This is a genomic window from Bdellovibrio sp. HAGR004 (assembly GCF_055397015.1).
This window is the reverse complement of sequence record NZ_AP029176.1, coordinates 279907-337577: the sequence shown is the minus strand read 5'-3', so window position 1 is coordinate 337577 and position 57671 is coordinate 279907. Positions and strand designations below refer to the sequence as shown.

Here is a 57671-nt window from a genome sequence, read left to right as displayed (position 1 = left end):
ATCAATCCATCCAACGCCGTCGCCAAAAAGAATTTGACGACTACACCCCGGAAAAACGCATGAGCTGCGTGTTCACAGCCGGCCCCTATGAGTTCCATGTCTCAGGTCGTGCGGATGGCATCACCGCCAACCCCGTTCAAATTGAAGAAATCAAAACTGCCTTCGACGTGGAAGAACTATGGCGCAAACTTCGCGCCGATGACAATCATCCTTATATCTGGCAGCTGCGCACCTACGGCTATTTCCACTATAAAGACACCGGCCACATTCCCTTTTTGAATCTGCATCTGGTTTCCTCACGCAATTTCAAATCCATGGATCTGCGTGTGACATTGGATATTGCGCACTACGAACTGTGGCTTGCACTGCGCCTGGAAGAACTGGTGGAAGAAACCAAGGTCAAAGAAAAACTTTTCAAATCCCGTCAGAAGATGGCAGAGGAAATGACCTTCCCGTTTGCCACTCCCCGTCCCGGGCAGCGCGAGCTGATTGAAAGCATCGAAGCTCAGGTGGCCAGCAAACATCCTTTATTGGTTCAGGCCCCCACAGGTTTGGGAAAAACCGTGGGCGTTCTTTATCCGAACTTAAAGGATTCCCTGGCGCGAGGACAGAAGACTGTCTATGTAACACCGAAAAACTCCCAGCACATCGTTGCGGAAGAGGCCGTTGAAAAACTACAAGAGCAAGGCAGCAAGCTGCGTTCGCTGACGTTAACGGCAAAAAGTAAGATGTGTCTGAAGGCCGAAACCCTATGCAATCCCGGTTACTGTGAGTTTGCCCGGGGGTATTACAGCAAACTGGCCGATCATGACCTGGTAAACAAGCTTAGCAAAAAACGCAAGCTGACCCAGGAAAAGCTGATCGAGATGGGTAAAGAATACGAAGTCTGTCCGTTTGAGCTTTCCGTGGAAGCCATCGAGCAGGCCGACGTGGTGATTGGTGATTACAATTATGCCTTTTCCCCCCGAAGTTTGCTGGGACGACTGTCAGAGCCTCTTTTAGAGTCCGCAGAAAAACCTAATCTGGTGATCGATGAAGCTCACAATCTGCCCAGTCGCGCGCAGGACTATTTCTCGCCTTCGTTAAGTGTGCAGGATCTGGATATTCTGGAATCTGACTTTACCAAACTGCCGGCCACGTTTTCTTTGCAGGCCGGGACACTGATCCGCAGAGCCAAGTCTTTGATTCAGGAGTACGGTGAAGACGGTGGTTCCCGCAAGGTTGACATCGACATTGAGCCTTTCCTTGATCTGGAGAGATCCATCCGCGCCTTGACCACGGAATACCTGGACAGTGAGACCGAAATTATTCAGCGGGACCCGATGTTACGCATGATGAATATGTGGAGTGATTTCATCGCAGCCCTGGACTATCGCGGGCCCGAGTTCTTCACGACTTATCAGAACACCCGCTTCAGTGAAATGCTGAAGGTCACCTGCTGTGATGCTTCTGAGCAATTAAAGTTGGCTTATAAAGAATTTAAAAATGTCGTGGCTTTTTCAGCGACACTCAAGCCCTTTGCCTATTATCAGGAACTGCTGGGCTTCCCGAAAGAAAGTCAGACTCTGGAATTCCAGTCCCCGTTTAAGGTTGAAAATCGCCAGCTGATGATCATCCCGCAGATTTCCACCAAGCTGAATGACCGCGCGCTGAACTCCGGCAAGGTCGCCGAGGTCATTGCCAGAGTCACGCGCGTGAAGGCCGGCAACTACATAGCTCTTTTTCCAAGTTTTGAATTTCTGGCCCAGGTAGAGAAGCTGTTACAGGTCCCGCATATGCGCGTTCTGCGCCAGGAACGTGACATGAAACAGCTGGATGTGCAGATCTATCTGGAAGAGTTGAAATCAGCCACCGAGCCAATTTTGCTTCTGGGAGTGCAGGGCGGAGTTTTCTCTGAAGGCGTGGATTTCCCTGGGGATATGTTGATTGGAGCCTTCGTTATCGGTCCGGCTCTGCCAAGTTTTGATTTTGAACGTGAACAGATCCGCTCTTATTTCGACAGTCGTTATGGGAAAGAACACGGTTTTAATTACACCTATGTGTATCCAGCCATGGCGAAAGCCATTCAATCGGCCGGCCGCGTGATCCGCTCTGAAACCGACAAAGGTGTGATTATCCTGATGGATTCACGCTTCTTAAATTCAGTCTATGCCGAGGCTATGCCCAGCGGCTGGTTCAAAGAAAGCCCGAAAGAGCTGGTGTCACAAAAGATCATTTCTGATCTGGAGTCTTTCTGGAAGAGCACGGAGGAAACTTCGTGCGATTAAAAGACCTGCCCGTTTTCTTTTTCGATCTGCAAACCACCGGAGCAAAACCAGGGGCCGCCAATATTCTGGAAATGGCCTGGGCCTTGTCGGATCTTTCCGAAGCTCGCAGTCACCTGGTGGCACAACCAGATGACCAGCCCGTGCCCAAAAGAATCCTGTCTCTGACCGGCATTCGCAGCGAAGAACTTGAAAGTGCCAAGCCATTGCCGCAGGTCTTTGAGATTCTTTACAGTGAAATCTCTGATCGCCCGGCAGTCATTCACTTTGCTCAATTTGAAAAGCCGTTTCTGGCGGCCAGCTTTGAAGCCTTAAACCTTCGAGAGTTCCCGGTGATCTGCACCCATGCGATTGCCAAAAGACTTTTTCCGAATCTTCCGGCAAAAGGTATCAAAGGGCTTGCGGGATACTTTGGTCATGCAGCGGGCGAGTTCAAGCGAGGCCATAGCCACGTGGAAGCCACCCAAGTTATCTGGAAACACTTGCTCGACGAACTTGAAAAGCAACACATCATGACGCTGGAGGATCTGAATCTCTGGCTGAATCAGGAAGCTCCAAAGAAGACCAAGTACGAATATCCGATGCCCAAGGAAAAACGCCTGAACCTTCCGAAAGTTCCCGGCGTCTATCGCTATCTTTCCCAGTGGGGTGAAATCCTTTATGTCGGCAAAGCCACATCCCTGCACGATCGGGTGAACAGCTATTTCCGCGGGCAAAAAGGCAGAGACTCTTTTAAACTCGAGATGCTGACTCAGTCCTATGATTTGATTGTGACCCCTTGTCGTACGCCTTTGGAAGCTGCCCTGCTAGAAACAGATGAAATCAAAAGACACAACCCCCGCTACAACATCAGTTTAAAAGCCGGCGAACGCAGTTTGGTTTTCTTTAGCCGCGATTTTCTCTCTATGAGTCCTGAACAGGACGAACAACATTTTATCGGTCCTTTTTCAAACGCTCTGGTTTTTGATTCAATTTTAAAGTTGAATGCGTCTTTGCGCACGGAAGATCAAACATTTGATCCCAATATGTTCTATGAGCCTTTGGATTCCAATCTTCTTAAGGCCGGATTTGAAATCTTCTGTGCACGCCATCAAGAATCCATGCAGACCTTTAAATCCATGCGGTCTATTTTTGCCCTGGGCTTGTATTTTGTGAAGAATGCTGCGCCGGAAGAATCGACGGAAGAAGAAGACTTGTCAGAGCAGGAAACAGAGACTGACACCCCAGAGACAGAAGATATCGAGGTCGAACTGACTGCAGAAGATATCGCAGATAAGTTTGAGCGCCACTTCATGCGAGCCGCTCAGGCGTATTTGCGGGCACGCAAGCTGACGAAACTTCTGAACTCAGATATTGAATACGCTCTTTCAAGTAAAGGCCCCCGCTATGTTCTTCACTTCAGGAATGGACAGCTGATCGAAGACTCCCCGACGGACGAAGTAACCTCTTCATCTCGACGTTGGCAGGACTCTTCAGTGGTGACATACGATCGTATGGCCGTTCTTTTGTCCGAGTTAGAACGTGTGCGCTCCAAAAAGGGATACTACAGTCTCATTTAGACCCTCCTGACTCTTCCAGAAGGATCCTGAGTGCTCAATGTTTACATGGCATAGAAGAATTCTTCTTTGATAATCTTACCGTTATGAACGGTGTAAAGACCCACCTCATTCATCTTCATGCGCTTTTTAGTCTTCTTATCAGTGGCATCAACCTTAAAATAGACGGCAAAGCGATCTCCACATGGAAAGGGACCATCCACTTCCATGGAATGAACATCCATGGTTTCTTCCCACTCTTTGTTTTTCTTACGGATGGCTTCAATTCCGTTCACCCCCTCAGGCATCCCCGGCATTGACATCGCTTCATGACTCTCGATTTTATCAGAATAAAGCTGTTCCACGGCTTTGAGGTTTTGACCTTTTTTACAGAGCTCCACCAGCTTCTGTCCGACTTGCAGGGTGTCCGATTGTCTTTCCATATCTCCTCCTTTAAGGTTAATGAAAACAATACTGAACCTACGACGGGACCGAGGGAATATGTTTGAATACAGGAACCGCCTCAATAAACAGGTTGCAACAAATTAGCCCGACGGAATCGGTCCAAATAGCTGTGCCCTTGATATTTGCCAATCTCCCGGGCCCAGAACTCCCCATTCTTCTGTTTACGGAATGTGGGATGACTGAGTTCAAGCATGTTCGCGATGTTAGTGGTCAGCCAGATGTTCTCGTCACGAGTAAACCGTCGCAGTTGCGACACCATCTCGGCTTTTTTTCCGGTCAGATCCTCCAGCAGACTTAAAAGATCTTTGGCCTGGGCTTCCAACGTATAAAGCTTCCCGAAAGTGGTCACCTCGCGGTCCATGGCCTTTAAAAGCTTCTGCGCCTTGTGACTGATGCCTTCACGCGGATCATTTCCGGCAGAATCATCACCGTAACGAGCCCCCGGCACGAGATAATCCAGATTGTTGATATTCGTGGCCGCCGTCAGGATGTCCCGCAGAGCCTTCTTCGAGATCTGCCAGCGCATCGTGCCTACCAGTTCGGGATAAGCATCCAGTTCATCAGGCATTTGGAAACGAATGTAGCCTTCGACACCCGCCCTTTTGTTAAAAAACTTCTTAAAGGTTTTTTCAAATTCTTTGCGAGTGCAATAGTTGTCAAAAATTGATTGAGTCAAAGTCACTTCAATCTCAGCAAAACGCCTTGCTTTGTCATCCACAACGGCTTCCAAAGCCATGCCAATCTGAATGCCTTCGCCCCAAAAATCTGTCACAACATCCGTCGTCGGCTTGAAGAAGCCAATATCAAGCTTATCTTCCCACAGACGACTGAGCCCTCGATCATAAGATCGCGATTTATGCCCCAGCACCAGTCTTTGCCCATCTACCAGCAGATCACTGACACCGGTGTCAGAAGACCGCTTCCAGACCATAAAAGCCAGATTGAAGCTTTTGCTTTTCGCCGACTCAATCCACTCATGGGGTTTGACCATCTTGGCAAGGGCTGTAAAGTCGGTGTCCACCAGTGCTGACTCCACCGCATCCTGCAATTGCATCTGCTTTTCCAAAGACTCATTCAGCAGATCGACCCGGTACATGCGATAGACTTTCTTCGTTCGTTCTGCCCTCACGTTGGCGGCCAAACGCAGATAAGTCCTAATATCAATTCCACTATAGGCAGATGCCACGTCCACGTGATCCGTACTGATCTCAAAAAGCGTGGGATGAGGCTTGGAATAATAGATGGATTTAACCGAGGCATAGCCCAAGCCAAGCAAGGCCGCTTCGATCTGAACGTCCTCAATCACCTTCAACTTGGTCTTTCCGACCGAGGCACCAAACGAATGGCTGACACGCAGTTGTTCACCCACAGCCAAAGATCTTCGGATTTCGCGAATACTGAACGGATTCAGCAGACTGAAGAATCGGCTGGTGCCAACTTCCTTCATTGTCGAAACGCTGTGCAGGTACTCAAACGTGTAGGTATAATAAAGCCCCACCGGCGCTGTGACACGGTCGTTGAATATCCCGACCGGAAGACTGATGCTCAGTTTGTCGTTCAGAAGATACCGCTTCTGGCCGGGGCCCAGTTCCGGATTCACGCTGACGCCTCTGGAAGCTTCAAATCCAATCCCGCCCTCCAAAGTCCCGTTGCCCAAATCAACGACGAAGTCCGCCTTGCCGTAGTTTGCCGGATTAAACAGAGATAAAAATTTATTCTGAAGAGTGTTAATGGTGAGAACTATCGCCCCTTGAAACGGGGTAAAACGATTTCCCAGAATCGGCAGGGTATTGCCGGGATATTCTTGCGCGCCTTCCTTCAAAAAGCCGTGCTCATTGATATAGTCCGGATATGCTGACGCCAGGTCCTGCTTGGACTGCACCGGATGCGGTTGGAACCCCTCTTTAAGCAAATCAAAATCCACCATCATCTTGTTCAGTCGGGATTTCAGTTTTTCCGCATAAAGTCTTTGCACCGGCTCGGGGAATCCTGATGTCTGCATAATGCCATCAATTTGATCTGTGCGAATCTGCGCCATACGACGGGCCAGCCACTTCACATCGCTGTAAGTGGTGTCCTTCCAAGTTCGCGAATTAAAGACCGAGAACCAGAACAGACGAACTTGCCCGTTGTTTCGTTTTGTGAACTCCCACGTAAACTCATTCACAGCCCCTACGTTTCCAAGCATGGCCGGAAGCCCCAATGCAGAACTGGTGTCCGACAGGAAGAAGATCGGCAACCATCCCCGCCGCTCGTCGCGAACGGCGTCCACACGGGCCTGATATTCAAACTGGTCCTGCAACGAGATCAAAGCATTATAAAGAACCATGGCCCGGTATTCGCGGCGATTGCGCAAACCATTGTCCCCCATGCGGAACGGACCCATCCGGCGATAGTCGTCCTTGTCTGGGTAGGCCTCCAGGGTCACGTTCTTCATGATGACGGCATTTTCACCAGGAATTCGTTCAACATGCGTCATCGCTGAGCCCATTTCCAGTCCATGCACATTGCGCCACTGAGTCAGGAACTCTTCAAACGAGGTATCCCCCAGTTCCAGCTTAATCGCCGACCGAAATGTTGTCGGATTGGCCGGATATCCAATGATTCGTGCCAAATGGTTCACCACAGAGGCATTGTAGGCTTCAAAGCCCACACGCAAGGTGACGTCTTTCTTTTTAGGAAGGCCTTTTTTATTTAGCTCCTGATCGTCTAACCAGTGGGTCTTAAACTTGATCGTTCCATTCCCCATGCGCTCATAATGAAAGACCGGCAGAGGGTTGTTCCTTGGAGGGAAAAACTTTCTTTTCCAATAAATCTCTAAATAAGGATCGTAAGCTGCGATGTCATTGTCCGTCCAGATCGCGGAGGAGGGAGGATCCAGCTTGGAAAGATCATTCCCTGCCTGCTGATAGGCTCTCAGTTCTTTTTGATTTGCGAAGTGTCCGTTTAAAAGAAGGTTGCTGGCTTGGGTTTTAGCGGAGTCATCGATGGAAAACTCAAAGAAATTTTCCGCAAGATTCTTCACTCTCTCTACCAAAGAAGTAAAGATCGTCATCGGATAAGGGGTGTAACCAGCAGCAATAAAAAGAAGAATCAATTCAACCTTTTCATGGATTTCATTGGGGCTCATTCGCGAATAGCGCGCCTGCAAGTCTCGCGTGTGCTCCAGGGCAAAGATCAAAGGTGCGATGGCTTCGGACTCGCTGCTTTGGGCTTCCAGGCCCTCTTTTTCGGCCTTATCGTTTTCATAGCCGTGCACCAGAATCAAATTGGTCTTGCGGTTCATCTTGGCTGAATCCATCAAAAGGGACTTCTGAAACTCCAAAAACTGAACCAGTGACTCGAGCTTACGCGGGGACAAGGTCCCATCTGAATTGTAGAAGAATTTAGTGCGATAAAGCTGCAGGGCCGGGTCATGGCCTTTTTCAAGGACACCCTCTGACGGAGAGTACGGGCTTGTCGCCAGGACGGACAGGGGGACAGAAAGGACAAGGATCAAAAGGCACAAAAAACGATTCATGGGTTCACCTGCGAATTTGTTAAAGTTCACTTTCTAGTGAATTCCACTGCCGAACGCCAGTTGCGAAGAGTTCAGGTCTGTTACTTATCAGAAAGGCAGGCCCTTAAAGCCCCTAACTGGACGAAGGATTGTTTGTAGAGCCTTATGGCAGGCGGAATGGGGACAAAACCCCCGTTTAGCCTTTAAGATAGACTTACGGAGATCCAACAGCATGAGCAAATCAGGTGCAACATCCAAAGCTTCCCGTAAGAACCAAACCACCATCCCCGCCCGCGTCCGCCAAGCCCTGGGCATCGCCAAAGGCGACACCCTGTTGTGGACCGTGAATGGAAACGAAGTCTCTATCCGCATCATCAACCGCAAACAGGTTGATTGGTCCAAAACCTCGGAACTGTCGCTATTGGAGTGGACCCCAGAAACTGAAAAACCCACAGAGCCCGAAGCGAGCGTTTAACCCCAGCAAAGCGGCTAATCTTTAAGCTCGTACTGCTGCCAGTTGGTTTCATACGGAGCAAATGCATACAACCAGCGCACTGACTGGAGCTGATCCGCTGATAAAAGATTCTTATCGCGCAAAGCTCGTGCGCGATACTTGGCTCCAAGCGCATGAATCTCGTCAACCAGCTCCATGATACTTGCTTTGGACAGCTCCACTTCTGCCGAGTGCATGCACACATCTTTATTCTTTAAAAACACATCCACATGATCCAAAAACTGCGCGATCTGCGGGCGAAGAATCGCACGCGCCAGCGGACCTTTGTGCTGGAAACGAATGTTGCCAACAGCTTTAATCCGAACCTGATTACCAGGAAGAACTTCCAACAAGCCGTAGTTTTCAATTTTACGCAGAACTTTGAAGAACTTCTGACTTGAAAGCTTCCAAGCTTCAGCCAATGTGCCTGGACTCACTCCTCGGTGAAGAGATCTGAAGATTCCGAACATCGCCGGATTGGCGGCAAAAAACTTTTCCTGTTCTTCGCTCAGAACGTAGTCCACTTCCTTTTCCTGATTAGCAAGAGCCGCCAGATCAAAAAATGAAATCCCCACAAGATCACAGATCTTAAAGACCGTTTGTAGATTGCAGTTCTGGGTTGAGAAGAGTCTTTTCACGGTGACTTCAGACACTTCCATCTGAAGCGCCAGTTCCGCATAGGTGATCTTCTTGGATTTCAAAACCTCTTGCAGGCTTTTCAGCAGCTTCTTGGCATCGGTGTGTTGGTTGATTTGATCCATAATGGTCGTTTTCGTATCACCAAAAGATACCAATTTAAACATATTTGATAATGGTATCACATTTTGACATCTCTAAATCCAACAAGGAGTTATCAAATGATCAAAGTACTTACCCACACTGCACTTATGGTTCTCTTCAGCGCAACAGCTTTGGCAGGCTACCTTCCACCCAAAGAGAACGTGGCTTACTGGTGTTATCAAGGATGTATCGACGACTACTACAGCAACCACAACGAGTGTGTGGCAAAATGTTATGGCGGGAGAAGACCGAAAGCCAACCTAATTCAAATTCAGAATCTGAACCTGAACTACAATCAAAACCAAAACTGCCAGGATAACACCAACGCAGCCGAGATCAAAGCGGCCGCTTGCTGCTCTTGGGGTGAAAACATCCAAGGCTGTATGCCGGGTTGCTAAAAAAGTTGGACCCAAAGTGAGTGGGGGCACACGTTCGCCAGTGCCCCATTAAGCTCTTCTTAAGATGACAATCACGACCTTTGCCGCTCTAATTTAGTCTTCACCAAGGAGCAGCAATGAACCCAACCCGCGACAATGCCTTTCAAAAACTCATTCGATTCAGTGTGAAGCTCGTCAATGAATACCTGCCTGATCCCTTTATCTTCTGCGCACTTTTGACTTTTATTGTATTTGCCGCGGCAATGCCCGTAACTGGCATGAGCTTCCTGGAAACTGTGAACGGTTGGTATGAAGGCTTCTGGGGCTTGTTGGGATTCTCGATGCAGATGGTCCTGGTGCTCGTGCTCGGCCATGCGTTGGCGAACTCGCGGCCCTGCTCCAGCTTGTTGTCCTCTTTGGCCTCCCACCTGCGCACCCCTGGTCAGGCGATCGTTGTCGTTTCTTTGGTCTCGCTGCTGGGTTCCTGGTTCAACTGGGGTTTTGGCCTGGTGATCGGCGCTCTCTTTGCCAAAGAGATCGCGAAAAAAGTAAAAACTGTCGACTACCGCCTGCTGATCGCTTCTGCTTATTCCGGCTTTCTAATCTGGCACGGCGGTCTTTCCGGATCCATTCCTTTGACGATTGCCACGGATGGGAATCTGGCCAAGGCCTCTAACAATGTCGTCACCGGAATGATCCCGGTATCTGAAACCCTGTTTTCAACCTACAACCTGGCCATCGTAATAGTCCTTTTGGTGACAGTGCCCCTGCTGAACATGTTCATGCACCCACGCCCGGAAGAAACCGTGACTGTGGATCCGGCTTTGCTAAACGACGAAGTTTCAGACACGGAAGGCGGCAACAGTACGTGGGCAGATCGCATCGAAAACAGCAAATGGGTTTCTTTGATCTTGTGCGCCCTTGCCAGCGTGTACATCATAAACTATTTCTTCAAAAAAGGTTTGGATCTGAATCTGAACATTGTGAATTTCATCTTCCTGTTCTTGGGCATTCTGTTGCACGGGACTCCACGCCGCTACATTCTGGCAATTCGTTCTGCCGTGATCAGCTCCAGCGGGATCATCCTGCAATTCCCGTTCTATGCGGGAATCATGGGTCTGATGGTGGCCAGCGGCAGCAGCGGTGTTTCGCTAGCCGGAGCCCTGTCTAATGTGTTTGTGAACATCTCCACCGTCACAACATTCCCCTTCTTTACCTTTATCAGCGCAGGTATTGTGAACTTCTTTGTGCCCTCCGGCGGTGGTCAGTGGGCCGTACAAGCTCCGATCATGCTGCCTGCTGCGCAAGAGTTGGGCGTGTCCGTAGCCAAGACCTCGATGGCGATTGCCTGGGGTGACGCATGGACAAACATGATCCAGCCCTTCTGGGCCTTGCCAGCCTTGGGAATCGCAGGCCTTGGCGCCCGCGACATCATGGGCTTTTGTTTGATCGTCCTTTTGTACTCGGGCCTTGTGATCTCTGCAGGATTCCTGTTCCTGTAATTACCTGAGCTTTCTGGTCATCAGGGCCGACTTCGTTGGCTCTGATAAGAAGTCTTTCTTTCGCACTGTTTTATTATAAACATCACTTTTCCGGTGAAATTCCCGGCGGCATTTCGTTATGGCTATGACTTGGGTTCCGAAGGAAAAGTTATCTGGAACCCACAGCCCATTGAGTTCGTAGCCCAATAAAAGTTCTGCGGGTCTTCTGTTGTTGCGACACCCTTATTGGGTGACTTTGCAATCCACAGGAGCCATCCCAGGGTGGCCATCGACGACCAGCTTGAAGTTGCTTTTAGAGGTCACATCCACTTTGCCCAAACAGATGGGTTTATTGTCGGTTGAGATGATTTCGTATCTCAGAACAAGTTCGTTGGTGTCCAACACCCCGTAGTTTTTCTCGAAGGCTTCACCGGGCGCCAAGATCTTGTCGTCCACAACACTGAGCGGAGCCCCTCCGCTCGCTCGAGTTAAAATCAAGTCAGCCATAAATCGCACATCCGTTGAATTCACAACCTTTGCCGTCATCGCCTGCGCTGCGCCACCAAGAATTAATACAAAAAACATAGTTAGTAATTTCATGAGTGCCCCCATTTACATTTTTAGCACTGGCGACCCGACAGAGATATTGGAAATTGGAAACTAAAGGATTTTTGCTTGGCAAAAATGGTAGGGGGCGAGGTTGTGTCCGCGCTAAAAAGTGCTAGTAGCACTTTTTAGTGTGGAGCATGCGTGAGGCTCTTGCGGCGAAGGCCGCAAATGCCGAACACTTAGAAAGACGAGGCTCGACGCCTCGGCTTTCGCGTCCCGACAAAGCCAGCAAACTTCCAGTTAAATGAATGTCTCAGCGGCAGATAAAAAGAAACAGAGGAATGGTAGGGGGTCTGAAGCATGAAATTCCTCAATAATTTCAAGCCTCATTTCCCCTTAAACTACAATCAACTACTTCTGCTGAATTTTCAAGATCTTCGCATCTTTCATACCGTGAACCTGCATATCATCAAGGACCCCAGTTGAGCCCTGAATATCGATTCCGGCCTTACGCATGTATATCATCATTGTCTTCATGTCTCTCCATCCTCCCATAGCCATCACCTGGCTCGCCGGGACCCCCTTCCCCAAAAGGAGCGTCGCCCAGCTAGCTCTGAGGTCATGAAAGCGAATCTGATGCAGTCCTATAGATTGTAGAAACATGCGAAGCTCCCTGGCCTGCTCCCCCTTATCCCACTTCGACATCCTTGGAAGAACAAAGTCGCTACCAGCCGACTTCAACTTCATTTCGGTCAAGATGGGAATCAATGGCTTTGGTATCTCTACAATTCTGTCATCACCCGACTTTGTGGACTTAAATCCATCCTTACTTGTCCAAGAACAATTAACTAAGATTTGTCTCCGATCCAGGTTGATCTTATCCCACGTAAGTGCAAACAGCTCCCCATTTCTCATTCCCGTGTATAGAGCCACCGCATAGTGATAATACCAATGCCAATTGAATTCTTGCGCTTTCTTAAGGAGATGCACAATCTGTTCCTCACTAAGAACGGCCTTAATCTTCTCGTTATTCTTAAACTTGAGTAGTGGCGTTGGGTCTTTCATAATCAGATCATTCTCAAGGGCATAGCGAAAAACACCACGAATACACTTTATAAAGTATTTTTTGTGAGACTCGGCTGAACTTGAGAATCTTTCATTCAAAAGACTGTGAATATCCCTCGTGCTGATCTGATCAATTAAAGTCTTCTCCCAATACGGAATTGTGTGATGCCGAAGCATCTTTTCTCTTCCATATACTGTTGAGTTTTTGAGACCTGACGTTTTAATCCAATCGAGGTACCTATCTAAAACCTTACTCCATGCGGGCACACTCTGCTCCCTGAGCTTGTCATGAACCTGCACAACTATTTCGTCATATACCCGCTTTGCTTCGGCCTTGGTCTTTATCCCTTTTCGTCGAATAGTACAGGGCAGTTTTGTTGTGGGGTGCCTTTTCGAATAGGACACCAAGTAAGTGCCATCTTGCTTATTTTCTTTGATACCCATATTAGAAACCTCCTCTTTTGTTTCTAAGTAGGAGATCTCTCAGGTCACTTGTTCGATATCTATTGCGTCTTTCTAGCTTATGATAGGGAATTTTTCCGTTACTTGTTAGATTTCTCAAAGTTGCGGGGCTAATCCTCAAATATGCCGCCGCCTCCTTAGAACTCATCCATTCCTTTTCAATGTCGCCCGATGCATTTAAAGCGCCATCTTTATCTATGCTATTTTCAAAGAGCGGATTTGGGTTGGTTGTGTTTTTACCAGATATGCCAAATAAATTGTATGAATGTCGATTATTTTTCACTTCTAATTCTCCAAGCTTTCTTTCAGTTCTTTAAGCATTTTCCAATGCGGTGTTTTTGGATATGAGTAGGTGATCCTTCCACGGCTTCCACTTATCAAACGCATACCTTTCACCTTCCGTGGATCATTCACGGTAGGTGAGAAATTCATTTTAAAAAAGTAATCCAATAGACCGCTCACATCCTTCACCAACTCCGAGTCGATGAACACCCTACAACCCGCTGGACTATTCTTTTTTACAATTTCATAGAAGCGATCTTTAAAGTCTTCGTTTATGAGATAATGAACATGGGGGGTGTCACTCTTTCCAATTGCCAATGTCCTAATAAACGGTCCTATTCGACCAGTTAGCTTCCTAGATAACATTGAAGACAAATTCAGTAGGCGCTCCCACGAACATTCATTGTCGGTCAGTGGCCAACTTATAGTTGCATGTAGATTGAGTCCTTTCTCTTCTGCCAGCAATCTTCCGGCTTCAACGAAATATCCCCTCCGTCTCTCTTGGCAGGGGGTACACTCAGTCCTTTTGCATGGCCGAAACTCCCGGCATCTTACCGTCTTGCGTGCAGAATTCTCCGTAGCTCCCGCTCCATACAAATGGCTTGGCACATGCCTTTTTGCCTTGAAGCAATTTCCCTTATACTCATTTTCAATTTCTATTTGCGTTTGATTCATTTATGCCTCCACACCATTTTTATCTTTCGGTCTCACAGATTTCATCCACTTTTTAACTTCGGTCGGATTAAATCGAACTAATCTAGTTCCCATTCTCATGTGCGGAATTTGCTTTCTTGAGACAAGACTATAGAGGGTTCCAAGGGGGAGGCCGGTCATTTGCTGCACCTGCAGATATGTAATTGGTCGTTCCCGATGTTTCATTTCATCTCCTTTCATTTTCAATTTGATCCAACGACGCATTAAATAGGGGTTTTCAAATCTAAAATCTCGGTCAAAAAAACATTATTTTTTAAACCGGCAATCTCCTTGCCAGCCTTGCAACTAAGAGTAAAAATAACATTGAGAATTTACGACTAGGGGGCAGCTTGAAACGTAAGAACGTTACGTCGCAAAAAAAGAGAAAGGTGAGGGACTTCGATCACTTAAATGCATGGAGGTCTGTTTATCAACTGGCTGCCCTTGTTGAGATTGATCACAATGCAAGCCTAATCGGGCGGGAGCGTGTTCCATATACGACGCTCATTGCCAGAAATATCGATAACAGATTTTCTTATTCTAGAATTTCGGAAGAAAACCTTCAAATGAAGCTAATTGCCAATGACTTAGTTGATATATTAGCGGAGATGTATCGGTTTTCAATCGAAGGACAACTTGATGAGGAATCAGTCTTGTATCTTTTTCTCCAAGTAGTTTATTTCGACAATAGCTCCATTCTAGGAAGGAGACTTTCTGCCCATAACATCGGGCAAACCAAATGGAAGAGAATACAAATTTCCTCTCGACAAATACATGATTTGGAGGGACCCAAGAAGGCTGCGCAAAGACTTGTTGGAGAAGTACTTGGCATTTCCGAAAGTACAATAAAAAATATGGCAGGAACCGAGTCGATACCTTTAGTTCTCGGCGAACCACCTACGTCAAAGAAAGATCTCGCTTTATTTGATCGCTCCCTTGCCATATCTCTTCTTACAAATGCTTTCCATTTAGATAAGGATGCGGTCGAATCTGCCGTCAATGAGCTTTTTAAAGGAGTTGGCCCAGAATAACAAATTCCACTAATTTTTTAGTTCAAATTTATTGTTCTGTTTTAAGATGCAAACATGAATACAAGTATTCATTTCCCTTTGTTCCCTTCCCTAGCCTCATGACTTGCCCAGATTTTACCATCTTTCTTAGAGTTGTTCTCTTCAGAGCAGTACTACCAATTACTAGTGACTCAACTTCTTTCTCACCAATCGCTCTACCATGGTGACTCAGAACATTCATGATACTTTCTTCCATACGAAGCTCAGGAGAGTCGACTGAATGACCAGCGATTTCCAAATTTCTATTCTCATTAAGTACTATTCGCTGAGGGTTCAAATCTGTTCCATATCTCATGATAGTTGAAAAGGTCCGATGCTCTCCATTTCGCTCCAACAGAATTACGGCGTCAACCGAACCAAATAGCGCAGTCGATCCAAGAATACCATCACCACCACTTCTATCCCTCTTCGCTAAATGATGAAGCAACATGAGATGAAACCCTTGCTCCCGTGCAATCTGTATATATGGACTCAAAGCCTTAGCAACCAAAGAGTAGTCATTAATATCGTGAATTTCAGATATCCCTAAAATTAGGGTATCTAATATTACTAATTTTGGCTGAATATCCTGAATTAAAGACGAAAAGGATTTACTTCCTTTTAAAGCCGTACCCACGATATATATTTGATCCTCCGCAGTCGCTCCCATCGAGCGAAAATGCCGCCCAACTTCAGATAGTTTGTCTTCTAAGCTAATGAGAAGTACCCCGCCTTGACTGGTATTCCTTTCGAGAAATATTTGTCCACGGGAAACAGCTAAGGCAAGGCTTCTTGTAAAGGTGGTTTTTCCCGATTTTGGTTTTGAAGCTAACAGGGAGACTCCACCCTCTATCAGAAGGCCGTCTACGACCCATTTAATAGGATCTTCCGAAAGATTTAAAAGATCTTTTATTCTTAATACTTTTACTTCGTTACGATTGGTACCCGTGCGGCTTTCGAAAATTTCGTCTTTAAAACTCACTTCCACCCCCTATAATTTAAAGGGTGGAATAAATGATCACCTGGTCTGGTCAAGTGTTTTGGGAGAATTTCTTAAGTATGTACAAGCTAGATACTCTCTTCTGACTCTCAAAAACTCTTCACACTTTTCCATCTGCTCATTTTGCAGCCTCTCAAACTCCTTCTCATCTTCAATTTCCATTGGATTCGGCCCTCGAATTCTGAATTCAGTCCTATACAGGTTTTCAATACGCTCCTCGATTTTTGCTGCCATTTCAGCCATCTGTGCTGGGCCTATTTTTGAAATATCAATTTTAGGGCTTTCAACAATCCCTACAGATTGTTCAATCCTTCGTTGAGCAAACGCATTCATCACCAAATCAACTTTTTGCTTCTTTGCATTAAGAGCAGACTGCAAGTACCTATTTGCACTGGAGTGATCAGGAACATTTTTTAAAACTGAAGTCCTATTTCCAAACTGATCTACTTCATATACAACATCTATATGATCTTCTATGGCTGACCGAAATCCCTCCATAGACTTTTCAGCAATTTCATCAAATAGCTCTAAACTTTCTCCAAGCTCCTTTTTGACGTTCAAGTCTTCTATTCTATAGGCAGAGAGGTCGCCTAAAAGGCTGACATCTCGAAAAACCGTTGCTTCACTGACGCCAAGAATTTTCGATATTGCGGCAAATGAAATTCCTCGGCGCCTGAAGACAACAATGCTTCGCAGTCTTTCTTGCCTATCCGCTGGAAGATCTTCAAACTTTCTTGCAATCGAATTGTTATCGTAATTTGACACATCAACCTCCCAATCCTGAGAGTTCATGATAGTATGACTCTCATGTCTTTGCTCAAAAAATATTTGTTTTGTGAGCGCTTAAAAGGAAGTCCGTAAAAAGGTCAAACTTTACTTCATGAATAGCTGTCTTAAGTATATTATGAGCATCACTGTTCATCGCTATATTTGTCAGGAAAGTATACAACGGCCTCCATTTGATTCGTATAACCGAGACTATCTGAAACACCAAAGCGACCATAAGAAACCATAAAATCGGGCTTTAGATCATGCCTAACGGTGTCACCAAATCTATTGAGCGCCACGGTAAGATCAAATAAAAGATTCTGACATTTCTCGGACCATTCCTGTGACTTTTTCAAATCTTCATCATAGTTTGGGTTGTGCCATTCCTTCCACTTTTGATCTTCTCGCCACCACGCCATACTTTCGGCATCTAATCGTGCTTTGCTCACAAATTGGTCTTTATAAGCCTGCGATCTTTTGCTTAATTCCTTAATTGCGACCTCAAGATCAGGCCGAGTTTTGGACCAAATTGCTCTATGAACTGCCAATCCAAACTCATTCACACCTTGAATAAAGCGTAACCACTGCATAAAACGCGTCTAGGAACTGAAATCAATATCCAGCATGCTGCGATTCATGAAAACACAGCGTGCGAACCAACTAATAGAAGAAATCCAAGAGCTGACTCGGCAATATCATTCCGAAGTGAGCTCCGTCAGAAAACCTTGGCCGAAATCCATAAAGTCCAGAATCCAAGAATTATTTGCCCTGGATGTACCAGTTAAAGCAACAGCCCAACAAATCGACATCCCCTATGCAACTATTATGTCGTGGCGATTGAAGCCCAAGAAAAATATTAAATCTGACTTTCATGCATTAACAGTCCAACCAGGTCCAACTGTCACAGTTGGACCTTCATTAGAAGAAAAAACTAATCTGGGTCTAACTGTGACGGTTAGAACTCCAGAAGGATATATTTTAGAGATACCAGAATCTATTGCCGTAAAAACCATCCTTGAACTTCAGCGAGGTAAATCATGTTTTTAGACCGCAAGGGGCTTCGGGCATTTGTATATCGCGAAAGTATCGACATGCGGTGTGGTTTTGAAAGATTACATTCTTTATGTGTCCATCAAATGCAGGCGATTATGGATCAGGGACATGTGTATTTGTTCTTCGGGAAAAACCGTAAGCGCATCAAAGCTATTTTCTATGATGGGACAGGGCTGGTACTGATTTCAAAACGTATGGAAAAAGGGAACTTTATGTCTTTGGCCGAACTATTGGGGCGATCGGAGGTCAGTTTGTCAGAATTAAAGCTGATTTTCCACGGAAGTGTGATCAGAACACCTATTGTTGACCGCTCTATGGCAGCTTTAGCGCCACAAATCCCAGTGACGCAAAGGGAAGCTGTTGATCTTCCGCAAGGGTTTTTACAAACTCCCGGCTGATGGATGAAAGAACTCGAAAAATTATTGAAAGCGAAAAAGATCCCCGCATATTGCAGGCACTTCTGTCGCAAGCTCTCGAGTTCATTGCACAGCAAAAACTATTAGTTGCCAAACTTCAAGAGGAGCAAGCGCTTAGCCTGCAGTCTAAATTCAACCTAGATGAGCGTATAAAGCTGCTCCGTAGAAGTATTTTTGGTAAATCCACTGAAAAACGAGCTGAAGCCACAGATCGTCCTCGTGACAAAAGCCAAACCGAGGCTATGTTATTCAGCCAAGCGGCGTTCCCTGCTGAAGTGTCACGTGAAGAGCAAAAGAAAAATAAATGGTCAGGTTTACCTAGCTGCGAAGTTGCGCACCATCTTTCAGATGACGAACTTAATGAAGAAGCAAAACTTCGTGGTATCGACAATCCACATCCATCAATGTGGAAAAATACGGGTCTTTATGATGAATCTTTTCAAATACAAATCATTGAAAGATCCTATGTCAAAGAAATCCACAAGAAGTATAAATATAAACTGGATCCAAAGTTCATTCCAGACTCAGATAAAGAAGTTATTATCACTGCCAATGGCCCTTCGGGCCTATTGCCAGGAATGAACTATTCAACTGACTTTGTTATCAGTGTTGTGGCTGATAAATATATCAGCCACATGCCCTTAGAAAGACAGACCCGAGAAATGGAATCGCTGGGTTTAAAAGGGATCCAAAATAGTACTCTCTCAAGATTGTCTGGACTTGCAGCTGCTAGTCTTGAACCTGTACAAGCTGAAATTCTCAAAGAATTGAAATCAAGCGATCTTGCCTTACACCTGGATGAAACCCCTTGGAAAATCCAAGATAAGACTGAAAAAGATGGCTACATGTGGGTGGTAAGCAATCGTTACGGTAGTCATTATTGTTTTAAGCCCACCAGATCAGGACAAGTTGTTAAGGATTTTTTGAGTGGATACAGTGGACCTGTCGTTACTGATGGTTATGTTGGATACAACATACTAGCGAAATTAGAAATTCCCCAAGCATTCTGTTGGGCACATGCACGCAGAGAATTTATAAAAATTGAAGACCACGATCCAACAGTAAAACCAATCTTAGATGATATTGATCGATTATTTGAAATTGAAAGAGAGGCTTCCTCTTTTGAAGACCTTTTGCGGCTACGAAAAGAGAAAAGTCAGTTGATTACCGAGGGTCTTCATAAAAATCTCATAGGAGAGTACTCAAATTCACGCCCTGGCAGTCAGAAAAGAAAGGCTATAGAGTATCTCACAGAAAGGTGGGCCGGATTTATGTTGTTCTTAAATGATAACCGTATTCCTCTTTCAAACAATGAGGCCGAACGTACGATCCGTCATGCTGTAGTCGGAAGAAAGAATTATTACGGATCTGGAAATCACGCTGGCGCAGATACCGCCGCCACACTTTTCACTGTAATTGAATCTTGTAAAAAGAATGACCTTGATCCGCGAAGTTATTTGTCGATGGCTCTGCATTTAGTCGCTGCGGGAAAAGCTCCGCCCACGCCATTGGCACATGCTCGGGCTCTTCGTCAATAGCGCGTATTACGCAGGGTTCACAAATTGAGCCAATTTGCATCTGGTCTCATCGACTTTATCAAGACAATTTACATGACTAATGCGTAAACCTAGTTTTCGTAGCTGAGCCAGTTGATTAGGCTATTTAGAAGAGAGAAATCAACATTTACATCGGATAACGAAAAATATTTAAAATATTGAGACTTCATTTCTTAAATTAGAAATATCGCCAAGGCTTTGGGCGTCGGCAAAGTCCTTGGCACAAGGGAGAATACAAAAACAATTATCTACTAAGGTAGGTTCTGACGAGAAATTTAGCTGATTCACAGAGAAATCAGCTAACACTCTACAGCAGCCATACTTATCAGATCAACGTATTCTGGTTCGATTTATCTCTTGCATCCGTTCAAATTCAATATTGGCAGCCTGTGTGGATGAAACAAAGTCTCTATATACCGGCAGGATCTTATCTGGATCCTCAATAGTCAGAACTGCGACACATCTGACCGCTGATGTAGTGGTATATTGTTTTCTGCTTGTTAGTGAGGCCCGCAAAGCCCACCGATTTACATTCACTCCCTCCGGAAACTGCTTTTGATAAACTTTTACAGGACTCCATTTAAAGCCATTTTCAACTTGGCTTCTCTCGTAAAGCGCACGGACATTCTTAGGGGCCGGAGGGACCACACTACGCACACTAATGTTGCCGAAATCTGTTGTTGATGCCGACCCTAAAGAAACTTCAATATTACATCTGCAATATTCTGCACCAAAATTTGGATCTAACGGCGGATCATACACAACCGTAAGAGAGAATTTGCCCTTTGTTTTCCCATCAGCCGTAGTCAAACAAGCAGGAATACTCAACTCTTTTACAAAGTGCATGTTTTCAACTAACGAAAACTCATAAATGACTGTTGCTCTAAAGTTCTCAGTCTTAAGAACGTCATCAACATCTAAAGGAACGCCAAATCCCTTATATCTAGATTCTATTCCATTGGGTACAGGCCCATTTAGAATAGCAGAGTGTATTAACAGAGCTTTCGCAACAATTCGATTATCCCATTGCCCAAGTCGATGCCTTATATTCGACAAAATACTTGAGACAATTGGAGTTGAAAAGCTAGTTCCCAAATTTTCTGCCTTCTTGTCATTTTGAATTGTCGATATTACACCAACCTGCTGAACCGATCCATTGGCATCACAATTTCCACCATAATGAACAACCTCTGGCTTAGAAATAAATCCAGTGCCCGGCCCTCTTCTACTAAAAGGCGATGGTTCCTCCCGCCTTACTCTTGAGTTATGCACTTCAGTATGCGCCAAAGAGCCAACTGTGATCGCCAAAGCCGATTCTCCAGGAGTGGATATTAAATCAGAATTATCCAAAACATCATTCGGCCAACCTCTCAATGGGAGTGTGGTGAAATTACCCGCCGAGATTACAATATTTATATCGTGTTGCTGCTGGAGCCGATCTAGAAACACCGCAAGTTCTGAAAATTGATGATCGGCCCTACATGAATCTGATCCCAGAGATAGATTCCAAACCTTTACATCTGGATTCTGCTGAATAGCATCCTCCAATCTTGTGATCAAATCCAACTCACTTATACCCTGCGCATGCAATCCAGCAATATCAAGAATTTTGCTTCCACAACTCGGAAACCTTGGATCTCCATTATTAAGACTTCTCGAGGAAGTTACTAAGCCACTAACAAAAGTTCCATGATCAAAATTATGAGTCCTATCACCTCTGGGAATATAATTTATCTGTCTGGTAACCCATGGCCTAAGTGCCGTATTGTTCGGATCAATTCCCGAATCAAAAACTGCAACCAATGGGTATTCAATTCCCTCATGAGGAGGCTGAATGTCACTTCCACCCACATCGCCTGTAATGATATTAGAGCTTCTGATAGGTTTATAAGACGGAAATTCTCGAATAGACTGAGCCGCCAAAAAACCGCCAATTCTCTTCAGACTCGGCAGGTCGACATTTCTTAAGCAATAAGTAAACAAACCTGGATGATATTCAATTCTTTCATAACTAGAGATTCCAAGATTTGCAAATAGTACTAAAACTGAATCATTGGCATTCCGGTTGTCAGTTGCATTTCTATAATTAAATAGCCTCAGTTTTGCATTTCCAGTCTGACTGTTCTCTTTAAAATTTAACTTTTCAGGTAAACCTATGGGTGCAATTGCTTTTAGAGTCGAAATATTCGCCTTGCCTACTTTTGTTGTTGAGCTTTGTATTTCATTAGCCAATAGCTCCAAAGCAAAGGGCGAGGCTGCTACCAATAGTTCGCCTAACGAATTTACCCCTATTACTTCACATTCTGAATTTATAAATAGTCCATCTGGACGGTGCGATTTTGCCACAGCTTCATCAATCAGCGACACTCTAAAAACGCCAGGTACGTCAGGAAACTCTTCAAATTGGTCAGTGTAACTTTCAATTACATTTTCAATGGAGCTGACCAATCGACTGATAAGTTCTCTCGAATAGTTTTCTTCAAAAAACTTTCGCCCTCCGCCAGGCTCCCTGTTCGGAGTATAATAGTCACTCGGAGAAGTCTTAAACTTAATAAGCGGATTACTTGGCATCACTTATTCCTGTGCAGTAGTTTCGATATTGTTCCTACAGATACCCCATAGTGTTCTGATAATCTTTCGTATGTAAATAATTTTGAATTTATTTCCCTAAGAGCAACAATTTTCTCTTCTTTGGTCCTAGAGTTTCCAGACTTAGAAAGCAATAGATCAGCCAGCACAAATAGCGCTGTATCATAAAGACTTACATTATCACCCTTCACAATGGATCTTCTTAGAGACTTCTCAAGCACTTGCTTAATCTCGGCCCCGGTAAGATCACTGCACCCATTTGCTAGTAATCCAATTTCTTCATCTGATAACAAATTCTGAGAAAATGATCTAATCATCTTCTCCCGAGATGCTTGGTTTGGCTTATCAATCTCCAACTTATATTCAAATCTTCTCCAAATCGCAGTATCCAGAAGGTGTGCATGGTTAGTTGCTGCCACAAAAACAACATCGGAACTAAGCCTATCAATATTTTGAAGTAAACTAACTACAACTCTCTTGAGCTCACCCATTTCAAATTTATCGTCTCTAATTTTTGCGACAGCATCAAATTCATCCAAAAATAGTATGCATGGGTTGGAGTTTGCGTATTCGAATATGGATCTTAAATTTTTTGAAGTACTCCCAAGATAGGAAGATATTAGCGAGTCAATTCGCACTGTAATTAAAGGCAGATTTAACTGAGACGAAATATACTTTGCCACCTCAGTCTTGCCACAGCCTGGGGGACCATAGAGCAAAAGAGACGGCGAAAAGGTCATGTCCTTTGAAAAAAATTTGTCCTTCGATTCACAGAATAAGATGAACTCCTCAACAGCGGCTTCAATCTCTTCACTGAGAAATACGTTTACAGCTCCCGGAGAAAATCTTTCTTTGTCTCCTAGGGCCAACTTTGACTCAGAGTCAGAGGGAATCTTGGCTTCCTTATCAAGCAAAGCAGCATGTAATTTCATGCCTCCGGCGGAGTTCAATGCAGTTAACATTTTCTTAGCCGCCCCATCGTCACCCTCTGTGCTTAACTTTTCGACCAAGAGATTTACGTATGATCTAAGCTTCACTGGGTCGGAGTTGATCCCGCTCTCTATAATTTTGATAATCTCTGGCAAATAGCGCATAATTGGCCTCTATTATTGAAAATAGTCTATTTTTTGTGAAAAAACCGCATTTTATATAAAAATATATCAAATTTAAACGAAAATATATGCCTTTTTGTTTAAAAATGGCATGGCGTAGTTGATTGAAAGTCTGTAGTTTCCACCAACTACAAAATGTCACCAACTGCCGTTATTTTGTGTGATTTACTGTGATATCGATAAAACCGACCCGAGAGACCTCTGCCTCATAAGTGTTTGTTATTATTTTTGATTTTCTTTTGTGACCTAAAAACGCAAAAACCGCCCAGAAGGCGGTTGATGATGGTAGCGGGAATCACTACTTACCTGAACTTTCACAAGTTCATAGAAAGACTACGTTTTCTGGCGCCGAGAGGCAACGAGTTTTTGAAAATTTAGTCGATCTTTACACGAATGGCCTATCTTTATCAGATATAGCAAAACAAACGGGAAAACCAAAAACGACCATTAGATTGTTCCGTTTCACTTAGTTTGACCGGGTTCGTTTCAGATACTTTGACCACCTGATTTTTGAGGGTTTATTGGTCTTTCTACTCGCTGTCAATATCGTTGAAAGTTATTCGTCCCTTCATGCGGTGACTGGGGCCTTCAAAAATGCAAATATGGGCATTCTCGAACATCCTGTCGATGGCAGCACTTGCCAGGATCGGATCGGTAAAAACTTGTGGCCATTCTTCAACGTCGCGGTTGCTGGTTAAGATCATAGCCGAATTGTGCTTGCGTCGATCAAATAAATCGAAGATCTCCTCACTCACGTCTCGTGGCATTGTTACGACGCCCCAGTCATCCAAGATCCATAGCTTTGATGTTAGAATTTGTTTGAATAAAACATCGAGCTTATTGTTCTCGCGCGCTTTACGGATCTTTGTCCCAAGTCTTTTTACACTCGTACAAAAAACACTGTGACCAGCCTGCGCAGCGCTCATCCCAAGAGCAATCGCAAGATGACTCTTGCCCGTGCCGGGACTTCCCAAAAACAATGCAATTTCGTTGTTCTCGATAAACTTTAAATCTTTCAGATCCTCGATTTTTTCGCGCGGGAGTTTTTTATTGAAATCCCAATTGAACTGCTCAAAGCTTCTTCGCTCTGGGAACTCCGCTTTCTTAATCCTTTTTTCTACGGCGTTATCTGCCCTTGCATCTAATTCCGTGGATAGAAGCTCACTGAGCCACTTAAGATCCTGGCTGCGTTTTCCTTTTTGAACTAAACCCTCGATCTCTGCGGATGCCGCGGGCATTCGTAACTGCTTTAACTGATCGCGTATCACATCTATTGTCATAACTGTCTTTCCTTTCAGTGGGCCTGGTTGCTATGAACCAGACGTAAATGGTTTTTATACTCACTCATGTCGCGCGCAAACTTACCTCCCACCGTCTGCGCGGATAAAACCTCCTCATGACGAGGAGCTTTGGGTTTTGGCTTTGCCATAATATTCAATAGTTGATGAACTGTTTTTAAATTTACCTGTGATAACTCCAGCGCTGAAAGGCAGGCCTTGTCGATGTCGGCATTGCTGTACTTCTTGTTCAGCGTCAGAAGACCCCATACGCTGCGTGTATCAACAAAACCTTCGCCTCGAGCCAAAATAATTCCTACAAAGCGCTCAACATTGACGCCGATAATTTTTGCTTGCTTCAGATAGTGACCATGATCTTGAAGAGTCTTCTCCCAAGACTCCTTGTAATGATCTTTACAGGCTTTACTTGTGAATTTATCTTGGATGCGCTCGTAAACTTCTAACAGTCGACCGTTGCAGTAGATACTTACTTGAACTGAATTACCAATCACCAAAGCTATTTCGCCTTTGAGTCTTGTGTCTACTCGGTAGTACTTGTTTGCAAAGCGAACATAACCATCAGACCTCACTGTTGAGCGAGTGATGGTTTCCACTTCGTAGCGTAATAAAGGAAGAGGCTTTAACAACGAGGCTTCATCGTTAAGAAACACATCCAAAGGTTTTTGTAGGTGAGTCCCGTGCTTTCTCTCATTGGCGATACTCATCTTTTTATTCATGTGTGACTGTGCGCCGCTCAGTGAATATTGGGACTTATCGTAGGATTCAAAAAGGCGACGCTTCATTGGAACCATTCGCTCCACTTTGCCTTTTTTCTCTGGAGAATAAGGCGGCAATGCCTCGACAACGAACCCGTAGTGCGAGGCCAGTCTTTCAAAGGCCGGGTTCAACGTCGGCTCGTGCTTTGATGCCTCATGAACAAAGACTTTGGGATTATCAGAAGTCACTTTACGAGGGACTCCGCCAAGTTCCTCAAACATGCTTATTAAAACTTCGGCAGTTGTTTCAAAGTCGAGTTTCTCTACAACTCGGGCCATCTCGTAACGAGAATGCCCAAGAACGCCAACGAAAATCCAAATTGTTTTTTTCTTTTTTGTGACAGGATCGACGACGTCAAAGAGCTTTCCCCAGTCCACCTGCAGACATTCCCCCGGTGAGTGAACAAGCTCCATCACATTGCGCGCAGGTGCGGATCGCATAAGTTTGTGGCGGTGAATGTAGCGGTAGAAGTTAGATCGCGGGACAGAGAGCGGAAGCTCTTCAAAAATACTTTGCGGACTCCAGCCAAGTTCAATGCGCTCCTTGATCCATTCGCGCTTGGGATCTAAGATGGCATCCGTTTCAATGGCCTTCTCGCTGCGACCATCGCGCAGCGGAAACAGCGCCTCTGGGTAAGGTGGGATTTCTTTTGAGGTTTTGCAGTAGATTTTCTTCTCTGGGTTTGCGACGGCTACATAGCCATGCTCTATCGCCTGGTCGCGGATTTTTATGACGTAACCTTTGCCTTTACCAGTTGATTTAGTCAGTGCGGTGAGTGAGTGTCCTTCGCGAAGGCCTTCGACGATTTTTCGGTCCACTGTGATTTTCTCCAAGTCCTTTTTTCTGAGTTTCCGCATGCGTATTCCTTGCTGTAGTCTGGTTGTTAAACCAGCAGCTTAGCGCATGGGATCAGATGGAGAAAATGTGCTGAAAACGTAAGCAATTGCCCGGTCAAATTAGGTGGGATTTACTTCCCCCAAAGCCGGTCCACTTACGTGGGATTTGCCCCCCTTGAAACCGGTCAAACTACGTGGGATTGGACACATTAGATCACTGTTGGTAAAGGCTGGCGTTAGAATCAGATCTAGCGTTCCTGCACCTTTTTCATCCGCCATACGAGATTCAGCCAAGACAAATGCTGCACCCTATTTTGGTTTCTGCTTCTTTCAAGGCCAAGCTATTCCCGATCCGAGAGAGTTTGTGAATCTCCAACTGATTTATGAGCTATGGAAAAGTGGCATTAACCCAAATCGCATTGCAGACCAACTAAATGCGAAAAAGATAAGCCCAAGAAGCGCACAAAAATGGAATCGAAATTCAATCGTCAAAATTATCAATCGATTTGAAAACAAATCGGTAATTCTAAAAAGTGGAGGTAAGTATGAACTTAGATAAATTAATGGCGTGGGTTGTGGCGGTTGTGTTGCTATGCGCAGCAACTGGGAACTTAGATCACTTTCAAAAATGGGTCTGGAAAGCCCAAGCGAAAGCGATTTATAATTCACGCTCATCAACCTGGGGTAGTCCGAGATTCTTCAGGCATGAGCCTTCTCCTGCAAGAATGAAATCAAAGTAGGTCTGTACTTAAGAGTAAAAATTCAAGCCGATTGATTTCGTATTCAAATCTCCTGTTTGTTTTAAATTTGGCGCACGTTCCGTAAAATTCTTCGGGCCAGATCCTTCGCATTGAGGACGCGCCAATTTTTTCAAAATTGTCACACCTCATGCCGCTTTGCTTGGTCGGATCTTAAGAGTTTGACTGCACTTTGCTTTCGCCTGACTCCTCGGACCTCTCAGCCGTAGGTGTAGAGGTCGTTCAAACAAGAGCGGCTCACAAATAAAACAGGAGAAATTTTATGAATACAGAATTAAAATCAAAACTTGGAAAATTAGCCCTTATTCGATCAAAACCATTTTGCTACACCTGCTATCAAGAATGTCCAACTGGTGTTTGCAATAAATGCCATAGTGATGACCTTATGCGAGTCACTGAAAATGGCTGCGAGTATGGCTTAGACTGGATCGTTGAAAAAATATTGCAAACAGAATTGTCCGCAGTAAATTTATCCGATGCTTTTGAAGAGTCTGTTCGCTCAACATTTGAAAGTGAAACTGTCACCGTGGGCTGGATGACTTTCGATGCGATAACCGTAATGAAAGATCAAGATCCAATTTCTTGGAGATGTGCTCAGTCCGAATACGAGTCTTTAGAAGAATCTGAAGGCAATATTTTCACTTTGGACAACGGAAGCACTTACTATTGGACTCACGAGGTAGAAGCTTTGGTGGAAGACCTAGATTGAAGCCGAGTGTGGACTTTCAAATCAGTTTCACCTACTAAGTTGTGCTGCTTTCCGAGCAAAATAATTAAAACATCTAGCATACGCCCACAAACACTAGACTTTTTAACCTAATCATAAGTCCAGTTTCTGAACAGGTCTAGTTTAGGCATGACCAAAAAGCTCCGATCAAAACGTAGTGAAAGCCAATTTCTTATTTCTAACATTTTTAGCAAGTTTGTTTTGCCATTTTGCAAGTGCGGCAGAGCAATCATCTCGCCCTGAGCTTATTGAAGTAAAATCTCGGTTAGAAGATTCTATCGCTAAAAGATATCGCGAGCGAATAGCGACCAGAATTCCAACAGAACTTTTCAACGTAGCAGTTCAGGCTACTATCAAAATTAAAGAAGATAATTCAGATTTAAAATCCCCAACTAAAGAACCCTCAAATCCCAAAACTGATTTACCTGATATAAACTTAGGAATTATCGAATCTATAGCCGTCGGGGATTCAACGTTAACTGAATCACCAGACTTTGCTAAAATTTCAAAATCTTTTTTAGAGCGTGTAGAAATTAAAAAAATCGAAATCATTGTTGGGCTCAGTCCTAAACTCGGTGAAGAGTATAAAGCTACTTTTAAGCCATGGCTGTCGTCGACCGTAAAAGGTGATTTTGGCAACATCGGTTCTATCAAAGTCGCAGACTTAGCCCCAATGCCTAAAGAAGAAACCACGGAATCGGCGTCGCCTGAACGACCAAGAGTCTTAACATTTGAAGAAAAATTTGGAAACTATCAAAACGCAATTGGTCTTGGTGTTTTTTCTCTAATTTTGCTAATTGCGTTATTACTTTTTAAGTTTTTGCCATCACGAGATATGAAAGAACAAGTCAACCTATCCCTAAGAATTCAAGAAATGAAGGATTCTCAGCTTCGACTTCAAAACACCACGGGAAAAGGTGCCATCGAAGCTAAAAAATCTGAAAAACAAGAGATCCAGCTCAATGCTAACCTACTTTTTGATTCCTTTAGAGAACATCAAAAAAAGGTCGCCTTGATCGCTTTGTCGAGTCCCGGAATTGCAGATCAAGTTTTAGACAGATGGTTTGAAGAAGGCACTGAAGGAAGAAAAAAAGTAGCTTCACTTGTTGACTGTGTACTTACCCACTACGGCAATAACTCATCCAATATTCCTTTGAGCGGTGCAAGTTGGAATTTGCCGGAAAGAATTAAAAGCGACAAAGAACTTCCTTCAATTTTTACAGCGTTTTCGGGTTATTCTTTACAAGAAAAAACCGCTTTAGTTGAAAAAACGTATTGGGACCTTCTGTCAGTTAAGACTCTTGGTGATAAGCTTACGAGCCTCCCATTTGCAAGTATGGCTCAATTGCCAGCTTCAAAAATTCAAAAAGTGCTAAGCAAACAAGATAAAAAAGTGCAATCCCTTACGATTTTACATCTTCCTCAGGAAAAAATGGAAGAAGTGATTTCTGGGCTAAGTTTTGAAGAAAAAAAGAACATGATCGTCGAGGCGTTCGCTATTCCAAAAATGAAACCTCAAGAAATAGAAATGGCGGATCAATCGCTAAAGTTCTTAATTAAAAAAGAAGAATCAGTCGACGATGGTTTGGTTGAAATTCAGTCCATGATTCCCAATATGCTGATGTGCCTCTCTCCTCTGGAAGAGATTCAGCTCATTCAACAAATTCTTCCAACCTTGTCTGATCAAGGACATTTCATAAAAAGAAGTTACCCTAGTCTTGCCTTTCTTTCCCAGTGGCCAGAAGAGAAATTGAAACATTTCTTAACGGGAGTTCAGCCTAATGACATACTAGCCCTGGTGAAAGCTATTCCCGAAGCCACCGAAGTTATAAATTCAGTGATTCCAAATCGAACTCAAACAATTCTTAAGGACTCTTTGAATAGAACTTTAACCAGCGAAGAGCTGAACAACGGACTAGGTACGCTTAGGATAAAACTTTTTAAATACGCAAATGATGGAATTATCAACCTAGAGTTGATTTTTAAAGATGCCCCGGCGGCACCAACTAAGGCTGCGTGAGGTAAACTATGAATATTTCTTCGATACTGGGACTATTGATTGCAACTACAGTTTTTGTCGGTGGAATTCTATCGTCAACGAGTAACTGGAAAATTTATTTAAACTTTCATGCTTTTATCATTGTTGTTGGCGGGACCCTTGCTGCAACCTTAGTGAGCTTTCCGATAAAACAATTAGTTAAGCTATGGAAGGTTTTCTTTGCCAAAATTCTAGGACAAGGCAGCGCTCCTCACCTAAAAGTCATTGAAGAAGTGATCGACCTTTCCCGAGGAATTCAGTCCAATGACAACTACCTTGCAGAAAACGTAGACAAAATTAAAATTCACTTTCTCAAAGAAGCTATTCAACTTCAAGTCGATGGCGGTATTTCTGATGCTAAAATTGATCAGGTCTTGAAAAAACGATCTGAGGTTCATTTCATTAGGTATGAAGAAGAGGCCCACGTCTTTAAAACAGTGGCACGTTTTCCACCGGCTTTTGGACTCTTGGGTGCCGTGGCTGGTATGATCGCACTCATGGGCGGGCTTGGATCACCTGATTCCTTTAAACAAATTGGTCCAGCGATGGCCGTTGCTATGGTTGCGACAATGTACGGGATCGCTATTGCCAATTTTATTTTTGTTCCAATGGGTGAATACTTATCTAAACTGAACAAAGAAGACCACCTGATGCGAAATATCGTCATTGACGCTGTCAAACTGCTAAGAAGCCGAGAACATCCCGTAGTTGTCGAAGAACATTTAAAAAGTTATTTGCTGTCTTCCGAGAGAAGTATGCTAAATACACCAAAAGCATCGTAAATTAGGGAGAGTAGACAAAGTGGGAGCACCTAAATTTAATAGTTATCAATCCAGTCAAAGCTCTCAAAAAAAGTATCCCCATATTGAATCTAACTTGAATGAAGAAAACTATATTCAAGAGGAAATGCTATTAAGAGAACTAACCACACAAAAATCTGAGGACGGAGAAAGTCTGTGGCTTTTATCCTATTCCGACATGATGACTCTGTTATTTGGCTTTTTCGTGCTGCTTATGAGTTTTTCAAAAATTGATATTGAAGCTTTTGAGAAAGTAAAAAAAGAAACCACGACTCTTTTCGGTGGCGAATACCAAAAACCATTTCAGCAAATGAAGACTGAGCTTAAAGACAAAGTCGCTCTTAGTGGTTTGAACGATAAAGCCGTATTTGATGAGCTAGAAAAAGGATTGACTATTACTTTTCGAGGTTCGGTCTTTTTTGAATCGGGATCTGCTGAATTAAAACCCGAAGCCATTGAAATGCTCAAGCAAGTTATCCCTATTGTGAAACGGCAAAACTCTAAATTTAATGTCGTCGTCGAAGGTCACACCGATGACAATCCGATAAATAGCGATAAATTTCCAAGCAACTGGGAGCTTTCAAGTCATCGAGCATCGGCTGTTTTGAGGCTGTTTGAAGAAAACGGATTTGAAAAAAAACATTTAAGAGCAATCGGGTTTGCGGACACTTTGCCAGTACTACCAAACCGAGACGATAATAACCAAGCTATTGCTGAAAACCAAAGTCAAAATCGTCGAATTGTTTTAAAGCTTGTACGAGCTACAACAAAATAATAACAAAATTTAAATCAAAATGTGAAATAAGTTCCAAATAGCAAATTTACGGCTTCAATTTTTCCCGACCCCGCCAATGCTGTGCCATAATTCCATTCGCTCACCACACCCCAAAAGTCGCTAAAAGGATATTCTGCGCCAGCTTTTAAAGAAACATAAAGACCAGCGGCTAATGCATCCTCTTGGGTTGAATTGCTCAGTACAGAAGCCTGTGAAAAACCTACGCCGCCACCACCGTAATATAAAAATCCACGATGAGATATCTCAGATTTGTCTTTGCCCACTACTTTTTTAGTTTGTTGAGGGCTCAGCCATGGATAGAACTTCAAACCAGCACCGGTAAATCCAACTGAAGATCCACTCGTGCCAAGACTTCTAAAATGTTCGGCAAAAATATAATACTGAGCCGATAAAGGAAAATCAATATTGACCGAAAAGGCTCCCGGAGATTCTTTTCTTGTTGCTTTTGTGGCGCTAGCTGATTTGACGACCGCATCGCCCAAGCCGATATTGAAAAAAGTTCTAGTTTGTCCCGCATAGCACGTGCAAGTTAAGTTCAAAACTGCGAACACTATAGAAATGAAACGTATTCCAGTGAATTTCATTTCTTTTTTTCCTCTTTGATCTTAGAGATCATTTTAACGGCCTCTTCAAATGAACCATCGAGTGACAAAGCTTTTTCAAACCACTTTAGGGCCTCATCAAAATTTTTCTGCAAATAGTATACAGACCCCTTTAAAGAAAGGGCTCGAATAAAGTTTGGATCAACCTCTAAAACTTTATCAATTTCAACAAGAGCCCTTTCAAATTGTGCTGCTTGAGCAAATTTTTGTGCGATATGCAGTTTTTGAAGAATCTCTTTGGCCTGACTGACGTCTTTAAGTGGAGTCAGTTTTACAAAAACATGACTTGACGTCAGACCATACGGCGTAGGTGGCAACAACACCTTCTCGACATCATAATCCTTTCCCTCCAGACTGATGTAAAGAAATTCCCCGTTAGAAGGTGTAACTCCTGCTTTTTCGTAGAGATCAGAATATTTGATTTCTAATGGTGTCTTACCTATTGGCTTTTTTTGACTAGAGTTCTGCACTGAAGCAAATACTTCGACATCACTTGGATCGCTTTGCACGATCAGCTTACTAGAACACGACGTCAAATGAGTTAAAAAAAGAAATAGACCGATCGCATGTACTTTTAAATTGTTTCTTTGAACTCTCACTTGATCTCCTTATTCATATTTTTTTATCTGGATTTTCCACAGAGACTTCAGATCGATTATATTTGACCACAAAAAAGGACAAGTCATCGACTAGTTCTGCGGTAGATTTGTAGTCTAAAATGAATCGACGCATTTTCTCCAAAATCTCTTGTGACGAGTTTTGCGATTTGTGGTCCTTCCCTATCAGCTTGTAAAGGGATCGTTCGCTAAAAGGTTCGCCTTGCGGGTTTTGGGTATCTACTAGGCCGTCCGAATAGAAGACCAAGGCGCTTTTTTCTTCTATTTTAAAACTAATTTCTTTATAGGTCGCATCTAGCCTTTGGCCAAGCCTTGGTCCGGGATCTGAGATCAAAAAAGTATAATCTTTTTTACTCAAGGTCTTATCAGTTGCTGGAATCACAAACGGAACTTCATGGCTGGCATTGGCTAACGTAAGTTCGCCAGAAGAAATATCAAGTGATCCTACCACACAAGTCATCATGAGCTTGCCTTGTGCGGTATCATAAATAACTTTGTTCAGCTTTTGCAAAACATCCATAGGAGACACAAAAGCAGATGAGATCAAACTCATTGCAGATCTTGCTACCCCTGTCAGCATCGCTGAATTCAACCCATGGCCTGTGACATCACCGATAAGAAAAACAAATTTTCCTTCTGATAAAAAGTAGTACCACCAGTCACCACCGGCGTGATTTGCTGGCTGAAAAAATCCCGAAAACTCTACAGCAGACGATTTAAAATATGGTTCTGGAAAAAAACTTTTTTGAAGATTTCCAGCTAAATTCATTTCAGTTTCAATCTTTGTTTTTTCCTCTTTTTCAAAGATCAAACTTTGAATTTGTTTTCTCATGGCCTGAAACTGTCGCACCATTGTTGCGACCTCATCGTCACTTGAATCGTCAGGCAATTGGCTTTGAAAGTTACCTTGACCAAAATCAACCATCGCCACTGAAAGAAGCTTAATGTTTTTAGTCAGTCGATTTGAAAACACTATGGATGACAACACCGCAACACATATAAGCGCGATAAAAGCAGAAAGCGCCTTAAGTAAGAACAACAGTGAGGCCCGGTCAGCCAGCGAAACGGGCGAGGTCATCACAAAAATTAGTGGGTCTATCCCTTTTAGATTGACTCTTAAAAAAGTAAATAAAACACCCTTATTCTGCTTATCTTTGACTTCAAAGCTACCTTCACTGCTAGTTTGCCCCAAGAGCTTTTGATAAGCGTCAGTTCCAAATATTGATGACAAATCTCCATTTTGATCTGGCCATATTTTTCCAGTTGTCGTTACAACGACGAAAGATTCAAAACCTTCTTGTTTTTTTAATTTCTCGACAGACTCTTTTAGATTTTCAGCGCCGTCGGCATTTAAAAAGAATAAATTAGCCGAGTTCAAAAGATTGACTTGATTTTCAAGCAAAGAAATTTTTTTATCATTTACAAAAGTCGAAATTGCAAAATACAAAAAAAGCCCGAGGCAAAGGGATGGAATTCCTACTAATAATGTTAAAAACTTGATTCTTAAACTCACCAGATAATAATAGAAGTTATGCCAAATAAAGTCAGTTTTTTTAAACTACACAACTTAAGTCTTGCCTTTGGTCGGATCTTAGAGAAGTTTGTATTGTATTTTTTTGGCGCAGCCTTGTTGTTCAGTCTCTATAGTCTTAGTAATGAAAGTGTCTTTCTTATTTTTATTAACGAACTCAAAACTGGTTTGCAGCCAATGGCCCTTATCGATACTAAATCAGGTCCATCGTCAAAACGAACGACTATTGATTCGCTCTGGTTGCCAACCATTGAAAAGCAAATAGTCTACGTGGGGGATTCGATCTTCACGAAAGACGAAGCCACTCTGGGCATAAAATTGAACGAAAATGCAAAGTTATTTGTGGAGCCAAACTCCTATCTAAGAATCAGAAAAGTGGATGGGCTACCTTTGATCAGGCTTAGTCAAGGAGTTGTCAAAGCTGAAGTGACGGGCGAACAAACAATATTAATTAAAAAAGGAGCCACCATTGAAAAAGTCATTCTTCAAAAAGGCACCTATTTTATTAAAAATGAACTGAGTAGTGGAATTCAAATAACTGCTTACACGCAAAACACAAATTTAACGCAAGGTGAGACCGAAAAATCAAATAAAGTCAAAAATTCAACCCCCGATAATACTGAGGCGGAAACTGAGACACCAGATCAATCTAAAAATGTTGAGGCGACAAAAGAAAAACTGAACCCTGGATCGAGCAAGGAAGACAGCACTGACTTTGATTTACCGACACCAGTCGATGGCACTCTTTTTCTTGTTAAAAACCCTAAGGACATCGTCGTTGGATCTATGGCTCGATGTCCAGACACCTGTAGAATGAAAATTTATTTCAATGAAAATCAGACCATTGTTGACGTCAATCTAAAGCAAAATGACCCGGGGCTTATCATTCTCAAAAGTTCTCAGTTGCAGGAGGGGTACTTTGAGTGGATGTTCGAGACTCAAACTTCTCAATTCAAATCTAACTTTAAAATCAGAAAATTCTCTGAAGATGCTCTTTCGGAAGCGATTTTAACCGAAACACCGGTTGAAATTCATCCTTAATTTCATATTTGTAGAGGTTTTCAGTATATCCAAAGTCATTTCGCCTTTTTCCTAGTTACTTTTGCCGCGCGTTTTCCTGATTCTTTCGGATTCTGTAATTTTCCAGTCGATGACTGGAAAATTACCTCTTTAATCTCAAAAAGAGACTCCATTTGTTCGGGACTGGGAAGCTCATTTTTAAGATTTTTTGGTAATTCTGTGGTTACTCTATAGGTCGCAACGGCCATTGGCTGCTGTGCAGTTTTAAGAGCGTATTCAACGATGGTACGCTTCTTTGATTTGCATAGAATAATCCCGATTGATGGATTTTCTTCTGGCCGTTTCACCTGTTCATTTAAAGCTGATAAATAGAACTGCATCTTACCAGCATATTCAGGTTTGAATTCGCCAATTTTTAATTCAATAGCAACCAAACAACGAAGTTTTCTGTGAAATAAAAGAACATCAATAAAAAAATCATCACCATCAACAGTTAAACGAAACTGATTGCCGACGTAAGTGAACACGCCACCCATTTCAACAAGAAACTCATTTATCTTTTTTAGAAGTGCTTGTTCAAGGTCACGTTCAGAAAATTCGTCTTCAAGTCCTAAAAAATCGAAAATGTATTCATCTTTTACTGCACTAGAAAGATGTTTTTCGTTTTTTCGCGGAAGAGCTTTTTTAAAATTTGTCTGCGTTTTTGCTGTTCTTTCAAATGCCTTTAATTCGATTTGGTACTTTAAAATTCGCACAGACCAATTATGCTCAACTGTTTTTTGAGCATAAAAATTGAGTTTATCTTTATCCTCAATTTGACCTAAAAGTAATGCAATATGTGTCCAGCTCAATTTTCCAGTCAGTGACTGGAAAATTGGGTTTTCAAGCGTTGTTCGATAAAAGCTTACCATTGAATAGATGTTTGATTTCGAAAATCCTAATGAGCCTTTAAATTCTTTTTGAAGGTCCTTGGAGAGCGTTTCAATGACCGCATTTCCCCATTTTTCTTTATCGAGTTTTTGATGAACTGCTTTACCAACAGACCAATAGAACGACACCATCTCTTGATTAACTTTTTCAACAGCGCGAGACTGAGCTGCACGAGCTTGTGTTTTTATATTCTCCAACAGCTTTTTATAGCTTGCTGGCAGGATGTCTTTATTCACTTTTTTCTTAATCGTCTTAAATTTTGGCATATTTGTTAATGTTAGTGCCTTTTGCATATTTATACCAGCATTTACACCTTGTAACGTGTGAGCTCTTCCATTTTGCATATAGCTGCGATTTTATCTGAAGTATATTTATGCAATAAAATTAAAAGCGATAGGCTATCGATCCGTTGTTCAATCAATTTCCATTCAACATTTCAAAAAAAGGCGTGGGGTTTAAAAAAGCCCACGCCTTTATCAAGACACCTTCGTCAGATCTATTAAAACAACCTGACCAGGAACTCAGGATCTTGTGATTTCTAAATTGCACGCCCAAAAATAGCTTTTCTATTCTTGGCTCTGGCAAAGTGAATCCGATTCACTTTTGAATCACTCACTCGGCAGGCAAGGCACAGCGGAAGCCGATATTGTTGTTCGTATTAGTGGGCGAATTATTCCAATTCGACGTCCAACGACCGACATTGCCACCATTATTCCAATTGCCCCCGGCAATCAGACCGCGCGAAGATAAATCCCCCAACAGCAGCCTATTAACAGATCTCTGAGTCCTTTAATAAACCTAAATCTACATTCAAAATAACTTTTTTCAAGTACTTGTTGTTAGAACAATATTTAATATGTCCAAGGTAGGAATTTAAAGTCATCAGGTAAGGGTGAATTATTCCCCGATGAGAATTATATTTTTCACTTTCTTTTACCAACAAAGCCCGATATCGAGCCTTTTGTAGTTTCTTGTTCATGCGCCTAAAAAAATCTCCACGAAGGCGCATCTCATTAGACTTGATAATGAAGCCCAAAAAAGATATTCCTTCACGGCAAATAGAAATCTGAACTTTTTGTGGACTTAGAACTAAGTTCAATTTCTCCCGCAAAAAATTCTCTATCTGAGTCCTTAAAGTTTTAGCTTCAACGAATGAATCGGCGATCAAAACAAAGTCATCCATGTATCGAATATATTTTTTTATCCGAAGTCGTCGTTTTATGAATTGATCCAGCTCATTTAGATAAATATTTGCAAACAATTGGCTTGTTAAATTTCCAATTGGAATTCCTGTATTAGGTGCATTAAAAATCAACTTACGCAGGCACTGAAGAAGTTTTTCGTCAGCAATTGTTTTTGATAAAATATTCATCAGAATCTCGCGATCAATGCTTGGAAAAAACTTTTTAATATCGCATTTGAGAAAGACTTTATCTGGATTCAAGGTAACCCATTTTTTCATCAACAAAGCCGCACGGTGATGACCTCGGCCAGTTCGGCAGGCGTAGCTATAGTAATAAAATTGATTGTCAAAAATTGGCTCAAGGGTTTGATGTATTGAATGATGAACGACACGATCTCGAAAGCAAGCCGACTCGATCAAACGTTTCTTCGGTTCATGAACATAAAAACAGCGGTACTTCCCAAATTGATAAGTCTCATCCCTAAGTTCTTGCGAAATGCTAAGAATATTTTCTTCAAGATTGTGATTAAAGTGAACTATTGAATGACGATAAAATTTGCTTTTTGAGGCTTTATAAAAACAACGTCGCAATTTTTTGAAATCTGAAATTTCATCAAATAAATTACTATAGGTTTTCGGCACGGTGTTCGCCTTTATCGACATTTTTAATCCACCCCGAAATCATTTTGCCAACTTCAATTATCTCTAAAGAGATTTTTTCGTAGAGCCCCTCTGAAACAAAACCCATTCTTCTAGCGATTCTAAATTGAAAACAAACCATTTGAAATTTAATTCTGGCGTTCGACAAATGCGCAACGCGATCGGTTCTATTGTATGTGGACCAATAAATTTCCTCGATGGCATCAAGATAAAAGTTTTCGGTTTTTTCCGCTAGAGTGTATTTTTCAGTTTTTGGGTACTTTTTTAGAATCGGAAGAATTTCAATATACAGTGATTCAATTTTTTGTAATATTTGTGGACCTTGAGTTTTGGCCATTGTTTTTCCCTACAATATTTTTTTCAGATCGCCGGATGAGCCCACCCAGCCCAGGTAAAATGTGATCTTCAAGTTGTTTTTTTATTTCCAGATTCTTAGTGTTTTCAGAAATAACTTCGATATGAACCAATAAGTTTATTAATTGATTTCTTGCCTGACAAAAATACTGTACCTTGCTGGCTTTATCAAAACTATAAAAGCCGTAACCAATATACTGAATACTTTTAAATGCACTTTCAAAGAGGACTTGGCCATCAAGGCTTTCATTCAATTCTTTTTTTAAGTTTTTCGTCATTTCTAGTAGCTCTTGATATACGCCAAGATTTGATAGAACAAATCTCTTAGCTTCCCTGGTTGCCTCATTCTTCAGACTACGGCCTGGTTCCTCTAATTGATTCGGAATGACTGAATTTTTATCTGCCGTATTTATTTCATTTCCAGAAGCATCGGCTGCAATTGGACTTGAGAGTATCGTTTTAACCTGATTCCATCCTAACCTTTCGACGGATGCCAAACTGCATTCCCAATTACGATTTTTCTTTCTAACAATGATTTTTCCTTGGGCGGCGTAGTGCCTGAGGGTTCGTTCGGGTTTTGCATACATTTTTGCTACTTGTTGAATTGACACCCACATTTTTTTCCATAACTGTTAGAGTTGACGACTTTGTTTAAAACAAATATCAAGTTATTTACTTAATCGCCTGTTTCTACTTCTAGAATCCTAAAATATCAATCAATCTACTTCATTTTGATGGTTTTGCTTTTTGTTTAAGCAAAAAAGCCTGCTAAAAAATTTACCGATCGCTTCGCGATGTATTTGACTACTCTGAATCATTTGATTTTTTATTTAGAGTCCTAACTCGAATTAAAAATTTTTGATAATGGATAGGGGAATCGCGATTCTTGCCGTCAAACCAGTGTCCTTCGGCCACTTCTTGCCGCTACAGCGGCAAGTTTGCCGTCAAAAATCACGTCACTCGGCAGGCAAGGCACAGCGGAAGCCGATATAGGCGTACGCACTAGTGGGCGAATAAGTCCAATTCGACGTCCAACGACCGACAAGGCCACCAAGATTCCAAGAGCCCCCGGCAAACAGACCGCGCGAAGAATTTCCGTTATCGGTATAAAGATAAAATCGGTCACTATGAAACTTTGCCGTCATAGTAGAAATTTGCTTGGCATTGCCGCTGTCGTTGCCGAACATCGGCAAACCTAAAGGAAAATTAAAATAACCGGCGCCAAACCCTTGTCCTTGACCTGTACCGCCAACGACGCCATTAGAAATTGTCCAATCTGACGTATAATTCGCTGCAACCTGGCCACCAGTCGTTGCACCCGGCCCTTGAACTCCATTGAAAAGAAAGTTGTTCATATCAAATCCAGAAGAATATCCATTTGAACTATCCAATGCTGAACTAGTTCCTGAACACGTATGGCTGACGGTACTGCAAGTCATTTGATCGCTAACCCATTGCCAAACGTTTCCTACGTGATCTTGAGCGCCAAATCGAGAGACACAGTTTTTTGTTCCTACACTACCAATATTGAATGAAGCAGGTCCACCAGCGGCAACTCTGGCTAATTCTGTCCCTGTAAAAGTCGTCGCAGTTATCCCTGAGTGAGTGTTTGCATTACAATAGTTTAGGGTCGTGTGAGTTGTCGCTCCGCTAGTGCTCTCGTAACTTGAAATCTGGGTATCTGTTAGTGGGTCAGCAACACCTAGCATATTGGGCTCACCCGTAAGGCTTCGCCATGCAGCCATTGCTCGATATTCTCTTTGACGCAGTAGCCGTTTAGCCCCGTAATTCACGTCTACAGTCGCCTGACATGTCGACATGGAATTTGTTTGATTGATATTCACCATCGGCGGCTTGTAACCACCATTTGATACTGGGTCTATTGTGTAAGCCAAGGCTCTTTCCGCGGAGCTTAAGCCTGAATTGTTCAAATCTACCCAGCTTCCCGATTGACGATAGTAGCAAGTACCCCCATCGGTGTCGTAGTATACGTTTCCTTGAACGCCAATAGTTGCATCAGGTGTTGCCGTTCCGAAGCAATTACCAGCTGTATTTCCCGCGCCACACATTCCGGTGCCGCCAGAGGCTTGGCTTCGGGTCCAATTACAGGCGGCCACCCATCTATCAACAAATAGATTATAACCAAAATCGTAAAATCCGGAGTTCAAATTTAGCGGCGATGTGCCAATACCTGAAGAATAAGGCACAGCCCCAAGGCCAGTGTAGATACAACGCTGGTGGTTTAAAGGGTCGGTACTTGATATGCCCATCAGCTGGCACATTTCATAATTGACTGAATCACGATGCACCAAAACCATATTCGTTGGCGGAATATGAACAGTAATTCTATACGCAGAATCGCTCGCTGGCATTTCTTCAGGCCAATTTGTTGTTGGAACCAAAACCACTGCGTAATCGTAAGCCTGCGGACTTAAAGCCACATTGCTATCCGTACATGTTTGCGCGCCAGTTCCTGTTGGTGAACACACCTGACAGCTTGTTGTCATACCACTTGTGCATGCTGTTGTCGTCGTAGAATCTAACGTATTTCCTAACCCAGTTCTGACCAATGAATACTTTGTGCTACCTGTCGCACCCGTGAAAGCATTCCAAGTGATCACTGTTTTTCTAGATTGCGGCGTACCTGTTGGCGCACCCGGAGCATCACCATAAGCTTGCACTAAAAGCACACCTTTATATTTGGTCGATGTTTGTGATGTCGTCTGTGCAGATTGTGTTACTGAATTGTCATACTCTATTCCAGCGGCAACCACCTTCGTACTAAATGTGTAGGTTGATCCTGACTTTAAACCAGTTGCAGAAAATGACGTCGCTGAATTCGATGCAGTTCCTAGCAATGTCGTTACACCTCTGGATGTTCCATAAACATTGACAGAGTCCGCAAAACTTCCAGCCGCTGCGAAATTAACTGTTGCAGTCGTGGTTCCTGTAATATTCACAGACGTAGCCCCAGAAAAGGTATAGTTCCCTTTGAAATTTGAATTTCCATCGTTTGCAGTCGCATCGAATGCTCGCACCACATAATTGTGAAATGTTCCAGCCGTCAAAGATGAATGATTGTAGCTTGTAGTCGAAGAAGAGACGTTTGCAATTGCTGTAAGTGTTCCGTCTGTTCCCATTTCGTACACTCTATACCCGGTTACAGACGTATCTGTTGCCAAACTCCACTGAATTCTTAATGACGTAGATCCTAGGGCCGTTACAGAACTAACCCCAGAGAACCCAAAATCCTTTGTAGTTGGCGTGCTTGGAGTGGGAGTTGATGACGCCGGAGACGATGAGCCACCAGAATCTCCTCCGCTAAGGCAACCACTCAATGAAATTACGCTCATGACTGTCATTGCAATCAAGGTCGCCTTTTTCAAAAAAATTTTCATTTTAATACACTCTTGCATATATGATTCTTATCGGCAGGTAGCTAATAAAACTAAAGAAATTTTAGAAGCCCTTGTTGTGTCCAATTTTTAGACGAATCACTAGACCTTCACATTGTTTATTCGCACCCATAAACTGAAAAAAAACTGGACTTAGGTGTGAGTTCCTAAAACGACCCTGGCGGCCTTCCGCCACCCCCGAATTGATCACTTTCCTTTGTCTTTCAGGTATTTATTGCTTTCAATAATCACTGGTGCATTTTGACCATGAATTTAATTCATTAATTCTTCCCAATTTTTGGCTCTGCCAAAAGTCAAATCTAATACATTAAGTCTAATGCTTAATTGTCTGTAAAAAGTTTGGGCACCATATTTGTAACAGTGGTTTCATGTGAATTTGCGGAGGGGTCGCCGGAATGAAGCACAATATCCTTTTAGTCGATGACGACTTTGCTTTTAGAAAATCAATGAGCTCATTTTTAGAAGAAGAAGGCTTTTATGTTAAAGCTGTGTCAAGCGGCGACGAAGCGGTCGCAGTAGTTCGGCAGAAATTGATTCCATTTTCACTAGCTCTGATTGATTACCACATGCCTGACCTAAAAGGACCTGACACAATTAAAAAGCTAAAAGAATACAATTCAAATCTCACAGTGCTAGGACTTTCTGGAGATGATTCAGTAAATGCCCACAATGATTCTTTGGAGTCAGGTGCTGTGTTTTTTATTGAAAAAGATATTGGTGAAGCAAAACTATTAAGCATCTTGCACCGTGCTTGTCGTGAGGTTGAAAAACGCACAAAGCCTGTTTCAATTTCAAGTCAAAGTGAGAATCAAAAATTAATCGAATCTGTTGGCATGGTTGGCGTTTCTGAATCCATGGCTGAAGTAGCACGATTAATCTTAAAATTCGGCCCTGCAAATGACACTGTGTTAATCCGTGGTGAAATGGGTACTGGAAAAGAAAAAGTCGCTAGAGCTATTCATAACGCCTCATCAAGGGCGAATAAGCCCTTCATACCAGTAAACTTAGCCAGCATTTCATCGGGGGTGTTCGAGAGTGAGCTCTTTGGCCACGAAAAAGGATCTTTTACAGGAGCTGCAAAAGACAGAATTGGATACTTTGAAGCCGCCAATGGTGGCACGCTATTTCTTGATGAAATTGGCGAGCTACCAAAACACTTACAGGCTAGTTTACTTCGAGTTCTACAAGAAAAAACAATTATGCCAGTTGGCTCTAATGAAACAAAAAAAGTTGATTTTAGGCTTGTGGCAGCTACGAATGCTCCACTTGAAAATTTAATCGAAAAAAATCTGTTTCGTGAAGATTTGTATTTTAGACTAAACGTTCTTCCTATACATATAAAACCACTCCGTGAACGCCCAGAAGATATTCCTATTTTAGCTCACCATTTTTTAAAAATGGCCAATTTAGAGCAAGGTCAAGATTCAATTTTACTTGAATCTTCAGTGGACGAGCTGAAGAAACTCAATTGGCCTGGTAATGTTGACCTTCCCCCAATAAACCAAGCCACTTGAAAGTTCGTAAAAGCCTGATATAAACGCCCAAAAAACGGGCAGAAGAAGGTTTTTCGATGAAAAAGAGTAAGTTCACAGAAGAGCAGATTATTGAAATCTTGGGTCAGAGAAATGCGGGGAAGTCAGTGGAAGATCTTTGCCGCCAGCACAAGGTGTCAGATGCAACGTTCTATAAGTGGCAAAAGAAGTACGGCTCTATGAGCACGACCGAGGCCAAACGCCTCAAGGAGCTTGAACTAGAAAATGCCCGAATGAAGAAGCTTATTGCAAATCTGTCCTTGGACAACTTGATTCTGAAAGAGGCTCTGGGAAAAAAGTAGGAAGGCCCTCTGAGCGAAAGGTTCTTGCGCGCGCAGCGATTGAGAGCCATGGAATTACGGCACGGCGGGCCTGCAAGATATTTGAAATCAATCGATACACCTGGTGGTATCAGCAGAAGCCTGATCGCAATGCGGATCTTCGAGTGCGCATGAAGGAGCTAGCGGCCCAGCATCCCGCTTACGGTCATCCAATGCTGCACTACCTGGTCCGCAGGGAGAATGAGGCCCCGATCAACAAAAAGAGAACTGAGCGGATTTACAGAGAGGAAAAACTATCATTGCGGATAAAAAAGAAGCGTAAAAAACTTCGTCACTTACGACTGGCACTCCCGCAGGCCGAGGAGGCAGATTCAGTGTGGTCGATGGACTTTGTCCATGATCGCGCAGCAAACAATCAACAACTTAAGTTCCTAACGATGGTTGACCACTGTACGCGTGAGATGCCGGACCTAGTGGTCCGAAGTAGCTTTAAAGGTGTTGATGTGGCAGCGACGTTAGAACGCCTGAGAATGTTTGGCCGAAAGCCACAAACGCTGGTGGTCGATAATGGTCCTGAGTTTCGCTCTAGGAGCCTGCAGCGGTGGGCAACGTTAAATGGGGTCCGATTGCACTTTATTGAACCAGGAAAACCCCAGCAGAACGGATATATTGAATCTTTGAACGGCAAGTTCAGAGCAGAATGTTTGGATAGAAATCTATTCGACAATTTGGACTTGGCAAGGGTTCTGACGCAGAAGTGGAAAACGGAGTACGAGACCTACAGACCGCATTCGAGTCTTAACGGTCTTACACCTTCAGAGTATGCAAAAAGTAAAGGATCAACAAAGCAGGTAAATAGCGAACTCAAAACTGGCTAGGTCTTAGGGGGAAGGTCAATGTCCGGGAACTTGAGCATTGCATACGGTTTCTTACGAATCTTTCAACTGGCCCACATTTAGAAATTGAACTTCTGAAAGATCGAAAAGATCCCAATTTAGTTTCTCAAAAGAAAATTGATCTTGAGACTTTAAAATTCACTAAAATGGCTAAAGAAAAAAATATTGTACTAAAGGCCATCGAGGAAAGCGGCTCAATTTCAGCAGCCTCACGCATGCTGAACATTAGTCGCAGCACTGTCCGAGAAAAGATGAAAAAATATGGAATTGAACTAAAACGTGAACTTACACAAGGGGGAAAAGAATGAAAAAAACAATAATGATCTTTATCACAGGTTTACTTGGAGTCAGCTCATCAAGTTTAGCAGACGAAGCACAAGCTAAAAAACTCACTGTACTTCAGCTTCGTCAAATTGCATGGGCGATCAAAATTCTTGGAGAGACTAAAACACTTTCAACAACTGAAAATCAGTGTGTCAGTTTTGACCAAGATATTTTAAGCTTACTCGAAGCTGAAGGTCAGATTCAAAACGGCGATGTACATCCAACTACGGTCTGCTTTGGCGGCGGTCCTGGAGCTGCGTCTGCAACAAAGTAGAATTTTTATGACAATAAATAAAATTAAAACTATTATTGTCCTATCAATTTTATTGATGCTCGGAGGAGCTGTTTCTATGAAAGCAAATCAAAACGATAAAACTCTAAGGGTCGCATTTCCAGTGCGACTTAAGTCAACAGCTTATGAACCCACGAATATTAATTTTGATTACGAATATATTTTTCTAGAAAATATTTATTCGCCACTTGTTGAAATCTCAGCAAGTGGTTCTGTTGAGCCCGGCGTAGCTGAAAAGGTTGAATGGGCTGGTGACGAACTCAAACTCACTATTAGGGATAGTCTTAAAACGATTTCGGGGAAAAAGATTTCGGCTGATGATGTTATTTTTTCGCTAAAGCGACTTCTAGTTCTATCCGGCAACACGCACGGAAATTTCCGAGATATTGTCTGTCCAGGAATCGAGATTAAGTCTACCGAAGAAGAATGTCCTGGTATCAGACAAGAGGGCAATACTGTTTTTCTAAATGCTAATGGCAAAAAATCGTTTTTGTTGCCAATGCTCGGTGCAATCGATTTTGCGATCATTCCAAAATCAAGTGTTGATCCTATCACGCTTAAAATAATAAATTATAGCGAAACAAGTGGCCCCTATTCAGTCGAAAGCGATGACGGTAACGGCAGTATCCAATTGGTAAAAAACCAAAATCATTATTTCGCAGCAGACGATATCGCAATGAAAATTATTTTTGTTCCAACGGATTTAAAATCTGGAACTAATAGTTTGGCGGCATTTGCAAATGGTAGCGTAGATCACATTACGACAATAGATGCGTCAAAACCTGAGGATGTAATTAATTTTGCTCAAAAAACTTCAGATGCAGAGCTTCTGGTAACAATGAAAATTAGAACGCTAGTGCTGGTGTTTACTCAAAAAGGTGAACAAGAATTTAGTTCATCGGAACGCCGTTATATCGGTCAAAAGATTAAGCTCGCATTCAATAAAATATATAAGGGAGTTGCTGGCGTCGAGCAACGGTCTGAATTTTTTCCGAACTTAAGTGAAGGTGGACTGACCGTCGACCAACAAAATCGCCTAAAAACAGAGTCCGAAAAGGAAACCATAGACCCGAATCGCAAAATTCAACTTGGAATTATCCGCCGCGGAACCCTTGAAGAATGGGCAGAACCCATCAAAGAACTTTTACCACATGTGGATGCGAATTTGATTGGATATATTCCTGATTTCAAGAAGGACCTTCGGCTTGAAGATACTCCGCATGCTTTTATTGGGTTTACCGACACAGGTTTTATGGAAGACATAGGACTGATTTCGTATTCACTCAATTCTGGTGTTCTCGGTCTGGATAAACTTGAGCGCACCCAGTGGCTAGCTAATTATATGGCAACTGATGACAAAGAAAAACGAATAAAAAAACTAAAGGAGTTGCATTTTGAAGCGCTAACTAGGCCAACGGTCGTTCCGCTGATGGCATTGCCTTATGCCGCATTGGTTAGGAAGCCGTGGAAGGTCGAATTATCTGAACTCTATGCAAATAATCAATTATGGCGCATAAAACTCCGTTAGCCACATGGCTTTATCTGAACCGAACCGTGCTTGCGCCTACCTTTACAGAATTTAAAGGGACAGGCGAACTTGCACCCGGACTATTTGATTTTTCCACAAAGATTATGTGGCAAGGAACTGAAATCGAGGGGCGCGGCGTTGATGATAATCGTGAAATTGCATTTGAGAAGTCAGTCGCAGAGGGTATTGAAAGAATCATTTGTGCGGCAAAAAATATTAATTCAGTCGGTCTAGCGGTTTCTGGTGGTAGTCATTGCCCCGAAGCACACGCAAAATTTGAAACATTAGAAAGATTTTATTTAGATGAGCATCTTCATAAAAGGATACCGCTTATCGAAGTAAAATCTGATATTATTTTACCCAATACATTCTTAGCTATGAATCCAGAATGCGAAGTACGCTTTTTTCAAATGGCGACGCCAACTAGTCTATATGGTCTGGTTTGCCAAATTTCAGATATCGAGCGAAAATCCTTTGGCTTTGCGCTGTCAGATTCAATGGAAAACTCGCAGAGGCGATCATTTTTAGAATCGATTCCGAGTTTTTGTTGGTTAAAAAATAAAAATGAACTTAACCAATCCGCTTCAAGTGTGCCCTGGCAAATTTCGAAAGAGTTTATTTCAAAAATTAGTCCACTGCTTGGTAGTATTCCAGTAAATGATTTTCGCAAATCATTTTTTCCGAAACTCGTTTCAGAAGAAGTAATTTATTCTGATATCCCAATTTTAAAATCTGCGCTATTAAAAGTATCAAAATACAAAGTGGTAAATATGAGTGGTGATCTATGACTACGATGACTCCAGAGAGCCGAATCAAAGACTTTGAAAAGCGACAGATTGTTGTGTCTGTTTTGGTCCTTTTGATATTTTTCGGGTTGGCATTGATTTTTAATACGTTGTATATTCAATCAGTCGCTGAGGACAATACTAAGCTGTTGTCTCGCTTTGTTAAAGTTGGTGATTTTCGTGAAACCTCTTTGATTTTGCAAGAAGCAAGACTTTCGAAATTTATAAGTATCAGGTACAAATCTACAGTACCTGGTCGCTCATTCATTTTGCCACCAAGCGCAGAACTTGAAGGCAAAAAGACTTTTTGGAAAGTGTTTTCATCCGATGAGTATTCAACTACAATTTCAAACGAACTAAGTGATGGACCACCCGATACAATTATCTATGAGTATTCACGATTTAGATTTGTTTCTTACGCATTTTTTATATGGTTAATTTTAAATCTGGTTTCTATTCCCCAAACCAGATTTATGAGAAAACGATTGGTCGAACAGTTTCATCGGGATCTTGAGCTACAAAAAAAGGTCGCCAAAAGCGAATTAGCACACCAGGTTCGACATAACTTACGAACTCCGCTGGCGGCTCTGATGCGAATTCCTGGTCGCTTGCCGTCTAGTGTAGCAAAAGATAAAGATTTGCTTCAGGTTACAATAAATCAAATAAAAGATTTAGTTGCCAAACTTGACGATACGAAAACCGAGGAACTCTCAGATCAAACTAAAACTGATATCTATGGAACACTCATTCAGGCCCGGCGAGAACTTGAGTTGTTTGTTCCAAAAGAAATTGATCTTCATTTTGAAATTGATGATATGATTTTATCGACGTTAGTTACACATATACCTGTTGAGATGCGATCTATTTTAGGAAATTTAGTTACAAATTCAATCGAAGCAATGAATAATGCTGGCCGAATCAATATCAGGTGCAGAGATTTGGGAGCTGAAATTGAAATTATTGTCGCAGATACGGGATGCGGGATTGCAAAAGAAATTCAACCAAATATTTTTGATAAAGATTTTTCGTTTGGTAAAAAAAATGGGACTGGTGTTGGCCTTTGGCACGCGAAAGAATTCGTGTCTGCTTGGGATGGATCAATTGAAGTTAAATCAACCGTCGGTTTAGGATCGACTTTGACGATAAGACTACCAGTCAATGACCGAACAAAATGGTATTTGCCAAGGCTAAAATTTAATTCAGACTCAAAAATATATGTCCTTGATGACCAAGAGTCCGGGCGCGCGTTATGGCAATTGAAGTTCGATGATACTGAGCTACTAAAGCAAACTAAATTCATGAGCCATGGTAAAGAGCTATTACCTATCAAGCACGAAATCGATAGCGAACCCGACAATTGCACTTTACTTTTTGATTACGACTTGGGAGGCGGAGACACCGGTCTTAAATGGCTTCAGGATATGCCTGACGCCGCGATCAGGTGCCTTGTGACTGGCCACTTCGACAATGATGACGTTCGTGCGTCCTGCATTCAATACGGCGTTTATTTAATTCCAAAAAGCCAGATCGCTGAAATCCCTATAGTTGTTCGCTAACTAAAATCAAATTCAACGTTATTCCTACTAACTGGCAAATTTTAAGTTCCACCATGGCGGAACCCCGCCAGTCTTTGTTTTTTAAGCTAACACATTAATAATTAGAAACTTCTTGAAAACCAAGGGTGGCGGTCAATCGCCACCCTTGTATGAATTCATTCACTCCCAAAAAATCCAAAATTCATTTTCAAATCAATCACTTGCTCGCATTTCAGTCGTGCCAAGCCTGAGATGTCTCCAACTTGCAATTTATAAAGGTGAAAGGTCGTTCGCAGTTGAACGAACTCACTAACAAATTACCAAGGAGGTGCATCTATGAATGCAAAAGAAAAATTTAAAAGTAGCCAAGATCAGCCGGAATTAAATCTGTCGCTGATTACACTTGAGAAAGCCGAACCTATCAGTTTTTGGGAAAGATTAAAAAAATCATTTTCAGCTGCTGATTTAACCGTGCGCGATTGGGAGCGACTAGAGTCAAAGCCATTTCGCAAAACCCATGAAGAAAACCAATGGAGGAATTTCTAATGTCTAGAACTTTAAAAGATAAGCGCGATATCTATCGCACAGAACGAGAACTTATTGAGCGTCGCAAACCAAGCCCGTTGTTTAAACGACGATATCTAAACTTTAAAAAATCTGGTGCTCCTAATGATGGTGAATGCTGTCCAGAATGTTCTGGTCTTACCGATTTTCAAAACGGCTATCTAACCTGCTCAGAATGTGGCTGGACGGAAGATGTCGTTGAAATGTTTGAAATGGAAAGGTTTTCAGCATGAATAAATCTAGCGATTTTCCATTTAGTAATGTGATCCCTATTCGTAAAACAGAAAAATATGGTGTTTATACTGGGGAAATTACTTCATCAGGTGAAGTCATTGAAGGTGAAAGCGTTGGCGTAGCGTATTTAAAAACGGGATCTAAAAAATTTCGCCTTAAATTATTCACGCACCCTAATACTCAATATTTCATATTGCCCGATGACGATGATGATACCAAGTACGTTGTTCTCAGTCTTGAAGAATACCAATTACCGACAGGCGAAATGAAATCAAGTTGGTATCGAATCGGTGAAGGAAAACTGGCTGGAAGTTTTATCGCATTAAGAATTCAGCTGATCCCAGAAAATATTTTTCTTTGCTTGTTTCCGGAAAAATCAGAAGGACTGGAGGACTGCCTTGCATCTTAAAACAACTAACACAGGAGGTACATTTATGAACAGAAAATCGTTTTTATTTATTTTTATGCTAACAGCAACTGTATTAATCTTTCCAGAACTAGGGCTTGCAAGTGTTGAGTCTTCACTATTGGGAATTCAGACAAAATTGACCCGAGTTATTTTGCCGACACTTTCTATTATTGGGATTGCATGGGCGGCTTTTAGTTTGATGAGCGGCAATGAAAAAGCCAAGACGCATATGTGGTATGCGATTCTTGGCAGTATCATCGGTTTTGGCGCACAGGCGATTGTTGATTTTATATCGCAGACGGTGCGCTAATGAGTGATGCCAATATATTGACCTCATCGGTCCCAAGAACACTAGAAACAAAAAATAAAATTTTGGGTCTTGAACTGTCAGACGTGTTGATCTTGCTTTTAAATCTGTCAGTTCAGAATTTAATTTTTGGATCGACCACGATGAAAATTCCAATGGTTTTTGGAACAAGTCTTGGACTCTTTCTGATTTTATTTTTCTTTAAGAAAGGAAAGCCGGATCAGTTTCTGCAACATTATTTTGAGCATCTTATCTCGCCAACTGTTTTCTCGGCTAACTCACAAGATCTTCACTATCGAAAATTTAACAAAGGGGGTGAATTATGAACCAGGCATCACTATGCGAACAACTGCCGTTTTGGGAAATTGAATCAAAACCTATAGCACACGCGATTCTTTGGGACGGATCGCTTTCTTCAGGATTAGAGTTATTGCCGTTAGATATTGAGTGCTTTGATGAATCACGTATTAATCAACTTGCCTTTGGACTGCGTTCATTTGCTAACTCCTTACCAGAAGGTGTTACAGCTCAGTTTATGGTGGTCAATGATTCTGATGTTGGCGGCGTCGTTAAAAGGCATGTTGATTTATTAACAACGGAGAATAAGTTTCTTTGCGCGCTCGATCAAAAGAGATCGAATGTTTTATTAAAACAAACTGAAGATGGCGAATTATTTAGGCCAAGATTATACTTTTTTATAAAGACAAGTCAGAGCCAAAAACCGAATTCATTTTCATTAGGGCAAACTAAAAAGTTTTCAGTTGAATTTGAAAAAGGATACGAAGATCAGCTGCAAACTTTATCGCAGTCCCTAGAGGGCGCAAAAGGCTCGCTGTCATCACTTGGTTTTTTAGCGTCTGATTTGACTAAAGATGATTTTATTAATTTATTGTATCGCTATCTGAACCCTAAACGGTCTTCCTCAATTGGTGCGCCAAAAGTAAATAGCAACAGTATTGCAATTGACGGAAATTCACCGCGAGAACAATTGATCTTTGGTGATCTGGTGCTTGATCAGGAAGACTTTACTCTTGATAGTCAGAAAACTAGAGTTCTAACGCTTAAGACACTTCCGGAAATGACATTTACGGGAATGATGAGCGGCTTTTTGGCTTTACCTTTTAAGTACGAATTGTTTTTGTCATTCAACGTCCCCGACCAATCAAAGGAAATGAAGGGGCTTGATCAAAAGCGCCGAATGGCCCACTCGCTATCAGCAAACAGCGGAAATAGGGTTTCAGACTTAGAAAGCGAATCGCGTCTATCGCAAACGACTGATTTGATTCGTGAGATTATTGAAACTGGGCAAAGAATTTTTCAAGCCCAACTTATGATTATTATTCGCGAAGAAAATTCAACAGCCGGTGCTCGAAAAATTAATCTTCACACAAAAGAAGTCTTAGCTAAATTTAAAACCCTAAGTGGATCTGAAGGAATTCAAGAGACTGTCGGCGCATGGAAAGTATTTAAGTCAGATTTGCCGCTGGCGCCGGTAAATTTGGTAAGGTCAAAAAAACTAAAGACAAACAACCTTGTCGATTTTTTCCCACTCTTTGGCGCGGCCACTGGTGATGAAAAACCAGTATGCCTCTTAAAAACAAGACTAGGGACTTTATATTCAATGAATTCCTATTCGGCCAGACTTAGCAATTTTAACGCTTTAGTTACAGGTTCAAGCGGATCTGGAAAAAGTTTTGCCAACAATTTTTTAATGCTTCAGCAAATCGCGCGAGGCACAAGGGTGTATATTATCGACATCGGCGGCTCTTATAAAAAAATGACTCAAGTTCTTGGCGGCCAGTATTTTGAAATTAATCTTACAGGTGAGTATGTCATTAACCCTTTTGAGCTCCGCGACCCATCAGCTCCGCCAACTGGCGAGCGAATTAAAAGTCTTGTTAGTGTAATTGAGCAAATGGTTGTTGATAGTGGCGAGAAATTATCCAGATTTGATCGTGTTCAATTAGAAGCAGCACTGACCGCAGTGTTTGATTCAGTTCGTGGTGAAAATCAAGCGCGGTCACCAAAACTTTCAGATTTGGCTAAGTACTGTCTTAGCCATAGCGATGATTCATTGAAGCGAATTGGTAAAATGCTCTTTCCTTGGACCGGCAAAACACCTTATGGAAAGTTGCTGGATGGAGCTGGCAAAATTGAGGCAGACAGACCAATCGTTGCCTTTGATTTAAAAGGGCTATCGCAATATCCAGATTTACAATCTGTGATGATTCTTATTCTGACTAATTTTATTTTAGAACAAGTGGAAGCTGAACGGACCATTCCAAAACGAGTCTTGCTCGATGAGGCATGGGACCTTTTGAAGAGTCCTGCGGCTAGTTCCTTTATGGAGTATGCAGCTCGTACATTTAGAAAAACTGGCAGCGGAATCACTTTTATTACCCAGGGCGTGGAAGAGATTATTGCAAGCGGAATGGGGCCAGCGATTTTAAATAATACAGCTACAAAACTTGTCATGCTTCAAAAGGGCGACACCGCTGTTCTGCGCGATGCTTTGAAGTTAAATTCCCAGGAACTGCGATTGATTCAAAGTCTTGAGCAGCGCAAAGGTCAATTTAGTGAAGGCTTTTTGATGGAGGGCGAATCAAGGCAAGTTATTCGCATCGAACCATCACCTTTGGAATATTGGATTTCTACCTCAGATGCCCGCGACAATCAGTTTCTAGAGTCATTAAAGTCCGACGGATTATCTTTAGAAGATGCCTTAATGAAAGCTAGCGAACTTGCGCCATTTGGAGTGGCCTACCAAAATTTCTCAAAATTGGTGGCGTCATGAAAAATAAATTTTCTGCGATGATAATTGCAGCGATAATTTTTATTGGCCCAAGATCCGCGAAAGCGGACCTCTTCGGAGGCGATGTTGTCGTGCTGACTCAAATTTTGGCTCAGGCCATTCAGACCGTCATTACTTTAAAAAACGTCCTTGAAAACGGAAAGGACACCTTAAATCTCATGCGTGACATAAACGCGGGAGTTAGAAACGGCCTTGATTTAATTCGAATTATTAATCCCAATTTTAATCCTGGGGTCTATGGTAATTTGAATAATGCTGATGCCGTTCTAAGAGCACTTCAGTCGGTGTATGGAGTTGTTCCCAGCGGCATGGATGAAGATTTGATGAAATCGCAAGATCAAAGCGTTGCCGAAGTCATATCAATGAATAGAAATTTGTACGACTACGCCGACCAAGTTGATGTCGAGCGGGATAAAATATTGTTTCACGCGCAAGTGGTTAGTCCCCAAGGGGCCGGGAAACTTCAGAATCAGGCACTCGCGGTTTTGATCGGTGTTTCGACTCAGCTACTGCGGACGCAATCTCAAATGCTAAAAATCATGGCTCAAAATATGGCCTATGATACTAGAAAAGAGAAACTTGCGACCCAAAACTTTCAAGAAAACTATCAGGGGCTATCCCGAGGTTTTGGCAGCCTTCCGAAGGACACAAGGCTGCCAAGAATCGGAGGTGGCCAATGACTCCAAATCTAGAAGTTTTAGGATCGCTCGTTAAAGACCTTCATCACGGCCTGAGTAATTTATTTTATATCATGCTGCCGGTGGCTGTTTTATTTTCAGTGGTGTTTGGGTATTTAAAATCTGGCGATTCAAATTATCCAGACATTATAAAAAGATCGTTCGTTGCGGCTTTGCTGCTGGCTTCATTTCCAGAAGTTTCAAATTTGATTCTAGATATTTGTGACGGGCTCGCCCTTAAAATTGACAATATGTCTGGGATTGAAACATTCATGCGAATGGCAGAAGAAAAATCCAGAAGCTATGCGGTCGCAAAAAACGTATTGCTTCTGAAATTTGATGATCTATTTATGGCCATACTCAGCTTTGGAAGTTTTCTGCTGTTGCTACTCGCACGCTATATCACAGTTGCACTTTATTACTTTTATTGGGTGCTTTTGTCGGTCTGCGCGCCGCTCATGATTCTCTGCTATGTCTTTCCAAAAACAGCAGGGATTACTACAAATCTTTATAGGGGCTTAATAGAAGTGGCACTATGGAAGGTGCTATGGGCGAGTATGTCGGCAATGCTCACTTCCCTTTCATTTGGAAACATCTATCAAACTGATGGATCGTATTTAACTTTGATCGTGATGAACTTTGTGATCGCCATTGCTCTGCTTTTTACACCAATGATTATGCGATCCCTCATTGGCGAAGGAGTTCAGGCTACGGCGCAAACAATTGGAACTACTGCGGCATTAGCTGCTGTGGCTTTGCCGACAAGAATTGCCACTGTTCACCAGGTATCACGCGAAATGATTTCAAATACAAGATCGTATGCAAGTCAGAAATTTCAAAATATTCAATCAACATTTAGGCCCAAAGGGTCTTAGAAGGAGGTGTCATTATGAATACAAATAAAAAAATCACGCTACAAACGAGCTTCTATCCAAAAGCCATGCAGCAGTTTGCCACAGAAAACTTTAATATTAAGTATCTTTGCGGTGGCCTTCTTGCCATTACGTTCCTGCAAGTTTTGCTTGTACTCTATCTGGTTAAGCAAGGACCGCTTGTTATCGCTTTAGATAGCACAGGCGCCGTTGCAAAGGTTGAAACAAAAGTCACTGATCTTCAGATCGAATCCGCCGTAAAGGAGTATGTAAGTTATCGTTATTCGTGGGACCAAAAAACAATTAATGAATCCCTCGGTAAAGCAAAGTTTTTTGTCGTTCCGTCATTGGTTCAAGCCTTTGAAAAATCAATGCTGGAAGTTCAAAAATTTGTTCGTGAAAAGAAAGTCAAACAACGAGTTTATCCAAAAAATATTACTGTCGATCTAAAAGAAAAAAAGGTCACGGTTCTGGCTGATCGTATTACAGAATTTGACAATCTGAAAGCCGCAACCGAAATGAAAATTATTTTTCACTTCAGTACGGATGATCGCACCATCGTGAACCCCTGGGGAGTTTATATATCAAAAGAAACTGAAGAGGCTGTGCGATGAGGTATTTTATATTTTTCATCGTTTCTATATTTTCACTTTTTGCGTCGGCGCACATAAGAAAAGTTGTTTACAGTGACGATCAAATTTTAACAGTGAAAACGGCTCTTGGGATTGCGACCATAATTCAATTACCAGAAACTATTCGGTCGGCAATCATTGGTGATCAATCGGCATTCAAGATTGAATATCTTGATAAGGCTGTGACGATAAAGCCCCTTAGAGGAAGTGCCAAAACCAATTTATATCTGGTGGCCGATAAAAAAAGATACAATATTCGGCTCCAAACTCTTACCCAGGATTCGGCTGACTATATTGTATATATTCTGTCGTCATTCAGAGATGGTGTAAATTCACAAGTACGATGGCAGAAATCGGGAAAATCAAGCGATGCAAACGGTTTGATTTTAGTAATTGAACGAATTGGTATTTCTCAACATGACTTTGTTCTACTTGATTTGTTGCTGAAACTAAAAACAAACGAGTTTGTGACAATTAAACCAGAAGACGTATGGGTATTTCAAGGTGACAATTCAAAGACTGTTAATAGCCTTTTTTTATCAAATACAAAATTAGCAAAGGATAAACCACTTAAAATTGGACTATCCGTTGCTCGATCTGATCTGGTTAAAGGAAAACCCATTCGCGTCGAATTAAAAGGTTCAAAAACGAATTCGATAACTATTTCTGAGGCTGCGTTATGGAAGTGATATCTAAAATGAAAAATAGTTTTGGCGGGATAAAAAATCTCTTTATAAAAATAAAATCAATTTTTATTAAAGAAAATGAAGTCAGTCAGAAAAAAGATATTAATTTCAAGGCTTTTAGAAATTTGGCGATTATCGGTTTAGTTTTATTTGTTTCTGTTGTTTTTATCTTACCGACAGAAGTTCCTGTTGAGTTTATAGAAAAGATCGAAAAAGCAAGGACCAACGAAGACTCAAGTTCTCCGCCAGATAGAACTGCACAAGCAAGTTCAGCTCAAAATTTGTGGGGGCCTCCGGTCAATTCGTTTCCGGTTCCGCGTGGTGGAAATGAAGTGAACTACAATACTTCGATGATCGTTGGAAGTGGTCAGAATGCCAAAACTCAACTTCGCGCCGGTGAAAGACTCCCTCTTCGATTAATTGATAACGTTATTGTTTCGCAGGAATCAGTACCCGTGTTAGCAGAATTAATTCTAGATTCAGTCACGGAGTCAGGATTGCGTTTATCAGCGGGAACTCGTTTTTATGGTGAGGCCAGCTTTCAAAAAGGCACAGATCGAGCGCAGATTAGGTTTAGTCAGATATCTTTGCCCAGTGGAAAAATTCGAAAGATCGCGGCCAGTGCTTTAAGTAAAGACGGTCAGCCAGGTGTCATCGGTCGAGTCTTTTCAGATGGAGCCAAGAATACGGCCGGCCAAATTATTACGACCTTTGTTGGCGGGCTTGCTCAAGGGTCGATGGAAACAGATGTTCTTGGGCGATCCAAGGGCGGCATTGAAAACGGTCTCCTGGGAGCGGTCGCTGCAACGGCTCAAGCCCGTGCGCAGTCTTACGGTGAAAAATTAAAAGCAGAACGTGAATGGATCGAACTTAAAACAGGTACTGAATGTGACGCTGTTTTAAGCGGTTCATTAAAACTACAAGATGGAGGTGATGAATATGAGTGAAAATAATAGATCAGACATGACAGATAGAGGATTTTTAATACTGGTTGTTACGCTCGGTATTTTTGTTCTTTGGCTAAAATACAAATTCCAGATCGTAATGTTTTATTTTAAGTGGCGCTTAGCAATTGCCTTATTGATTACAGCAGTAATTCTAGTTGCATTCCTAAAGCTAAAGAAAAAATGGCTTTCGCTTTTTGAAGAGCGTGATATCGAAAATGATGTTATTAAACCAAAGGACAATGAAGACGCCGTTTATGCTGGGGTTTCAGATAAAGGTAAGTCCGTTTTTATAAAGCAGACATTTAGGCGAATGCATACTCAAGTTGTCGGCACAACCAACGCTGGTAAAACCGAGTCTGTAATTCTGCCTTGGGCAATTGATGACATTAAAAAGGGCCACGGACTTTTGATGATAGATGGTAAGTCAGATTCAAATTTATTGGATAAACTCTACGCTTATGCAAAAAAACACGACCGCGAACAGGACGTTCGTATTTTATCAATTTGCAATGCGGGCATTAGTCACACATTCAATCCCCTATCTGGTG

59 protein-coding genes (2 of these 59 only partly in view) are annotated in these 57671 nt (G+C 42.4%); 36 read left to right on the top strand and 23 right to left on the bottom strand.

Going from position 1 to position 57671, the window contains the following annotated elements:
* Together ACZ5ZV_RS01800 and ACZ5ZV_RS01795 are read left to right on the top strand one after the other, a co-directional pair.
* Positions 1–2267, top strand: the 3' portion of a protein-coding gene (locus tag ACZ5ZV_RS01800) for an ATP-dependent DNA helicase (protein ID WP_464119678.1). 112 nt of this gene lie to the left of the window's left edge; 2267 of the gene's 2379 nt are visible here — the last part of the coding sequence; its start codon lies beyond the left edge, outside the window; it ends in the stop codon at positions 2265–2267.
* Positions 2258–3823, top strand: a complete 1566-nt coding sequence (locus ACZ5ZV_RS01795; RefSeq protein WP_464119676.1) for a GIY-YIG nuclease family protein — start codon at positions 2258–2260, stop codon at positions 3821–3823. The genes ACZ5ZV_RS01800 and ACZ5ZV_RS01795 overlap by 10 nt, the downstream gene beginning before the upstream one ends.
* A 41-nt stretch (positions 3824–3864) precedes the next feature.
* On the opposite strand, the gene ACZ5ZV_RS01790 is transcribed toward ACZ5ZV_RS01795, so the two are convergent.
* Together ACZ5ZV_RS01790 and ACZ5ZV_RS01785 are read right to left on the bottom strand one after the other, a co-directional pair.
* Positions 3865–4242, bottom strand: a complete 378-nt coding sequence (locus ACZ5ZV_RS01790; RefSeq protein ID WP_464119674.1) for a SnoaL-like domain-containing protein — start codon at positions 4240–4242, stop codon at positions 3865–3867.
* Positions 4243–4322: 80 nt separating this feature from the next.
* The gene (locus tag ACZ5ZV_RS01785; protein ID WP_464119672.1) at positions 4323–7784 is read right to left on the bottom strand and encodes a hypothetical protein; all 3462 of its coding nucleotides are present in this window, start codon (positions 7782–7784) and stop codon (positions 4323–4325) included.
* 211 nt (positions 7785–7995) lie between these two features.
* Here ACZ5ZV_RS01785 and ACZ5ZV_RS01780 point away from each other — a divergent pair, with 211 nt between their 5' ends.
* Entirely contained in the window at positions 7996–8238 is a 243-nt protein-coding gene (locus ACZ5ZV_RS01780; protein WP_464119670.1) for an AbrB/MazE/SpoVT family DNA-binding domain-containing protein, read from the top strand.
* A 14-nt stretch (positions 8239–8252) separates the two neighbouring features.
* Here the strand turns inward: ACZ5ZV_RS01780 and ACZ5ZV_RS01775 are convergent, their stop codons facing one another.
* Entirely contained in the window at positions 8253–9059 is an 807-nt protein-coding gene (locus tag ACZ5ZV_RS01775; RefSeq protein ID WP_464119668.1) for a helix-turn-helix domain-containing protein, read from the bottom strand.
* Between the two features lie 54 nt (positions 9060–9113).
* On the opposite strand from ACZ5ZV_RS01775, the gene ACZ5ZV_RS01770 reads away from it, so the two are divergent.
* On the top strand, positions 9114–9434 hold the full coding sequence (locus ACZ5ZV_RS01770) for a hypothetical protein (protein WP_464119666.1): 321 nt from the start codon (positions 9114–9116) through the stop codon (positions 9432–9434).
* A 116-nt stretch (positions 9435–9550) separates the two neighbouring features.
* The gene (locus tag ACZ5ZV_RS01765) at positions 9551–10915 is read left to right on the top strand and encodes a short-chain fatty acid transporter (RefSeq protein WP_464119664.1); all 1365 of its coding nucleotides are present in this window, start codon (positions 9551–9553) and stop codon (positions 10913–10915) included.
* Between the two features lie 222 nt (positions 10916–11137).
* On the opposite strand, the gene ACZ5ZV_RS01760 is transcribed toward ACZ5ZV_RS01765, so the two are convergent.
* The 5 genes from ACZ5ZV_RS01760 to ACZ5ZV_RS01740 all read right to left on the bottom strand — a co-directional run bounded on the left by ACZ5ZV_RS01760 (position 11138) and on the right by ACZ5ZV_RS01740 (position 14131).
* A complete protein-coding gene (locus ACZ5ZV_RS01760) occupies positions 11138–11494 on the bottom strand; it encodes a hypothetical protein (RefSeq protein WP_464119662.1) in 357 nt (118 codons plus the stop codon).
* Positions 11495–11854: 360 nt separating this feature from the next.
* Positions 11855–12952 carry a tyrosine-type recombinase/integrase gene (locus ACZ5ZV_RS01755; RefSeq protein ID WP_464119660.1) on the bottom strand — a complete coding sequence of 366 codons (1098 nt, stop codon included), beginning with the start codon at positions 12950–12952 and terminating at the stop codon, positions 11855–11857.
* Position 12953: 1 nt separating this feature from the next.
* On the bottom strand, positions 12954–13253 hold the full coding sequence (locus tag ACZ5ZV_RS01750) for a helix-turn-helix domain-containing protein (protein ID WP_464119658.1): 300 nt from the start codon (positions 13251–13253) through the stop codon (positions 12954–12956).
* Positions 13254–13255: 2 nt separating this feature from the next.
* Positions 13256–13927, bottom strand: a complete 672-nt coding sequence (locus tag ACZ5ZV_RS01745; RefSeq protein ID WP_464119656.1) for a hypothetical protein — start codon at positions 13925–13927, stop codon at positions 13256–13258.
* A complete protein-coding gene (locus ACZ5ZV_RS01740; RefSeq protein WP_464119654.1) occupies positions 13928–14131 on the bottom strand; it encodes a helix-turn-helix transcriptional regulator in 204 nt (67 codons plus the stop codon).
* Positions 14132–14295: 164 nt separating this feature from the next.
* Between ACZ5ZV_RS01740 and ACZ5ZV_RS01735 the strand changes: the two genes are divergently transcribed.
* Positions 14296–14976 carry a hypothetical protein gene (locus ACZ5ZV_RS01735; RefSeq protein ID WP_464119652.1) on the top strand — a complete coding sequence of 227 codons (681 nt, stop codon included), beginning with the start codon at positions 14296–14298 and terminating at the stop codon, positions 14974–14976.
* Positions 14977–15004: 28 nt separating this feature from the next.
* Here ACZ5ZV_RS01735 and ACZ5ZV_RS01730 read toward each other — a convergent pair whose 3' ends face one another.
* From ACZ5ZV_RS01730 to ACZ5ZV_RS01720, 3 genes are all read right to left on the bottom strand, one after another.
* Positions 15005–15976 (bottom strand): AAA family ATPase, encoded by a 972-nt coding sequence (locus tag ACZ5ZV_RS01730; RefSeq protein ID WP_464119650.1) that lies wholly within the window; start codon positions 15974–15976, stop codon positions 15005–15007.
* A gap of 36 nt (positions 15977–16012) precedes the next feature.
* Complete coding sequence (locus ACZ5ZV_RS01725) at positions 16013–16759, bottom strand: helix-turn-helix domain-containing protein (protein ID WP_464119649.1); 747 nt, start codon at positions 16757–16759, stop codon at positions 16013–16015.
* A gap of 146 nt (positions 16760–16905) precedes the next feature.
* Positions 16906–17352, bottom strand: coding sequence for a hypothetical protein (locus ACZ5ZV_RS01720; RefSeq protein WP_464119648.1), 447 nt, complete (start codon positions 17350–17352; stop codon positions 16906–16908).
* Between the two features lie 46 nt (positions 17353–17398).
* On the opposite strand from ACZ5ZV_RS01720, the gene ACZ5ZV_RS01715 reads away from it, so the two are divergent.
* The 3 genes from ACZ5ZV_RS01715 to tnpC are packed head-to-tail and all read left to right on the top strand — an operon-like array spanning position 17399 to position 19769.
* Entirely contained in the window at positions 17399–17809 is a 411-nt protein-coding gene (locus ACZ5ZV_RS01715) for a hypothetical protein (RefSeq protein ID WP_464118793.1), read from the top strand.
* A complete protein-coding gene (tnpB, locus tag ACZ5ZV_RS01710) occupies positions 17800–18213 on the top strand; it encodes an IS66 family insertion sequence element accessory protein TnpB (protein ID WP_464118794.1) in 414 nt (137 codons plus the stop codon). The genes ACZ5ZV_RS01715 and tnpB overlap by 10 nt, the downstream gene beginning before the upstream one ends.
* Entirely contained in the window at positions 18213–19769 is a 1557-nt protein-coding gene (gene tnpC / locus ACZ5ZV_RS01705) for an IS66 family transposase (RefSeq protein ID WP_464118795.1), read from the top strand. The genes tnpB and tnpC overlap by 1 nt, the downstream gene beginning before the upstream one ends.
* Before the next feature lie 348 nt (positions 19770–20117).
* On the opposite strand, the gene ACZ5ZV_RS01700 is transcribed toward tnpC, so the two are convergent.
* The 4 genes from ACZ5ZV_RS01700 to istA all read right to left on the bottom strand — a co-directional run bounded on the left by ACZ5ZV_RS01700 (position 20118) and on the right by istA (position 26399).
* A complete protein-coding gene (locus ACZ5ZV_RS01700; protein WP_464119646.1) occupies positions 20118–22358 on the bottom strand; it encodes a S8 family peptidase in 2241 nt (746 codons plus the stop codon).
* On the bottom strand, positions 22358–23470 hold the full coding sequence (locus tag ACZ5ZV_RS01695; protein WP_464119644.1) for an AAA family ATPase: 1113 nt from the start codon (positions 23468–23470) through the stop codon (positions 22358–22360). The genes ACZ5ZV_RS01700 and ACZ5ZV_RS01695 overlap by 1 nt, the downstream gene beginning before the upstream one ends.
* Before the next feature lie 548 nt (positions 23471–24018).
* Positions 24019–24768 (bottom strand): IS21-like element helper ATPase IstB, encoded by a 750-nt coding sequence (gene istB / locus ACZ5ZV_RS01690; RefSeq protein WP_464117240.1) that lies wholly within the window; start codon positions 24766–24768, stop codon positions 24019–24021.
* Positions 24769–24782: 14 nt separating this feature from the next.
* Positions 24783–26399 carry an IS21 family transposase gene (gene istA, locus ACZ5ZV_RS01685; RefSeq protein ID WP_464117241.1) on the bottom strand — a complete coding sequence of 539 codons (1617 nt, stop codon included), beginning with the start codon at positions 26397–26399 and terminating at the stop codon, positions 24783–24785.
* A gap of 103 nt (positions 26400–26502) precedes the next feature.
* Here istA and ACZ5ZV_RS01680 point away from each other — a divergent pair, with 103 nt between their 5' ends.
* The 6 genes from ACZ5ZV_RS01680 to ACZ5ZV_RS01655 all read left to right on the top strand — a co-directional run bounded on the left by ACZ5ZV_RS01680 (position 26503) and on the right by ACZ5ZV_RS01655 (position 31476).
* Positions 26503–26937 carry a recombinase family protein gene (locus ACZ5ZV_RS01680; protein ID WP_464119643.1) on the top strand — a complete coding sequence of 145 codons (435 nt, stop codon included), beginning with the start codon at positions 26503–26505 and terminating at the stop codon, positions 26935–26937.
* The gene (locus ACZ5ZV_RS01675) at positions 26924–27118 is read left to right on the top strand and encodes a hypothetical protein (RefSeq protein WP_464119641.1); all 195 of its coding nucleotides are present in this window, start codon (positions 26924–26926) and stop codon (positions 27116–27118) included. Before ACZ5ZV_RS01680 ends, ACZ5ZV_RS01675 begins: the two co-directional genes overlap by 14 nt.
* A 280-nt stretch (positions 27119–27398) precedes the next feature.
* Complete coding sequence (locus ACZ5ZV_RS01670; protein WP_464119639.1) at positions 27399–27845, top strand: hypothetical protein; 447 nt, start codon at positions 27399–27401, stop codon at positions 27843–27845.
* A gap of 175 nt (positions 27846–28020) precedes the next feature.
* A complete protein-coding gene (locus ACZ5ZV_RS01665; protein ID WP_464119638.1) occupies positions 28021–29883 on the top strand; it encodes a hypothetical protein in 1863 nt (620 codons plus the stop codon).
* Positions 29884–29891: 8 nt separating this feature from the next.
* The gene (locus ACZ5ZV_RS01660; RefSeq protein ID WP_464119636.1) at positions 29892–30683 is read left to right on the top strand and encodes a motility protein A; all 792 of its coding nucleotides are present in this window, start codon (positions 29892–29894) and stop codon (positions 30681–30683) included.
* 19 nt (positions 30684–30702) lie between these two features.
* Complete coding sequence (locus ACZ5ZV_RS01655; protein ID WP_464119634.1) at positions 30703–31476, top strand: OmpA/MotB family protein; 774 nt, start codon at positions 30703–30705, stop codon at positions 31474–31476.
* 14 nt (positions 31477–31490) lie between these two features.
* Here ACZ5ZV_RS01655 and ACZ5ZV_RS01650 read toward each other — a convergent pair whose 3' ends face one another.
* Genes ACZ5ZV_RS01650 through ACZ5ZV_RS01640 form a run of 3 tightly spaced genes read right to left on the bottom strand, consistent with a single transcriptional unit; the run spans position 31491 to position 34229 of the window.
* On the bottom strand, positions 31491–32081 hold the full coding sequence (locus ACZ5ZV_RS01650; RefSeq protein ID WP_464119632.1) for a hypothetical protein: 591 nt from the start codon (positions 32079–32081) through the stop codon (positions 31491–31493).
* Complete coding sequence (locus tag ACZ5ZV_RS01645; RefSeq protein ID WP_464119630.1) at positions 32078–32698, bottom strand: tetratricopeptide repeat protein; 621 nt, start codon at positions 32696–32698, stop codon at positions 32078–32080. The genes ACZ5ZV_RS01650 and ACZ5ZV_RS01645 overlap by 4 nt, the downstream gene beginning before the upstream one ends.
* 13 nt (positions 32699–32711) lie before the next feature.
* Positions 32712–34229: a PP2C family protein-serine/threonine phosphatase gene (locus ACZ5ZV_RS01640; RefSeq protein ID WP_464119629.1), complete on the bottom strand. Its 1518-nt coding sequence runs from the start codon at positions 34227–34229 to the stop codon at positions 32712–32714.
* A gap of 18 nt (positions 34230–34247) precedes the next feature.
* Between ACZ5ZV_RS01640 and ACZ5ZV_RS01635 the strand changes: the two genes are divergently transcribed.
* A complete protein-coding gene (locus tag ACZ5ZV_RS01635; protein ID WP_464119627.1) occupies positions 34248–35288 on the top strand; it encodes a hypothetical protein in 1041 nt (346 codons plus the stop codon).
* Between the two features lie 35 nt (positions 35289–35323).
* Here ACZ5ZV_RS01635 and ACZ5ZV_RS01630 read toward each other — a convergent pair whose 3' ends face one another.
* The 5 genes from ACZ5ZV_RS01630 to ACZ5ZV_RS01610 form a co-directional block, all read right to left on the bottom strand.
* Positions 35324–36541: a PDDEXK nuclease domain-containing protein gene (locus ACZ5ZV_RS01630; protein WP_464119626.1), complete on the bottom strand. Its 1218-nt coding sequence runs from the start codon at positions 36539–36541 to the stop codon at positions 35324–35326.
* Positions 36542–36966: 425 nt separating this feature from the next.
* Complete coding sequence (locus ACZ5ZV_RS01625; RefSeq protein WP_464119625.1) at positions 36967–38022, bottom strand: reverse transcriptase domain-containing protein; 1056 nt, start codon at positions 38020–38022, stop codon at positions 36967–36969.
* Positions 38006–38377: a four helix bundle protein gene (locus tag ACZ5ZV_RS01620; RefSeq protein WP_464119623.1), complete on the bottom strand. Its 372-nt coding sequence runs from the start codon at positions 38375–38377 to the stop codon at positions 38006–38008. The genes ACZ5ZV_RS01625 and ACZ5ZV_RS01620 overlap by 17 nt, the downstream gene beginning before the upstream one ends.
* Positions 38337–39005 (bottom strand): hypothetical protein, encoded by a 669-nt coding sequence (locus tag ACZ5ZV_RS01615; protein WP_464119622.1) that lies wholly within the window; start codon positions 39003–39005, stop codon positions 38337–38339. The genes ACZ5ZV_RS01620 and ACZ5ZV_RS01615 overlap by 41 nt, the downstream gene beginning before the upstream one ends.
* Positions 39006–39350: 345 nt before the next feature.
* Positions 39351–41810, bottom strand: coding sequence for a fibronectin type III domain-containing protein (locus tag ACZ5ZV_RS01610; protein WP_464119620.1), 2460 nt, complete (start codon positions 41808–41810; stop codon positions 39351–39353).
* Positions 41811–42205: 395 nt separating this feature from the next.
* Between ACZ5ZV_RS01610 and ACZ5ZV_RS01605 the strand changes: the two genes are divergently transcribed.
* From ACZ5ZV_RS01605 to ACZ5ZV_RS01510, 20 genes are all read left to right on the top strand, one after another.
* Positions 42206–43324, top strand: coding sequence for a sigma-54-dependent transcriptional regulator (locus ACZ5ZV_RS01605; RefSeq protein ID WP_464119618.1), 1119 nt, complete (start codon positions 42206–42208; stop codon positions 43322–43324).
* Positions 43325–43380: 56 nt separating this feature from the next.
* Positions 43381–43644: an IS66 family insertion sequence element accessory protein TnpA gene (gene tnpA, locus ACZ5ZV_RS01600; protein ID WP_464119616.1), complete on the top strand. Its 264-nt coding sequence runs from the start codon at positions 43381–43383 to the stop codon at positions 43642–43644.
* 38 nt (positions 43645–43682) lie between these two features.
* Positions 43683–44501: an IS3 family transposase gene (locus ACZ5ZV_RS01595; protein ID WP_464121378.1), complete on the top strand. Its 819-nt coding sequence runs from the start codon at positions 43683–43685 to the stop codon at positions 44499–44501.
* Positions 44502–44665: 164 nt separating this feature from the next.
* Positions 44666–44827 carry a helix-turn-helix domain-containing protein gene (locus ACZ5ZV_RS01590; protein ID WP_464119615.1) on the top strand — a complete coding sequence of 54 codons (162 nt, stop codon included), beginning with the start codon at positions 44666–44668 and terminating at the stop codon, positions 44825–44827.
* Positions 44824–45117 carry a hypothetical protein gene (locus ACZ5ZV_RS01585; protein WP_464119613.1) on the top strand — a complete coding sequence of 98 codons (294 nt, stop codon included), beginning with the start codon at positions 44824–44826 and terminating at the stop codon, positions 45115–45117. Before ACZ5ZV_RS01590 ends, ACZ5ZV_RS01585 begins: the two co-directional genes overlap by 4 nt.
* A 7-nt stretch (positions 45118–45124) precedes the next feature.
* On the top strand, positions 45125–46663 hold the full coding sequence (locus ACZ5ZV_RS01580) for an ABC transporter substrate-binding protein (protein ID WP_464119611.1): 1539 nt from the start codon (positions 45125–45127) through the stop codon (positions 46661–46663).
* Positions 46642–47451, top strand: coding sequence for a hypothetical protein (locus tag ACZ5ZV_RS01575; protein WP_464119609.1), 810 nt, complete (start codon positions 46642–46644; stop codon positions 47449–47451). The genes ACZ5ZV_RS01580 and ACZ5ZV_RS01575 overlap by 22 nt, the downstream gene beginning before the upstream one ends.
* Positions 47448–49004, top strand: a complete 1557-nt coding sequence (locus ACZ5ZV_RS01570) for a sensor histidine kinase (RefSeq protein ID WP_464119607.1) — start codon at positions 47448–47450, stop codon at positions 49002–49004. The genes ACZ5ZV_RS01575 and ACZ5ZV_RS01570 overlap by 4 nt, the downstream gene beginning before the upstream one ends.
* A 315-nt stretch (positions 49005–49319) precedes the next feature.
* Entirely contained in the window at positions 49320–49529 is a 210-nt protein-coding gene (locus ACZ5ZV_RS01565; RefSeq protein WP_464119605.1) for a hypothetical protein, read from the top strand.
* A complete protein-coding gene (locus ACZ5ZV_RS01560) occupies positions 49529–49780 on the top strand; it encodes a hypothetical protein (RefSeq protein ID WP_464119603.1) in 252 nt (83 codons plus the stop codon). Before ACZ5ZV_RS01565 ends, ACZ5ZV_RS01560 begins: the two co-directional genes overlap by 1 nt.
* Positions 49777–50190, top strand: coding sequence for a hypothetical protein (locus ACZ5ZV_RS01555; protein ID WP_464119601.1), 414 nt, complete (start codon positions 49777–49779; stop codon positions 50188–50190). Before ACZ5ZV_RS01560 ends, ACZ5ZV_RS01555 begins: the two co-directional genes overlap by 4 nt.
* A gap of 25 nt (positions 50191–50215) precedes the next feature.
* Positions 50216–50500, top strand: a complete 285-nt coding sequence (locus ACZ5ZV_RS01550; RefSeq protein WP_464119599.1) for a TrbC/VirB2 family protein — start codon at positions 50216–50218, stop codon at positions 50498–50500.
* On the top strand, positions 50500–50823 hold the full coding sequence (locus ACZ5ZV_RS01545) for a hypothetical protein (protein WP_464119597.1): 324 nt from the start codon (positions 50500–50502) through the stop codon (positions 50821–50823). The genes ACZ5ZV_RS01550 and ACZ5ZV_RS01545 overlap by 1 nt, the downstream gene beginning before the upstream one ends.
* The gene (locus ACZ5ZV_RS01540) at positions 50820–53291 is read left to right on the top strand and encodes a TraG/VirB4 family ATPase (protein ID WP_464119595.1); all 2472 of its coding nucleotides are present in this window, start codon (positions 50820–50822) and stop codon (positions 53289–53291) included. Before ACZ5ZV_RS01545 ends, ACZ5ZV_RS01540 begins: the two co-directional genes overlap by 4 nt.
* Positions 53288–53989: a hypothetical protein gene (locus ACZ5ZV_RS01535; protein WP_464119593.1), complete on the top strand. Its 702-nt coding sequence runs from the start codon at positions 53288–53290 to the stop codon at positions 53987–53989. Before ACZ5ZV_RS01540 ends, ACZ5ZV_RS01535 begins: the two co-directional genes overlap by 4 nt.
* Entirely contained in the window at positions 53986–54861 is an 876-nt protein-coding gene (locus ACZ5ZV_RS01530; protein ID WP_464119591.1) for a hypothetical protein, read from the top strand. Before ACZ5ZV_RS01535 ends, ACZ5ZV_RS01530 begins: the two co-directional genes overlap by 4 nt.
* A 14-nt stretch (positions 54862–54875) precedes the next feature.
* On the top strand, positions 54876–55472 hold the full coding sequence (locus tag ACZ5ZV_RS01525; RefSeq protein WP_464119589.1) for a VirB8/TrbF family protein: 597 nt from the start codon (positions 54876–54878) through the stop codon (positions 55470–55472).
* Positions 55469–56179, top strand: coding sequence for a TrbG/VirB9 family P-type conjugative transfer protein (locus tag ACZ5ZV_RS01520; RefSeq protein ID WP_464119587.1), 711 nt, complete (start codon positions 55469–55471; stop codon positions 56177–56179). The genes ACZ5ZV_RS01525 and ACZ5ZV_RS01520 overlap by 4 nt, the downstream gene beginning before the upstream one ends.
* A complete protein-coding gene (locus ACZ5ZV_RS01515) occupies positions 56170–57123 on the top strand; it encodes a TrbI/VirB10 family protein (protein WP_464119585.1) in 954 nt (317 codons plus the stop codon). The genes ACZ5ZV_RS01520 and ACZ5ZV_RS01515 overlap by 10 nt, the downstream gene beginning before the upstream one ends.
* Positions 57116–57671 carry the beginning of a type IV secretory system conjugative DNA transfer family protein gene (locus ACZ5ZV_RS01510; RefSeq protein ID WP_464119583.1) on the top strand. Its footprint extends 1100 nt past the window's final position, so 556 of the gene's 1656 nt are visible here — the first part of the coding sequence; it begins with the start codon at positions 57116–57118; its stop codon lies beyond the right edge, outside the window. The genes ACZ5ZV_RS01515 and ACZ5ZV_RS01510 overlap by 8 nt, the downstream gene beginning before the upstream one ends.

Excerpts from the sequence above, each read along its gene's own strand:
- ACZ5ZV_RS01790 (WP_464119674.1), bottom strand. The coding sequence starts at position 4,242 with ATGGAAAGACAATCGGACACCCTGCAAGTCGGACAGAAGCTGGTGGAG.
- ACZ5ZV_RS01785 (WP_464119672.1), bottom strand. The coding sequence starts at position 7,784 with ATGAATCGTTTTTTGTGCCTTTTGATCCTTGTCCTTTCTGTCCCCCTG.
- ACZ5ZV_RS01780 (WP_464119670.1), top strand. The coding sequence starts at position 7,996 with ATGAGCAAATCAGGTGCAACATCCAAAGCTTCCCGTAAGAACCAAACC.
- ACZ5ZV_RS01775 (WP_464119668.1), bottom strand. The coding sequence starts at position 9,059 with ATGTTTAAATTGGTATCTTTTGGTGATACGAAAACGACCATTATGGAT.
- ACZ5ZV_RS01770 (WP_464119666.1), top strand. The coding sequence starts at position 9,114 with ATGATCAAAGTACTTACCCACACTGCACTTATGGTTCTCTTCAGCGCA.
- ACZ5ZV_RS01765 (WP_464119664.1), top strand. The coding sequence starts at position 9,551 with ATGAACCCAACCCGCGACAATGCCTTTCAAAAACTCATTCGATTCAGT.
- ACZ5ZV_RS01760 (WP_464119662.1), bottom strand. The coding sequence starts at position 11,494 with ATGAAATTACTAACTATGTTTTTTGTATTAATTCTTGGTGGCGCAGCG.
- ACZ5ZV_RS01755 (WP_464119660.1), bottom strand. The coding sequence starts at position 12,952 with ATGGGTATCAAAGAAAATAAGCAAGATGGCACTTACTTGGTGTCCTAT.
- ACZ5ZV_RS01745 (WP_464119656.1), bottom strand. The coding sequence starts at position 13,927 with ATGAATCAAACGCAAATAGAAATTGAAAATGAGTATAAGGGAAATTGC.
- ACZ5ZV_RS01740 (WP_464119654.1), bottom strand. The coding sequence starts at position 14,131 with ATGAAACATCGGGAACGACCAATTACATATCTGCAGGTGCAGCAAATG.
- ACZ5ZV_RS01720 (WP_464119648.1), bottom strand. The coding sequence starts at position 17,352 with ATGCAGTGGTTACGCTTTATTCAAGGTGTGAATGAGTTTGGATTGGCA.
- ACZ5ZV_RS01715 (WP_464118793.1), top strand. The coding sequence starts at position 17,399 with ATGAAAACACAGCGTGCGAACCAACTAATAGAAGAAATCCAAGAGCTG.
- tnpB (WP_464118794.1), top strand. The coding sequence starts at position 17,800 with ATGTTTTTAGACCGCAAGGGGCTTCGGGCATTTGTATATCGCGAAAGT.
- tnpC (WP_464118795.1), top strand. The coding sequence starts at position 18,213 with ATGGATGAAAGAACTCGAAAAATTATTGAAAGCGAAAAAGATCCCCGC.
- ACZ5ZV_RS01700 (WP_464119646.1), bottom strand. The coding sequence starts at position 22,358 with ATGCCAAGTAATCCGCTTATTAAGTTTAAGACTTCTCCGAGTGACTAT.
- ACZ5ZV_RS01695 (WP_464119644.1), bottom strand. The coding sequence starts at position 23,470 with ATGCGCTATTTGCCAGAGATTATCAAAATTATAGAGAGCGGGATCAAC.
- istB (WP_464117240.1), bottom strand. The coding sequence starts at position 24,768 with ATGACAATAGATGTGATACGCGATCAGTTAAAGCAGTTACGAATGCCC.
- istA (WP_464117241.1), bottom strand. The coding sequence starts at position 26,399 with ATGCGGAAACTCAGAAAAAAGGACTTGGAGAAAATCACAGTGGACCGA.
- ACZ5ZV_RS01675 (WP_464119641.1), top strand. The coding sequence starts at position 26,924 with ATGAACTTAGATAAATTAATGGCGTGGGTTGTGGCGGTTGTGTTGCTA.
- ACZ5ZV_RS01670 (WP_464119639.1), top strand. The coding sequence starts at position 27,399 with ATGAATACAGAATTAAAATCAAAACTTGGAAAATTAGCCCTTATTCGA.
- ACZ5ZV_RS01660 (WP_464119636.1), top strand. The coding sequence starts at position 29,892 with ATGAATATTTCTTCGATACTGGGACTATTGATTGCAACTACAGTTTTT.
- ACZ5ZV_RS01650 (WP_464119632.1), bottom strand. The coding sequence starts at position 32,081 with ATGAAATTCACTGGAATACGTTTCATTTCTATAGTGTTCGCAGTTTTG.
- ACZ5ZV_RS01635 (WP_464119627.1), top strand. The coding sequence starts at position 34,248 with ATGCCAAATAAAGTCAGTTTTTTTAAACTACACAACTTAAGTCTTGCC.
- ACZ5ZV_RS01630 (WP_464119626.1), bottom strand. The coding sequence starts at position 36,541 with ATGCAAAATGGAAGAGCTCACACGTTACAAGGTGTAAATGCTGGTATA.
- ACZ5ZV_RS01620 (WP_464119623.1), bottom strand. The coding sequence starts at position 38,377 with ATGGCCAAAACTCAAGGTCCACAAATATTACAAAAAATTGAATCACTG.
- ACZ5ZV_RS01610 (WP_464119620.1), bottom strand. The coding sequence starts at position 41,810 with ATGCAAGAGTGTATTAAAATGAAAATTTTTTTGAAAAAGGCGACCTTG.
- ACZ5ZV_RS01605 (WP_464119618.1), top strand. The coding sequence starts at position 42,206 with ATGAAGCACAATATCCTTTTAGTCGATGACGACTTTGCTTTTAGAAAA.
- tnpA (WP_464119616.1), top strand. The coding sequence starts at position 43,381 with ATGAAAAAGAGTAAGTTCACAGAAGAGCAGATTATTGAAATCTTGGGT.
- ACZ5ZV_RS01590 (WP_464119615.1), top strand. The coding sequence starts at position 44,666 with ATGGCTAAAGAAAAAAATATTGTACTAAAGGCCATCGAGGAAAGCGGC.
- ACZ5ZV_RS01585 (WP_464119613.1), top strand. The coding sequence starts at position 44,824 with ATGAAAAAAACAATAATGATCTTTATCACAGGTTTACTTGGAGTCAGC.
- ACZ5ZV_RS01580 (WP_464119611.1), top strand. The coding sequence starts at position 45,125 with ATGACAATAAATAAAATTAAAACTATTATTGTCCTATCAATTTTATTG.
- ACZ5ZV_RS01575 (WP_464119609.1), top strand. The coding sequence starts at position 46,642 with ATGGCGCATAAAACTCCGTTAGCCACATGGCTTTATCTGAACCGAACC.
- ACZ5ZV_RS01570 (WP_464119607.1), top strand. The coding sequence starts at position 47,448 with ATGACTACGATGACTCCAGAGAGCCGAATCAAAGACTTTGAAAAGCGA.
- ACZ5ZV_RS01565 (WP_464119605.1), top strand. The coding sequence starts at position 49,320 with ATGAATGCAAAAGAAAAATTTAAAAGTAGCCAAGATCAGCCGGAATTA.
- ACZ5ZV_RS01560 (WP_464119603.1), top strand. The coding sequence starts at position 49,529 with ATGTCTAGAACTTTAAAAGATAAGCGCGATATCTATCGCACAGAACGA.
- ACZ5ZV_RS01555 (WP_464119601.1), top strand. The coding sequence starts at position 49,777 with ATGAATAAATCTAGCGATTTTCCATTTAGTAATGTGATCCCTATTCGT.
- ACZ5ZV_RS01550 (WP_464119599.1), top strand. The coding sequence starts at position 50,216 with ATGAACAGAAAATCGTTTTTATTTATTTTTATGCTAACAGCAACTGTA.
- ACZ5ZV_RS01545 (WP_464119597.1), top strand. The coding sequence starts at position 50,500 with ATGAGTGATGCCAATATATTGACCTCATCGGTCCCAAGAACACTAGAA.
- ACZ5ZV_RS01540 (WP_464119595.1), top strand. The coding sequence starts at position 50,820 with ATGAACCAGGCATCACTATGCGAACAACTGCCGTTTTGGGAAATTGAA.
- ACZ5ZV_RS01535 (WP_464119593.1), top strand. The coding sequence starts at position 53,288 with ATGAAAAATAAATTTTCTGCGATGATAATTGCAGCGATAATTTTTATT.
- ACZ5ZV_RS01530 (WP_464119591.1), top strand. The coding sequence starts at position 53,986 with ATGACTCCAAATCTAGAAGTTTTAGGATCGCTCGTTAAAGACCTTCAT.
- ACZ5ZV_RS01525 (WP_464119589.1), top strand. The coding sequence starts at position 54,876 with ATGAATACAAATAAAAAAATCACGCTACAAACGAGCTTCTATCCAAAA.
- ACZ5ZV_RS01520 (WP_464119587.1), top strand. The coding sequence starts at position 55,469 with ATGAGGTATTTTATATTTTTCATCGTTTCTATATTTTCACTTTTTGCG.
- ACZ5ZV_RS01515 (WP_464119585.1), top strand. The coding sequence starts at position 56,170 with ATGGAAGTGATATCTAAAATGAAAAATAGTTTTGGCGGGATAAAAAAT.